This is a genomic window from Nostoc sp. CCY 9925, assembly GCF_963920935.1.
GTDB lineage: Bacteria > Cyanobacteriota > Cyanobacteriia > Cyanobacteriales > Nostocaceae > Nostoc.
This window is the reverse complement of sequence record NZ_CAWUDO010000078.1, coordinates 1-40,422: the sequence shown is the minus strand read 5'-3', so window position 1 is coordinate 40,422 and position 40,422 is coordinate 1. Positions and strand designations below refer to the sequence as shown.

Here is a 40,422-nt window from a genome sequence, read left to right as displayed (position 1 = left end):
CAACTCCACCGAAGGGAACTACACCAACTCCTAGCCCACAAACTTCACCAACTCCTAGCCCACAAACTTCACCAACTCCACCGAAGGGAACTACACCAACTCCTAGCCCACAAACTTCCCCAACTTCGACTCAAGGAGCATCGGTAGCGATAGTAGCTCCTTTACTTAGAGATGAAGTGAGTAACTTGATAAAATCAGGAAAATTTATACAGGATGCTTTGCCAGATGCGATCGCTGTATATCAAGGTAGCAACACAAAACAATTTGACTCCAGTTTTCTCCCCCAAAATTTTGAGCTTAAGCCAGCACAACTCCTGGCTAGTTTAGTAATCGATCGCAATGGTAACTTTCAACAAGCCGTAGTTTTAGAAATAGAACCAGCAACACTAGAAAACGAAAAAAGTACATATCAGCAAGTCCTTAACCAAATTTTCAAAACAGAAAACTTTCTTCCTGCCCAAAATAACGATGGTACAAAACCAGATTTGAGCAATCTGTATGTCCGGATCAAAATTCAGTCTGCCAATTCCAACTAAATATTTGAAATTTCTTAAGAACTGTGTTATAATTAAAAAGTTGGACATTCGCGGGCGTAGTTTAGTGGTAAAACTATAGCCTTCCAAGCTATTAATGCGGGTTCGATTCCCGCCGCCCGCTTAGAAGATACATAAAAGCTTTTGCGCTAATACGATTCGCTGCTATATAGATGTTGTTTTGACTGGGCACAAAGCATAGATAATTCACCACCGAGGAAGCTCACATTAGTTTAGGACAGTGTTAATTCCTCAGAGGAATCAAATAACTGGGTTTATACTCAGCACAGGGCGCTTGGCAATACATCTTTTTTAACAATCTGGAAATCCAGTTTTATAATCATCTTGATGTTGATGACTGAAGTTTTAGGCATACTTCAGAAATAGGCACTTAATCTTCTCGCTAAAACTTCGTTTTTATTGAACTATTTCCCCCAGCAGCCGCAGGAGATAGAAGTCAAAAGTTAAAAAACAAATTTGCCATTATCTGACAAATTAAGAGTCTCATTAATATTAACTCAGCGCACAAGATGACTGAAGCAACTGCATCTCGCCCCAATACTCACGTCCAGGAAACTGCACCAACTATTCATTACTTGGTGGCAATGTCACAACCAGAAACCCATCTGTTTGAAGTGACATTACAGCTTGTAGATTACCCCTGGCCGATTCTTGATTTAAAACTGCCAGTATGGACGCCAGGTTCCTACTTAGTTCGAGAATATGCCAAGAACTTACAGGATTTTGTGGCTTTTGCAAAGGATAAGCCTTTGCCTTGGCGGAAAATCAGTAAAAACCACTGGCAGATAGATAAAGCAGGTGTTTCTGAATTAACTATACGTTACCGCATTTTTGCCAATGAGCTATCGGTACGGACGAATCACTTGGATGCTACCCACGGTTATTTCAACGGTGCAGCAATATTTTTTAGAATATCTGGCTGGGAAAAACAACCGATTCGCGTCACCATCATACCACCACGCCCGGAATGGCAGGTAACTACTGCTTTATCTCCCGTTGCTGAGGAAACGAATACTTTCTTGGCTAGCGATTTTGATACTCTTGTTGATAGTCCATTTGAGATTGGCAGCCACCAATTGTATCAATTTGAGGTTTTAGGAAAACCCCATGAATTGGCAATTTGGGGACAAGGTAATTATCAAGTCCAGCAGATGATTACCGATATCCAAAAAATTATTAGGGTAGAAGCGCAGATGTTCGGCGGTTTGCCGTATGAACGATATGTGTTTTTGTTACATTTATTTAGCCAAGCTTTTGGCGGTTTAGAGCATAAAAACTCTTGCTCCTTAATTTACCAGCGTTTTGGGTTTCGCCTTCCAGAAAAATACGATCGCTTTCTGCAATTAGTAGCACACGAGTTCTTTCACTTGTGGAATGTCAAGCGAATTCGCCCAAAAGCATTAGAGGTTTTTGACTATGACCAGGAAAATTACACGCCATGCTTGTGGTTTTGTGAAGGGACTACTAGTTACTACGATTTGTTAATTCCTTTGCGGGCAGGAATTTATGATGCTAAGTCCTATCTGAATCATTTAAGTAAGGAAATTACCAGATATGAAACTACACCAGGGCGGAAAGTACAGCCTGTTTCTGAGTCGAGTTTTGATGCTTGGATTAAACTCTATCGTCCAGATGCCAATAGCGGTAATTCCCAAATTTCCTATTATTTAAAAGGAGAAATGATATCGTTATTGCTCGATTTACTGATTCGCTCTACTCACGACAATCAGCGTTCCCTCGATGACGTAATGCTCAAAATGTGGCAGCAATTTGGGGAAGTTGAAATTGGCTATACTTCAGAGCAGTTGCAAGAAGTTATAGAATCTGTAGCAGGAATTGATTTAACTGATTTCTTTGAGCGCTACATTCATACCACTGAAGATTTGCCATTTAATCAGTATTTAGAACCTTTTGGCTTAGAGTTAGTAGCAGATCAGCAGGAAGAACCTTACTTGGGTGTAAGAATAAATACTGAGAATGGGCGGGAGATCATTAAGTTTGTTGAAGCCGGCTCACCTGCACAAGCAGGGGGAATTGATACAGGTGACGAGTTACTGGCAATTGATGGAATTAAGTTAACAGCGAACAGTTTAAGCGATCGCCTCAAAGATTACCAACCAAACGATAAAATCGAGGTCGCACTTTTCCACCAAGACGAACTGCGTACTTATTCTATTACCCTAGCATCACCAAATCCCACCCGGTATCAAGTAAAACCTATTGATTCTCCTGACTCTACACAGCAGCAAAACTTTGCCGCATGGCTTGGGGTAGCGATCGCAAGTGTTAGCTAAAAGGACTGGGGATCGGGAGTGCTGTTAGCGGAAGCGGGGCGTTTAGCCTGTGAGGAGTTAGGAGTTATTATTATCCCGTCTGCCCCTCTGCTCCCTACACTCCCTCATCCCCCAGTCTTCAATACTAAGACGTTTTCACCGCCCCAGAGTAGATCAAACCCCGTTGTAAATCCAGCGTTATAATCGCCCCATCCCGAATTACTTGTGTAACCTGCTTCACGCCGACAATCACTGGCACACCGAGACGTAAGCCGATTACTGCTGCATGACTTGTAAGACTTTCGTCCTCCGTAATAATTCCGGCAGCTTTGCGAATTGCCTCGACAAAATCAGCATTAGTCCGGGAAGCTACCAAAATATCTCCGGGATTAAAGTTACTAACATCCATGCCAGTATTCGCCACCCGTGCGCGACCACTCACTGAACCTTGTCCCAGTCCAATTCCATGACCTAATATTGCCGTCACCACCTCAACTTTAATCAAATCTGTGGAACCAGAAACTCCCTGGAGTGTCCCAGCAGTCATCACTACTAAATCTCCCTCAGACAGTAACTTCAGTTCCTGAGCGACGTTAATTGCAGCTTGAAATGTTTGGCCTGTGGAAGGCAATCCCAATACTAGCAACGGTTTTACTCCCCATACCATCTGTAATTGTCGCGCTACGTTCACATGGGGCGTCACTGCTAAAATTGGTGTATGAGGACGAAATTTCGAGACATTGCGAGCTGTTGCCCCCGTTTGCGTTAGAGTCATAATTGCTGCTGCTCCCAGTTGCTCTGCAATTTGACTCACAGCTTGACTAATAGCATTGGGAATCGAACGTCTGGTATCTCTGAGCTGACGTACTACTGAGTGCGCCTCCTCCTGCTCGATGCGCTCGGCGATGCGTGCCATTGTCGCTACTGCTTCTACTGGGTAATTACCTACAGCAGTTTCATTGGAAAGCATTACGGCGTCTGTGCCGTCTAAAATCGCATTTGCTACATCTGACACTTCCGCACGAGTTGGACGGGGATTGCTCACCATACTGTCTAACATCTGAGTGGCAGTGATGATGGGAATGCCTAAGCGATTTGCTGTCGCAATCAGCCGCTTTTGCAGCACGGGGACATCTTCTGCTGGCAGTTCCACACCCAAATCGCCTCTGGCGACCATCACGCCATCACACAAAGCCAAAACCGCTTCCATTTGTTCAATGGCCTCGTGCTTTTCAATTTTGGCAATCACTGGCACTTGCTTACCTGTACTGGAAATTAGTTCTTTAATTTCCATCAAATCCTGAGGATTGCGGACAAAGGAAAGTGCTACCCAATCTACGCCTTGATCTAGACCAAACATGAGATCCTCTCGGTCTTTGTCGGTCATTGCCTTAATTGACAAGTAAACTCCCGGAAAGTTTACGCCTTTGTTGTTAGAAAGTTTACCAGCCACGGTAATGCGACAATGCAAATCACCTTTGTCACGGTTTATTTCCTCCACAAGCATTTCCACTCGTCCATCATCGAGGAGGATTTTTGCACCAACCGGGACTTCTTGGGCTAAATAATCATAGGTGACGCAGCTAATTTCCTGCGTGCCTATAACCGGACGATTTGTCAAGGTGAAGCGATCGCCTTTTGCTACAACTATAGCTCCATTGTCAAACTTCCCCAAGCGAATTTTTGGGCCCTGCAAGTCTTGGAGAATAGCCACTGGTTGATTTAGTTCAAAAGCGGTTTGTCTAATTAAGCGAATATTACGCTGATGATCTGCATGAGTACCGTGGGAGAAGTTTAGCCGCAGTGTCGTTGCTCCCGCTTCAATAATCGCCTTGAGCATTTCAGGACTGCTTGTGGCGGGACCAATAGTAGCGACAATTTTTGTCCGGCGTAGAGAATCTCTTAATTGCATAGGGGCTGAATTTAGGGAGCTATCTGGGAAGTCATCGTAACTTTAAATGGCATCTCCTTTTTGGTCACTGCTATCAGATTTAAGCAGTTAGAGTAGGATCGTAGGAGAAAGACGCATTGGGCATTAGGAGTGCTGACTGTTGAGTGTTAAGAGCCAGTTGCTACCCTGCAGGAACGCTAAGAGCGAACAACGGGGGAAACTCGCAACGCACTGGCTCCTGTTGAGCAAAGCCGGAGATTCCGAAGCTCACATGATAAGTCATCATGATTCCGTCCTCAGTTCTTGTGCCCCTCTGCCCCTCATCTCCCTCATCCCCCTCATCAATAAAGACTAAGCCTCGTCTGGAATCATAGCGTTATTCATCTGCTGATAGGCTAAGCTGTGGATAAATCTTGCCATACAAAAGTTTATAAAACTTTACTATTCCCTAATCTTTATCGTATATTCGTAATGTTTGATAAAAAAGCAAGAAGTCAATGTCAATAATGCTCGCGTCGGAGGCACAAAAACCATTAACAATCCCACCCAAGGAATTTTTAGCGCCTCCTGGTGATTTCAATCCAACACAACTGCTGTTTTCTGCTGCTGTGGGAATGTTGGTTTTATCTAACTTTGGTTACTGGCTGTGGGAATGGCCAGACTGGCTGTGTTTTGGTATTAACACTATTGCCTTGCATTGTGCCGGGACAGTAATTCACGATGCGTGTCATCAATCTGCCCATCGCAATCGACTAATTAATGCAATGTTAGGACATGGCAGTGCCTTGATGCTGGCTTTTGCTTTTCCAGTGTTTACGAGGGTACATTTGCAACATCATGCCCATGTCAACCATCCCAAAGACGACCCAGATCATTATGTCTCTACAGGTGGGCCTTTGTGGTTAATAGCATTTCGGTTTTTGTCTCATGAAGTATTTTTCTTTCAACGCCGGCTGTGGCGTAAATATGAGCTATTAGAATGGTTCATTAGCCGTTTGATTATCGCTTCAATTATATATATTTCAGTTCAATACCATTTTTTAGGTTACATTCTGAATTTTTGGTTCGTCCCTGCTTTTGTAGTGGGGATAACACTGGGATTATTTTTTGACTATTTACCCCATCGTCCTTTTGTAGAGCGCGATCGCTGGAAAAATGCCCGCGTCTATCCCAACTCAATTCTCAATATCCTGATATTAGGACAAAACTACCACTTAATTCACCATTTGTGGCCTTCTATTCCTTGGTATAATTACCAGCCTACTTATTACTTGATGAAGCCTCTTTTAGATGAAAAAGGTTGTTATCAAACTTCTGGTTTATTACAAAAAAAAGACTTTTTTGAATTTGTTTATGACATTTTTTTGGGAATTAGATTTCATCATCATAAAGAATAGGTTTGTCGGATAACGCGATGCCTACGGCGGCTGCGCCAACGCCTCAAAAATTACCGATTTCAACAACTGCACTAGGGGTGATTGTAGCTAAGAGACTACGAACACTTGGTATCAATGTAAGTAAATCAGGCATACGATTACTAGACGCTTCTAAAGACGATAAACAGATTAGGACGTAAAAAAGGTAATAAAGATTCTATTGAATGAAATATTTTGTTTAACATGGCTGTTTCTTCTTCATAAAAGAATGGAAGATATCGTATTTTTTGTACAGAAAAGTTAAAATTTTTAAAATAATCTTTGATTTCAGGAATTGAATATTCTCGAATATTTTAAAAAACCTTGTGAATTTAAATAAGCTGGTATAAACCAGGGAAAACTTCCAATATCAACAATACAATCAGTTTTTTTACAGTTATCCAATACCCACTGAGCGCTATCTTTTAGACGTGGAAAATGTCCCTTCAAATAATGAAATGATATGAATATGGAGCGACAGATTTAACATAATCAAAAATATTTTTTGTTTGTATGTCTGATTCATTATAAAAATCGTCGTCCAGTTTATTAATTTTCATAACACACTCTCTAAATATTGATAACGATGTAAGAAGAATTAAAAAACTTAATCACTTATTCCCAACCGTTTTTTTAGTTCGGATTTTACTTGTTCGCTCGTGCTTACTACCACACCTGGTTTTTTTCTCATTTCATTTAAAAAATATTGAAAGGCTTCTTCATCCTGGGGATGAGTTTTGATGTATTCTTTCAATTCTTGATAGGAAAGACTCAAATAATCGCTCATCTAATTAATACCTCGCCACTACTAAGAATTTCTACTTCGATTGTTTGACCTACTAATATAGCTATTCGATTGTTTCTCTTATCGTATCTGGTTAGTTCAATTGTCTGTAGCAATTCGCTTGCCCTGACACAGAAATCAAAGAATGCTTTAAGTTGTTCCGTTGTTGGTTCCATCTTAAATTTTTATTACATAGTCATTTTACTTTTATTTGTTTTAAAGAGATGTCGTCTTTCTCCAATTTGCCAAAATCCCAAGCCCATATTTCGGCAATTGTCCGACCTTCTGAGTCTGGTCGTTCCCCTAAATAGAATGGGACAATCATTACCAATTACCTGAATAAATCAATATTAAATTTGGAGCGCGATTGCCTGACCGAGCATTTTAGATTGCTAGGATAAGCTAAATAATATTCAGCCACCGATGGGAAGTACTTTCAGCAGCCCCATTACCAGCATAATTTTTCTCGATAACTTACACTTTTGACTTAACAGCTGGCTGTGATGTTTGTAAAGACTGGGGCAAACTCCAGTCGGGACGCAAGCTGGCGGCGTTGCGTAAATAAATATGATGAATTGAAGCGGAAGCTGGCAGGTAGGCATGGATTAAGAAGCGGATACAGCGCTGTAAACTGCCTTCAACATGCATTTGTTGGACATCTAACATTGCTACATTATCCCAGCCAGGACGCGATCTGGCGATCGCAGCCGGAAAAATAGCATCTAAATCTCGTGTCACTGAAAAAGTGACACTAATAATGTCACTTGGCTGGAATTGATTCCGGTTTTCTAGTTCATCCAGTAATTCTGTAACCACTTCTCGCATTGCTTCAACGGTATTTTCGGCAACTGTTGTTGCCCCGCGAATAGCCCGCATTTGCCACTCCACGCCAAAATCCTCCTTAAAACATAAAAGTTAGGAGTTAGGAGTTAGGAGTTAGGAGTTAGGAGTTAGAACTCTCAACTTCTTTCTCTTAACTTCCAACTCACGTTAGGGTCGATACAACCACAAGGGTAAACCACTAGTAGACATTTCAAATTCGAGCCAATCAATTCCAGATCGAATTCCAGATGAAACCTGGCGACTCCCTGGTAGAACCCGACTCAATAAAGGTTTACGTTCTTCTAGGGTATAGCAGAGAGTTTTTTCTGGATCAAGACCAACTAGTTCTGCTGTCCAACGACGGGCATCTTCTTCTGTACCCAAGCGGTCTACAATACCTAATTCTAGGGCTTGCTGTCCGGTAAAAATCCGTCCATCGGCGAAACTTCTGACGGTTTCTACAGCCAAAGAACGCCCATCAGCCACCGTTTGGACAAATTGCTGATAACTTGTGTCAATCAATTCTTGGAGAATATTTGCTTCTGGTTGAGTTAGTTCTCGGTCAAAAGCCAAAATATCTTTGTAAGGGCCGGACTTAATAACCTTGAAAGAAACACCAATTTTTTCTAATAAGCGTTCCAAGTTATTCCCACGCAGAATCACACCAATACTACCTGTAATCGTACCGGGATTAGCCATGATGTGTTCGGCTCCCATGCCGATGTACACACCTCCAGAAGCCGAAATATTGCCAAAGCTGGCAACGATTTTAATTTTTTCGCGCAAACGCTTGAGGGCACTGTAGATTTCTTGGGAATCTCCGACTGTACCGCCAGGGCTATCGATACGCAGTAATAAAGCCGGAAACTTTTTTTCTTCTACAGTTTTCAGGGCTTCTAAGACGCGTTTGCGAGTAGCACCAGCGATCGCACCAGTAATTTCAATCCGCGCAATTTGTTTTTTAAACTTGGGCTTAAACGGCCAAACCATGAGTTGTCAACATACCTCGTAATAAACTTAATATAAGATGCCCAGCGGCTAAACGACCTCTTTTGTTCTGTTAAGAAACATAAGCAGGCATTGTTTTAGTCAGAATTTTAAGAAATTTTTTATATTTTGCAGAGAGTTTTTTGTGACATTTTCGGTGGATGCTAATCAAGCTATTGCAGATTGTGGCTAATATAAAATACCAAACTCTAGTTTAGCGTCCAGCGAATTGATAAAGGCTATGTTACCTATTCTTCGGGATTCAAAATTCCCAAATATTTTGTGTAATATCTTTTTAGCTTCTGAAGAATCCCTTTGTTACCGTCGCAGATATCACTAGTCATTAGTAATGAATAACTAATAACTAATAAGTATTTAATCAATAATTTTGGCAGTAAATTTAACTAATAAAAATCGTTAAGCAAAACTAATCGCTATCGAGGATGCTCTTGTAGGACTTTTACTTTGGGAAACATGACTTTTTTGTTTTGTACAGCCCATGAGTATCTGACCAAAGCTATTTTCACTATATTAAGAATCGATTCGTAAAATTTGACACCGATAACAAACGTAAATATCAAACAGTGTCCCAACAAAACTACAGGTCAAACTGATTACAAATAATCCCCGTAGAGGAGTACCACTGCCAAAAGTGGCGAGAAAGTGGACAATCCCAGTAGCGATCGCTTCTGTTAACTCTTGTAAACCAGGGAAGTGACCAATCAGGAACAAAAACAGCAATCCTCCGCCAACTAGCAAAATAGGAGCGACAAAACTAAAAATGATCGTGAGTAACAAGGAGCGGAGAAAGTTAGTGAAAATAGTCATTGAAGACAAACTCCGTGAGTGAAGATGACAATAGCTAGATAGCGGTTTGTCATTTTCTACAATACGTGCGATCGCTTGCGAGCAGACAATCTGTCAAAAATCTTAAGTTTTCATTAAAAGAAACCGCTACTAGTTACGCCACATGCTGAGGATGTCAAAAACAACTTTAATCTGTAAAAACCTTGATTGGGCAAGGTTTCAAGCAAAGTTGACATCTATATTATTGCTGAGCAACACGTTTAATACCAGCTTTATTTTCTGAGAACATCTTTAAAGTAAGTTAATGTTCAGCCTTGTTTGGGGAGCAAGAGAGATCGGGAGGTAGGGGAAGCACAAGAGTGTGGGAAGTGTGGGGGGAAAGATTTCTTCCCCATCCTCCCACACCGCCTGCCTCTTTCCATTCCCAATGCCCAATGCCCCATTTCCCATTCCCCATTTCCCATGACTTCCGCTATTCTTAAGGCAGTTACCGAGTTAGCTACAGAACATTGAACCAGACTACATCCAAATCCAGTTTAGAAGAGTGGAGTCAGCGGTTGCTGGCAGCGATTTTTTTGGGTGGGCAAGTGCTAGTTCACCTATTGAGGGGGAAAATCCATCGGCGCAACACCCTAGAGCAAATGGCAGCAGTTGGGCCAGATTCCCTATTTATTGCTTTATTAACGGCTATTTTCGTCGGTGCGGTGTTTACCATTCAAGTGGCACGAGAATTTATCAATTTTGGTGCAGGAAACATTATTGGTGGAGTGCTTTCTTTAGCTTTGACACGAGAACTTACTCCCGTCTTAACAGCAGTGATTTTGGCGGGGCGAGTCGGTTCTGCCTTTGCAGCAGAAATAGGTACCATGCGGGTAACAGAACAAATCGATGCTATGTTGATGCTCAGAACAGATCCAATCGATTATCTAGTTATTCCCCGCGTTCTTGCTTGTTTCCTAATGCTACCAATTTTAACCCTGCTGTCTTTGGTCACAGGGATGTTAGGGGGATTTATAATTGCGACAAATATTTACAACCTATCTGATACAGTCTTTCTAGACTCAGCCCGTGACTTTCTTGGCGTTTGGGATATTTTTAGCGCCATGATTAAAGCGTGTTGCTTTGGCATTCTAATCGCTGTAATTGGTTGCAGTTGGGGCTTAACAACGACAGGAGGGGCAAAAGGTGTAGGACAGTCAACCACAACTGCTGTTGTGACTGCCTTATTGATTATCTTTGTTAGCAACTTCTTTCTTTCTTGGTTAATGTTTCAAGGAACTGGCAGTGCATTCCTGCAAGGACTCTAAGAGTTAGGAGTGAGGAGTTTTAACTCCCAACTTCTAACTTCTAACTGTTGACTCCTCACTTCTAAAATAGGAGAGATATGTACTAACAAAGCAGGATTTAAGACTGTGACCAGTTCATTTGCCCCCAACTCTACTGCAATTGTAGAACTCAAGCCTAGTTACAATATACCTGTGGTGTTGGCGATCGCTGCTATTCCACTAATATTGGTACAAAGGTGGATAGGCTTTACTGTCATGCTGTTTGGCTTATTTTTGATGTTTCAGACTTTAACACTGCGCTTGCAATTTACCGCGACCGACTTAGATCTTTACAGAGGCGAAAAATTGATTCGGCGTTTTCCTTACCAGGAATGGCAAAATTGGCGTATCTTCTGGAATAGAGTCCCCATCTTGTTTTACTTTAAAGAAGTTAAAAGCATTCACTTTTTGCCAATTTTATTTGACCCCAACACCTTGAAAACTTGTTTGGAAGAACGTTGTCCACGTATTTAATGTTAAGTCCTGAGTCACCAAAGATTTGAGCGGTACAAGCCGCCGCTCAAATTTTTCCCTGAATGGCAAAGACTTCTAGCCTATACTCAAAACCCAAAATTGAGTACCTCTCGAAACTTAGGACTTTGAAAGCTTGTTAATTGTAATATTTCTGAAAGCTATTTATTCGCATCATAGGAATTACACTATTGTTTATGAACCCAGAGGCATCTCAAACCCCAGAACCAATTGATGAATGGTTGACAGAAGAACAAGAAATCAATGCAGTTGAAGATCCAACAAACCCATCTCCAACAAACCCATCTGTTGATTCAGCCTTAGAAACAGCAGCCATTAGCTCATCTGAAGACCACACAACTTTTGATTCAACTATCTCCAATACAGCAGAGGCAAATTCTACAGCAGAGCCAACAAAAAATTTCAATGGCGAGTTTGCAGAGCAGTTGGAGCCGGAAGCTGCTCCAGTGGGGTTAGACACATCACAATCAGAAAAAAGTTTACTATACGCTACAACAGAGCAGCGAGTGGCTGAGTTGCAGAGTACCGAAGCGGCTTTGAAAGAAGAAATAGCCAACCTACAAGCTTCCTACAAAATTATTCAAACACAATTGAGTGAAACTCAAACTTCTCTCGGACGACTTGTACAAGAGTCGCTAGTGCAGTTAGAACAACGCAAACAAGCCCTGCAAATTTCTATAGAACAGCTAGAACGCCGTCAAGAACGTATCCGCAACGAGATGCGAACCACTTTTGCAGGAGCATCCCAAGACTTGGCAATTCGAGTGCAGGGTTTTAAAGACTATCTCACGGGTAGTTTACAGGATTTGGCTGCTGCTGCTGAGCAACTGCAACTGACGCCAACTGTTGTAGAAAGAGAAAAACCCGATGTCAAAGAGGTTAAACCAGTTGAATCTCAGCCGGGAATACCGCAGTTTGCTCAACAACAGTTTCAAGATACTACAAAGCAAATTCGTCGCTTAATTGACCAATACCGCAATAAGCCAGATTACTATGGTCCCGCTTGGCAATTGCGCCGGACTTTTGAGCCAGTCCACGCGGAACGAGTTTCTAACTGGTTTTTCAGCCAAGGAGGACGGGGTGGTTTGCGAACAATGGGTAGTCGCTTGCAAAATATCTTAATTGCCTCAGCTGCAATTTCGATATTACACAAGTTGTATGGCGATCGCGTCCGTACTTTAGTTTTAGCTAATACACCAGAGCGATTAGGTGAATGGCGTCGTGGCTTGCAAGACTGTCTAGGAATAGGTCGCCCAGATTTTGGCCCAGACCGAGGCGTGGTATTATTTGAAGCACCGGAAGCTGTAGCCCAGAAAGCAGACCGATTGGTAAAAGCTAATCAACTGCCTCTAATTATTATTGATGATTCAGAAGATCAAATCAGTTTGTCCCTACTGCAATTTCCTTTGTGGTTGGCCTTTGCCCCCGACCCCAAAACAGTGAGAAACTATGATGATGACTTTTAACTTAGTCATTAGTCATTAGTCATTGGTCATACCAATTCTATGTGATGCTGTTCTTTATTCAATTAGGGGCAATTGATGAATTGCCTCTCCAGTATGCAGTTTTGTGTAATTTGTATTGAGAGGTTTTCTCTAGAATTTTGAATTTTGAATTTTGAATTTTGAATTTTGAATTTTGAATTGTTATTATGGCTATCTGGTTAACTCTGTGCGGGGTAACTGTACTTGTCGCTTACCTGCTGGGTTCCTTCCCCACTGGGTACATTGCTGTCAAGCAGTTAAAAGGTATTGATATTCGAGAAATTGGTTCGGGTTCCACTGGGGCAACAAATGTGCTAAGAACTTTGGGGAAAGGACCAGGAGCATTCGTTTTAATGCTTGATTCCTTGAAGGGAGTATTAGCGATCGCTCTTGTTTATTTGTTGTTCAATTTTGCCGCTAATCAAAATATTATCCCCCCAACGGTAGATGTAAAGTTATGGCAACCGTGGATATCAACTTTAGTTGGTTTAGCCGCCATCCTTGGACATAGTAAATCAATTTTTTTGGGCTTCACTGGTGGTAAATCCGTTGCTACTAGCTTGGGAATTTTATTGGCAATGAATTGGCAGGTGGGTTTAGCAACAGCAGGTGTATTTGCCGTCGTCGTAGCGATATCGCGGATTGTTTCTTTGAGTTCAATTGCAGGTGCGATCGCTGTTTCTATTTTTATGTTGCTTTTACATCAACCTTTACCATACATTCTATTTGGGATTGCTGGTGGGTTGTATGTGATATTCCGCCATCGCAGTAATATCGAACGACTAATTGCCGGTACTGAGCCAAAAATTGGACAAAATTTAGCGACCGAACCAGAACAAACTGCATAATTAGCCAACTGCTAAGACATATAACAGGCAACAGCCTTAAAATTACCTTGGTGTGAAGATTTTATCCTCAGTTGATGTCTTAATCTACCTGACCGCTACTATATATTTTAATAGTGAACAATCATAACATTTGAAGCATAGTTTAGGACATAAACCGATCGTAAAACCCCGAGACTAATAGATTTTCTTTGCCTGTTGCCTGTTACCTATTGCCTGCTATAACTAAAGAATTTGCAAAACAACTAGTGTCATATCATCGGTATTTTGCTTATCAGCACCAATAAATTTCTGAACTTGGTCAAATAAATAATCGACAATTTCTTGCGGCCCATTGCAGTACTTACAAGCCGTATTGAAATCAGCAATAAAGTTTTCTTCGTCAAAGCGATCGCCACTAGCAGCAGCATCCGTCAGCCCATCTGTATAGTAAATAATTGTATCCCCAGGTTCTAGCTGTGCCTGGGCATCTTCATATTGACTGTTAGCATCCAAACCAATCAGCATTCCTAAAGTATCTAAACGGCTAACAGTTTTTGTAGCCGCGTGCCACCACAAAGGAGGATTGTGTGCAGCATTGCTATAAGACAAAATTCGATTATGGGGATTGTATTCCGAGTAAAAGAGCGTTACAAAACGATGGGAATTTTCCAAATCCGCATACATAACTCGGTTTAAGTTTTGCAGAATTCCGGCCGGAGAATTACCGTGTAATACTTCTCCTCGTAGCATTCCCCGCATCATGGTCATAATCAGCCCAGCAGGAACACCTTTGCCCATAACATCTCCAATCACCAATCCCCAGCGACCACTTCCTACGCTACTTTTAGGGTTTGGCTGAATTTGATTGTTATTGGTGGCAATAAAGTCGTAATAGTCTCCACCCACGCGATTGGCAGGTTTACAGCGCGCCGCCAAGACTGCACCAGGAATTGTGGGACATTGCCGTGGCAGAAGTCGCCGTTGAATTTCTGCGCCAATTTCTAATTCTTGGTCTAAACGTTCTTTTTTTCTCAGTTCTACAGCTAGTTCATCGTTTTCGATCGCTACTGCTGTTTGGTCTGCCACTAACCTAACTAACTTTTGTCTAGTTTCTGTCCAACTATATTCTGGATCGCGGCTCAAAACATACAGCCAACCCCGTTCTGTATGCTTTACCAAAATTGCTGTCCCAAATATTTGCACATCTGGTCCCAAATAGCGATGCATTTGGTCATCCAAAATCCCCGTAGCATTTGCTAAAGGAGCAGTATTGGGCATAAGTGTGATTTGACTACTAGCTATTTCTAGCGCCTTGCGGATATTCTTGCGCTGGTGGCTATCTTGCCAGTGTAATTGCTCTAACCTGACTTGACCATTCGGTTTGTAGAGAAACAAGGCACTGCCATCGGCATCTGTGACTCTTGTTGCCATCAGCGGGATCAGTTCCAAAAACTGATTCAAATTATTGAAGCTTCTAAGTGCAAATCCTAAAGAACTGAGTAAATCTTGAATTTTATTCTGTTCCCGGTGCAACCTTGCCACGAGTTCTTTCAGCGCCACGACTGGTGTAACATCAGTTGTGGTACTACTATTGTTATCAGTGGGTTGAGAGGGCAGTTGAGACACAGGCACAGGTATTATTACACTTTATATTTTGGTAGGTTTGAGATTACTTATAAATTTTGTGGCTTTGCCATTGCTAAACCATATTTAGACAAGACTTGTCATTTTAGCAAGAGTATAAAGACGTAACAGGTAACTTTTATGAGTATTTTATTTGCTTATGACATTCCCGATTGAATATTACTCAGTTCAAATTCTGTATTTTAAATCAAAATCTAACCCTTTCTAATCACTAGTTTTGGATGACAGTTGACGAAGTTTTTCATTTTTTCATAACTTAATTGTCAAAGCATATCTCTAAAGTCAGAAAAATACTTTAATAAAAGAATAGTTCCTAAGGTTTTTGGATAAAGTGTTTGTTTTTGTCCTTTATCATTTCTTTAAAGTAATGACCAATGACTAATGACCAAACACTTTAAACCTTCAGATTGAGTTCAGAAAATATTCGTGGATACTTTCGGAAGTATTAGCTCTCAAGAGGCTTGAGAGTCTTGAGGTATTTGACTCACACCAGTTAATGATTTTAGGACTTAAGCTATTTCCAGTATTTTGTTTGTGGTTAGTTCAAGCGATGATACCAGATTCAGTGACACCTAAATGTATAAATTTGTCAACCAAAATTTTTAACCTCAACTATTTCGACTAGTTGTCTGTCAAGCCAACTTCGCAGAATTTAAAACTCTCCGGGTTTCGTGTTCCCCTCAAGTTGTCCATTTTTCCTTGATGAATTACTAGCCGCTCAACAAGGCTTCAACAAACTCATAGCTAGAAAAGGGGCGGAGGTCTTCGATTCCTTCGCCAGCACCAATAAAGCGAATAGGTAAACCTAGTTGTTGCACAACGGCAAGGGCAACACCACCTTTGGCAGTGCCATCAAGCTTGGTTAACACAACACCACTAAGTTGCGCAGCTTGAGAAAAAACTTCGGCTTGCCGCAGTCCATTTTGACCTAAAGTGGCATCTAGAACCAACAGTGATTCTACTTTTGCGTTTGGGGCTTTTTTGTCGATAATCCGCCGAATTTTACTGAGTTCGTCCATTAAATTTTTCTTGTTTTGCAGTCGGCCAGCAGTATCTACCAGAAGTAATTCTGTTTGACGCGATTGGGCGGCAGCGATCGCATCAAATACAACTGCTGCTGGATCTGTATTTTTTCCTGGATTAGCAATGACTTCAACACCACTTCTACTACCCCAAACCTTCACTTGTTCTACAGCGGCTGCGCGGAAAGTATCTGCTGCCCCAATCAAGCATTTATAACCAGATTTTTGCCCCAAGTGGGCAATTTTGCCAATGGTGGTAGTTTTCCCAGCGCCATTTACCCCAGTGATTAACCAAATGTTTAAAGTTTCTTTTTCTGGGGTAAAGCTAGATTTTTGGGATGTTTTATTTGGTGCATCTAGCATATCCCTGAGGATTTTTTTCAAATAGGCGATCGCTTCTTCTGGTGGGGTGACTTCTTGGAGCAATTTTTTCTGTAGGGCATCGATAATCAAGTTTGTAGCCTCTACGCCGACATCAGCTTGCAGCAGCAATGCCTCAATTTCCGATACAGCAGCTTGGTTAAGTGGCCCTTGACCAACAATCGCTTTCAGTTGGTTGAGAATGCTACGGCGAGTTTTGTCCAAACCTTGCCGCAGCTTTTTCAACCAGGTAATTTCTTCAATAGAAACGTCTTGGGCGCGTCTACCTTGGGCTGCTAAGACCTCCGCTGACCAGACAAATCCATCATCAAATACCAGTTCAGGGATTTCCTCTTCTGTCTTTGATACTGGCTGTACTACCTCTGGTTCTGGGACTTCAATAGCACTGGCTATGAGTTGTTCCAGCTTTGCTTGCCGTTCCGCCGCGGCACGTTCTAAGAAGGATGGTACTGTTGGCTGTGTTGTCTGTGGCGTAGTTAGCGGTTCGACGGATGTTGTCTCAGCTTCAGTTGTGGTTAATTCTGAGCTTTGGACATCTGGCTCATCAGCAATTGCAGCCACTAAAGAATCTTCTGTACTTTCTTCACGTGTAGTAGATTCTTCTGTGGTTGTTTGGATATTTTCTGCTTGGGTTGTTTCTGGGATTGTGACAGCAGGTTCCTCAGTTAGCTGAGTTTCTACAGTTTCTACCTGAGAAGTTGTCGTTTCAGTAGTTTCAGCTAGTTCTGATGGCCCTGGGGCATCTGCTGAATCAGGTGGGGTTTCTACTGCCTGAGATTGCTGTTTTTGTTGGATATTTTTGTAAGCAGCTTTAGCAAACGCTAACAAGTCTGCTGTTGTATCTGACGAAGTTTCGGCTGTCTCTGGTTGGGGTTCTTGTACAGGAGGAGTTTCCTCCTGCTTCTGGTCAGAGGAGGTGTCAGAGGAATCATTATATTGACGACGGAACCAATTAAAAACCATTGCAGCAGTATTAGTTGTTGTTATAACTTACGAATTATGAGTTTAATTTAACTTGGGGCATGGGGCACTTGTACTGACCGGCTTGCGTTGAGCGAACGCGAGTGCGTATCGTAGAGAAGTCGAAACGAGCCGAGGTATGGGGCATTGGGCATTGGATACTGTAAAAGTATTCCTAAATATTTATTTTCTAATTCCTACTCCCTACTCCCTCATCCCCTCACTTGGGAAACTAAGTATAAAACACTATGCACTTTTCTTCTGCTCGCTAACTCGGCGTAAAACACCGTTAATAAACCGATGACCTTCGTCTCCACTGTACCGTTTAGCTAGCTCCACCGCTTCGTTAATGGCGATGCTGTCTGGAACTCCTAATAATTTCATTTCTGCTACAGCGATTTGCAAGATATCCCGATCAATTTGGGCGAGGCGAGTTACTTGCCAATCAACCAGGGCATTGGATATGAGTTCATCTATAATTTGTCGATTTTCGTTGACTGTAATTACAAGCTCTTTAGCGTAATTGCGAACTCCTTTGTCCTGATTAGCTAGCTGAATTAATTCTGGAAAATCAACAGCAGTACCCAACTGATTAATTGCTGTCTGCGTAGATGCGATCGCCTCTTGGAGCATTGTTCTGGCAGTATTCAGGTCGGAGGCGCGAGTTTGGCTACTTAAAAGGCGATCGTTACTCCGTTGCAGTTCACCTGCGGCGTTATTTAGGGTATCTTGTACTTCTGAAGTCAAGGTGCGTACTGCTCCTAGCACCAATTTTGATACTAGTTGCTCGTCTTCCAATTTATCTAATTTTTTTGGGCTGACTGGCAGTTGGCTAAGGCTTAAAAGTGCCAATTCACGAGCAATTTGCTGGGGTTTACGAGGTTGCATAAAAGTAAGGGTGATTGTGCGAGAATTGATTAACCAGGCGTGACAAGCTTATAAGTCTATCAATTTTGGCACAGTCAAACAACAAAATTACGCATTTGCTTGTGACTTTGCCAGATAGAGTTTAAGTTTCTTCTACGTGAATAACTTGCTGTGTGATTTGGTCGTGTTTCATTTCCAGCGTGGACTCTTTGGATAAAGTCAACGGCGTATTGGGGGCGACAATTCCACCTGAGACAACTATTTTAAAAGCGTCTTCAATTGACATAGAGAGGTTCACCACCTCATCCTCAGGAACTGCTGCATACCATCCAGTAGTCGGATTTGGGGTGGTGGGAATAAAAACACTCAGCATCGGACGAGACATTTGAGCTTGGATATCACCGCTGATTGCACCAGTTACAAAGGCGATCGCCCAAATTCCTCGGCGGGGATACTCTACTAAAACTACACGCCGAAACTTGCCATTGGAATCTTTTAGTATTGTTTCTAAAAGTTGCTTGAGTGTTTTGTATACCTGTCCAGCTAGAGGAATTGCCTGTAATAAACGCTCGCCAAAATCTAACAACCAACGCCCAGCAATATTCCTAGCCATCAATCCAATCACGAGAATACTCAGCAATGGTACGGCTAGTCCAACTACTAAATTAAGTATATTTACTAGTATTGGGTGTAACCCGTCAAACGGATTCAGTTGTTTGGGAATTTGCGTGAGAAAGTTGATTACCCAAGTAGCAATGGTAATTGTTAGCCAGATGGTAGTTGCTAGGGGAATTACTACCAACAAACCAGCAATCAGGTCATTTTTTAAATCCTGCTTTAGGCGATCGATTACCAAGCGCCGATTCTCCTGTTTTAAGCTATTTTCCTACAAGCATACACACAGACATCAACTAACCGAATAACGACTGGCTATTCTGAGAAGATGTTACTTTTCTTTGTAAAACTTGTAAATGATTGTTACAAGTCTCTCAAGTTATTACTAATTTACCGCGTTGAATGAAAAGTTGCTCATGATTGTGAAAGCACGAGGAGGTAAGCTGAAGAATTATTTTGCCTGGTGAATCGCTGACACATTCACGAGAGCGGCTTTTCTGAAAAAGCTCCGTTAAAAATATTAACTTATTATAAATAAAGCAGGCGTAGGGGCGCACAACTGTGCGCCCCTACAAATGGATATTCGCTTGTGAACTCTAATAAATGCGATGCCTACGGCAAGGGCTTTGCCCAACGCAGCAGCTTCAGGCTTTACACTGCATCAGCGCGTGTGGTTTCTGAAGTCGCGCACTGCACCTGTTGTGTACTTTCCTGAACCAGAGTTGCTGTTGCATTTAAGTCAGGTTTTGGTAAATACTTCATTTCCCAAACTTTGAGCAAAATCAAGTATTCATAAAATGCTTGCAATGTACACCAAGCAAGACCGGCGCTTCCGTCTAAGCAACCGCCCAAGAGAAAATACATATACATAAAGCGTAACAAAGGCCTAGCAGGTAGACGCAAAGACAAATCTTTCAGCGCACGGCGTCTTTCGACTTCTGACTTGCCAAAAAATAAATCTCGCCAGTTTACCTTTCCTTGTTCTAATTGATATAGAGTTTCTTGAGCTTCATCAGTAGAATAACGGTTATGTTTTTCAATCCAGCGACTTAAGCCTTTGCTACAAGTGTAGTGGGGGTATGTTTCTTTTAAAAAGCTAGTTGCACCGTCACAAACTTCTCGTTCAGTGTGGCCGTAGTCAGTAAACCAAACTTTCCCATGACGAAACAGGCGCATTTGGTAACGGGGATACTGTGTGCTGTAGCGAATCCAGTGATTCATAAACATGACGCGTTCAGCGACATAGTAACCGATGTAGTCTGGACTCTGACTTACCTTTTCACATTCAGCAAACAGTTCCGGTGTCATCCGTTCATCAGCTTCCAGAATGTAAACCCATTCATGCTTTGGGGGAATAGACTCTAACATCCAAGTGCGTTGGTGTCCATGGCTTTCAAAGGCGTGTTGAACAACGCGGATGGGATAGCGATTAGCGATTTCTACAGTGCGATCGCTACTGCATGAGTCTACAACAATAATGTCATCAGATAGTATTGCCGATTCAATACAAGCAGCAATATCTAGTTCTTCGTTATATGTCAGTATGTAAATTGAGAACATTCCCCAGGTTTTATAATTAAAAGTTAAAAGTTAAAAGTCATTGGGTATGGGGCATTGGAGATGGGAAGTGCTGAGTAAAGAGTGAGGAGTTAAGAGTTAGGAGTATTATTCTTCCTCTCCTCCTGTGCCACCTGCTTCCTCATCCCCCTCATCTGGCCTCATTCGCTACTCCCTACTCCCCATTCCCTACCCGCAAAAAAATTAGCGTGCGGTAGCTTTGGGTTTACCACCTTGTAAAGCACCCCTGCTTCTTAAGCCTGTCCAGCCGATGATAATGTAACCAATAGACAACAGCAAACTGCTAATACCAATCCGCAATCCAGACTTCCATGCAGTATCTTTAGCTTGTTTCTCAGTTTCATCCCTACGTTGGCGAATTTGACTCAATTGTTGAGTTCTCAGCGTTTGAATATCTGTTTGTTGTTCGATCGCTTTGTCAAGTGCTTGGGGATCTGCTTTAGCCTTTTTTAGTAAATCCTTAATGGCTGGAGGAACTTGGGAGCTTTCAAGCGCTTGCTTGTATCTTTGCTCATCGCTGAGTAGTTCTGTAAACTGAGCTTTGGTTTGACTCCGCAGCTGTTCTAGCTGAGCTTTTCCTTGTTCAGTATTTAGTTGTGCTTGCAATTGCGATAACCGATTGTTAAGTTGATTTTCTGCCTGATCTGCTTCTAGGATGATTCGGTTAACTGTTTGAGTTTTGGCTTGATTCACATTATTGAGATGCAAAGGAAAAATCAGCAAGAACATCAAGCCTAAAATACTTGAGAGAATCAGAGCCGGAAATCTTAAATCAACACCTTGGGAGCGATCGCTTGCTGAATCAGCACTACCAATCCAATACCCAGCAAACAAAAGCCCCAAGCCTACCAAAGGAACAATTCCCCGATCAACTAGCGCTGTTGCCAAATTTATTTGCCATCCGCGATCGGTTGGTTGAAATGGTAACAACAGAATCAAAAAGTCAACAAAAAACGACAAAATGCAGATTATACCAACTACCTTAACAGTGAGGGCAGTACTCACGGAAGTAAAACGGTTAACCATAGTTTTTCAAACTTGCAGTGAATACGAATGATTTTCATATTTCAAGTTACTTGAATATTGTGCCCATGACCGTAACTGTTCTATAGAAACACAAACCAGATTCAATAATTGTCAACCTTCTGTGCCTCTTGGTTTTCAACTAGGCCACAGTAACATTTGTTATGCCCCGTGTCTTCAGGAAATTCCTAGTATTTGAAGATACGAAGCTAATGCGGGGCTGTAAATTCAGATTCCCGACTTCTATAAGAAGTCAGGAATTTGCACACTCGACGGAAACACTACCTACAAATTTAGGCAGTTCTGGTGACATGAAGAAAGTAATGCCCAAAACTTTAACTTCTTCACTGCGTCTTTGTGTCTTTTTGCTTCCTCATCCTTCCCCCACAAACGCTTGTTCCCAAATTGACAGATCCTCTGGTCGGTCAACGTCAGCTAAAGACACCAAATTCACATGTGATAAATTAAGTTTCTGAGCAATCTCCACAGTTCTCTGGAATACTTGAGCAGTTCCCCACTCGATGTTAGCGAATAACTCTGGAATGGGTTGCCGCAGACCAATTAAGTAATATCCACCGTCTATCGCTGGTCCAAGTACGAGGTCAAAGGTGCGTAACTTATCAAAGGCTGTCGCTAGAATTTGGGCATTTAGCCCAGGACAATCTGTACCGATGATAATTGCTTTTTGTGCACCAGATTGAAAAGCCTCAAAAAGCGATCGCGCCATCCGCGAACCTAGATCCCCTTCGCCTTGAGGCTGGTAAACTAAGTCCAACCCCAACCATTTTTGCATAAGTCGCAAATCACCACCTGAAAACCACACTGCTACAGATATGTCAATTACTTTTTGCAATTGTTTAACCTGCAATATTGTATGTTCAGTCATTTTGCGTTGAAAATTAGCAGCACCAACAGATCCTAAAACAGGTATCAGTCGGGTTTTCGTCTTCCCTGGTTCAGGGTAACGAGTAAAAATAATCAAGCGTTGTTTTGGGCTTGCTGGAAGGTTCAGCACGCAATACCTTATTTGAATAAACTAAGAATATCTTAATAGCAATACTTATCGTTATCGTTGGCTCTCAGATTCTCTTTTCCAGTTTTTATTGCCCCTAAAATCGTAGAGACATACACACAACGCCTAGCTTTTCCGGCATTTTGGCTATATAGGGTTATCTGTCCAAGTGTTCGTAGTGATGTGTTAATACACTCATCTCCAACCTCATAGATAGGACAACCTTGGTAATTAAATACAACTCGCCACATTTGCTGTGAAGTCTGTTTCCGTAAAGTTGTCTCTTTTTTTCCTTTATTATTTTCTTCTTCATCAATACGAACGTTTGATTCAAGATTGTGCCAGAGATTGCTATTGTTTTTAACGGCATCAGAAATGAACTGGCCTGTTTGTGCTTGATGAACTGTCCATTGCACAACACCATCTTGTATGCGAAAACTAGCTTGCCAAGCCAATTTTTGCTTAATGGCTTCCCTTTGACCTTGGCGCATCGCATAGTAAACTTCGTTTTGAGCAGTGTTAAGCTGGCGAGTAGCCACAAAAGTCATCCAGTTTGGTATTCCCAGTGCGGCTAATATACCAATTAATACAATAATTACTAGAGTTTCAAGTATCGTAAAACCACTACTAGAGCGATTATTTAAAATTTTGTTTGCATTAACTAGAGATCGTAAATGCGCCTGGGTATTCATTTTTAGTTTCTGGTTTTTTTTCAGCCACCCAGTTGTTTAACAATATTTCAGTTTCTTGGCTTTTTAGTTCACGCTGGTTAGTAATACTCTGAAGTAAGGTAGGCAATATCAGAATTATGGCAATTTTCAATAATAGTTTCGAGCTAAAATTTATATTCTGAAATCTTAAAGAATCATTAATAAAATACCTCCATAAAAATTTAGCCGCAGTTAAACCTTTTTTCCGATTTAAGGGTTTTTGTAAAGCTTTACAGGTAAGGTATTTATATAAATTTGCAATGCTTGTATTCCAAGTTTGGTTAAGTGCTGATGGTCTTTCTTGATATGCTCTCTCAAGTAGCTGTAAGCAAGCTTTTTCTTGTCTAACAAGATTGGAAGAAACTGAATTAGCACTAATTCGGTATAAGATTTGCACAGATGGTACACATACAAAATCAAATTTAGATGCTAATCGCAGCCACATATCCCAATCTTGAGCCGCAGCTAGAGATTCATCAAAGCCACCTAATGTAATTAAAGCTGTTCTATAAATTAAGGGATTAGAGCCATTTTCTAGAAAGTTACTTACCAATAAACTTTCATAAACATCTCCATTCACATTAGTACGTTTACCTGAAAGGACAAATTCACCATTTGTATCAATATAGTCAGTCCAACTGTAAGCAACTTTAGCAGTCAAATTTTCTTGCAGAGCCTTTAATTGAGATTCAAGTTTATCAGGTGTCCAAAGATCGTCTGCATCTAGAAAACTAACAAATTCCCCAACTGCAAGGTTTAATCCTCTATTACGACTGACGTTTCCACCAGCATTGGAATAAGAAAATACTTTTATTCGTGGGTCTTGAATTTGTTTAACAATATCTAAAGTAGAGTCTTGCGAACCATCATTAATTACAATTAATTCTAGATCCATAAAAGTTTGGCTTAAAACAGAATTAATTGTATTAATAATAGTATTTTCGCTATTGTAAGCAGGTATAATTACAGATATTTTTGGTAAGTTTTGATTAGAGTTAATCATTTTATGTGGCTGCTTTTTTTTTGAATAGGTTCCCTAAATTACATTTAAAGTAATAAAAAGGACTCATCATACTAGCCAAGTAAAATTCCATCTCAAAAAGTGCAATTAGATTATTTTTGAATTGTCCTTTATATAGAATGATGTACTGTAATACTCGGCGTAAATTTCCTAAAACAGTTTTCACAAATACTATTGGCTTTTGCCAAGTTTTAGCATTTATCAACCTGAGTTGGAAAATACACAAGCCACAGCCGCGTGCCAGATTTAGTAGATAATCTTTTTCAAATCGCCAGCGTGGTATTTGGTGGTAAGTATGCATGGTAGGATTATACCAAATTTCCCAGCCTCCATTGTGTATATAAAGCAATGGTTCATAGTCTTCACCTTGCACCAAAATACCGGGTAACTTTCCGCTTAAGATAGGCCGTTCTGGTACATTTTCACACCACGCTTGTTTACGGACGATAAGTGCTGCACCAGGAGGAAGCCTTAAATTATCTGCATCAAATAAATATGGGTTTGAGCCATGTTCTCTAATAGCGAGAAAAGCTTGAATTTTTTCAAAATTTTCTGGCGGTTTTACTTCAAAATCACCATGAATTTGTCCACTCCAAACACCTGCTTGAGGATATTCCAACCCAAAGGCATATCCTTCTGCTAACCAATCAGGTGCAGGTAAGTTATCATCATCTAAAAATGCAATTAGCTCGCCTCTAGCTTCGCGTACTGCCCGCAATCGTGCAAAAGCGGCTCCCTGTTCTTTTTCAAAAGAATATCTTAAATCACAGTTTCCATTATATAGTTTTTGGTAATTCTGAATTACCTCAGATGTATTATCAGAACTATTATTATCAACAATAAGAATCTCCCATTTCAGGTTTTGTACTCCTGTCTGAGTTAACAGCTTATCCAAAATCTTAGGTAAACGGGTTGCTCCGTTATATGTAGGAATAGCTACAGTAATATCTAATTTTTCAACTACTAATTCATTCATAATACTTAATGTTCTGATAATTTATTTTTCAAATAACCATTTCTCCAAAGATAAAACGGACTCATTAAACTACTTAAAAAAAGTTGCATTTCGCAAGCAGCCACCAAATCCTGTTTTAACTTAGTTCGATATTTAAGTAAATGGAAAGTGATTTTACGCAGGTCATTTATCATGTACGCTAAAAAAGCGATCGGTCTATACCAAGGTTGTATATTTACCATTCTAGTTACATAACGGCTCAGTCCAATACCTCGGAAAAATGGAATTAAATAGTCTTTTTGTAATCGAGAACTTGGTATTTTGTGAGAAATTTGCATTTCTGGGTTATACCAAATCTCCCATCCTGACTTTTGAATGTAAGACAACATTTCTAAATCTTCACTGGTAAGCATATTACCTTTAACTCTGCCAGTTAAAATGCACTTATCTGGTACACTTTCTAACCAGGCTTGTTTACGGATAACCAGCCCAGCAGAAGGAGGTAGTAATCTAATTTTAGGTTCATATAATAAGGGTAAATTGCCTCGTTCTGTAATTGCTATAAATGGGGCAATTCGCTGAAAATTTTCTGGTGGTTCTACTTCCCAATCAGCATGAATTTGGCTACCATAAGCTCCTGCCTTTGGATATTTTTCAGCAAAACTAAAAGCTGCGGCTACCCAGTTTGATATTGGGTAATTATCATCATCTAGAAAACCTATCAATTTACCTTTAGCTTCTGCCACAGCTTTTTTTCGGGCATAAGCCGCACCTTGCTTTGCTTCAAAGCAATACTTCAAAGGGTAAGGACATTGCCAATTTTTTTGATAGGCTTGAACAATTTTAGCCGTGTTATCAGTGCTGTTATTATCTACAACTATGATTTCCCAAGATAAATTTTCTGTGTGAAGTTGGTTTTTTAGCCGTTCTAGTAGTTCAGGCAAACGACTTTCACCGTTGTAAGTTGGGATAGCTACAGTAAAATCTAAACAATCAGTCATTTTGTGAAAGCTCTATTTTGATATTTTGATACGTGGGTAGGCATGATTAAATATTAAATAAAATCTTAGTTTGTAGTAAGCGATTCATTTTTGTTCAGGATTATCATGACTAAAGTCCTGACTACAAACTTGATTTTTTTATCTCTAGCTAATTACTTGCTCAGCCACTTCCTAATTTGTGACCCAGTAATCAAGAAATCTATCAAATAAAAAAACTACACCTGATGCTTCAATTTTGCTATCAATGTGCAGTTTTATGTTCAGTATTATTTCGTATTTTTATAAATTTACGCTATGAAAATTACTTAATTACAGTCAGAGTCTTTTTTTGTGACTGTTGAGCCTAAGAGAGTTTTCACAATGATGCATCGCTTTACACTACCAGCTGATGAAGGATTTTGAGGGCTTGGGATTGCTACTACTATTTTTATCCCAGATGGCTCTGTTGCAGGGGGTGTAACTGTTCCAAAGTTTGCATTTGTTAGAGTTCCCATGTAATCGAAGGTCATTTTTGCTGATGTACTTAAAGTGTAAGATACAGATGAACCAGCACTGTTTTCACTACTAAGATTTGTACCGAGTATAAATTTATCAGAACTAACTCCAACATCTACTCCTAAAGGTTTCCATGTGCTGATGTCAGCAAAAGCCAAGTTGCTACCATCACTCTTTTTTGTAGGATAAATAGCAACCTCTACATTTTGGGTTGTACTATTTTTCTGAAAGCTTACACTATAGCTAAGTTTTTTCTTTTGGGCTTCTCGTTGTGCATCTTGTAGTACAGCTAAAAGAGCGTCATTAGCTTTATTGAGCTGCTGTCGGTTGACAAAGGCAACCCAACCAGGAGCTGCGATCGCTGCTAAAATTCCTGCTAACAGCACTACTACTATTAATTCTATCAGGGTAAATCCCGCATCTTGTTGATTGTAGTCATCAATATTTCTATTAACTAAATCTTGCTGGTTTAGTTTTATTTTCTGCCTGTGTAACTGGAAATAATTTGATAATTTAAAACTCACAATATTTTGCATACTATCCTGCTTTTATTAAACTTTTTCAAAGATAGAAGCTATTTGGTAAATATCAAACTGCGTCCTTGCACCTTAATATTTGCACTCGGAAAATAACTAGATTTGTTTTGAGCATAACGGGCTTTAGTTTCATCATTTATCAGGCGAATTTGTGCGTTACCTCTGATAAAAACTTCAGCAGTACTTCTATTATCTGCACTCACTGAATCTACACAAGCATAGAACCCTGTTGGAATAGTAGTTACTGTTGATGCTGGAATTCGTTGGAAGTCACTACTAGAGCATGTTCCTGATGGTGCTTGTTGTGCTATTGTTGTTTGATCTATAAAATCAACCAGAACGAGGGGCTGTTGCACATAAGTACCTGTACCCTTTGTCCACTGATTCATTTTTTGTTGTAATGTTTTCCCTTTTTCTGACAAATTAAAAGCCTTAAAACCGGCATCTGGACATTGGCTGTATGTTTCAGTAAAGCCGGTACAAGTGCTACTACCTTCAACACCATCTTTAATTTGCCATCTAGCGATGCGGGCAGTATTAGACCAAGTAGTGCTAGTACTAGTGTCTTTAACTAAATAGTAGGCAACTAATGAGTAAACAAAAGCATCATCTTTTTGACTGCCTGTAATTGTAATTGCTTGACTCACTAATTCTCGTTTCCAAAAAACAAGCACAGGAATCCTATTTGTTCCAGTTATGCTAGTAGGTAGTTGATTCCCAGTTGTACTTGCATTTGGGCAAGTAGTAGTATCAACAGTACCGCTTAGACAAGCAATTCCAGTAGCGTCATACATATATATTGCTTGTTGCAGATCGCGGTTGATATAGTCAAGCGCTGCTTTTATTTCTTGCTCAGAGTTAGCTTTAGCTTGTTCCTGACGATCGGTGTTTAAAACCCCGATCATAAAACCTAGTAACGGCGTAATTACTAGGAATGCAATGAGCATAGCTACCAGTAATTCAATGAGGGTGAAGCCAGTATTTTTGTTCTGCTTCTGAGAGAGTTTTAGCTGAGTATTTAACAGCCACCTCAGTATATTCATCTTGCTACAGTTTCTCCTTAGTGAGTGATACTGAGTCATGAAATCATTTCTTTTGCTGGCTTATTGACAACCACCAAGACGATCGCATAAAGCGTTATAGGAGGGTTGACCTCTGACAATTTCAGTTGTAATTTCTACTAGTGGTGCTTTGCGATCGCCTAGTCCCCCACTGAATGTTGCTGCTTTTTTTCCACCGCTATCACTACTTTTTTTCAAGCTACCAGAATCGACGAAGGCATCTGAACGATATACCCGAACTCCCAAACGATAGCTTTGACCGTTATCAATTTGAGCAGTAGTTGTACTGATAGTTCCAACTGCTTTACCAAAAGCCTGAATATAAAACTGAGCTGGGCTGGTTGTTTTGTAGGTTGTACAGTCAGTTGGGAGAGTGATTTTGCCATCCTTGTGAAAGCAATACAAACTAGTTATGGCTGTGGGAACAGCAGCACTACTGAGTAAATAGTCGCCACTGGTACTTGCGTCTGATACTGTTCGAGGTGCATCTGCGGTTGCGGCAGCAAGTGAAGTAGTAGTTGATACTTGGGCTTCTGAAATTGTTTTAGATTTGATAGCATCAATAAACGCTTGAGCCGCTTCTGTCCCCAATTCCACCCGTCTAGCTTGGACGCGAGTTGCGGTTGAAATGACTAGGACAGGTGCGATCGCTACCAGCAAAATGCTAACCACCAGGATCGCCACCAGTGACTCAATGATTGTAAAACCAGACTGGCTAGATGATTCTTGTAGTTGGTGTGGGTTCATAGTCAGTTCCTCAATTGGGCTATGTCTTAGAGCAATTGGCGATGTGTAGTGCACTCCTCACTCCTCCCCTTTTACGCGGTAGGGAAAGGTAGGGGAGGGGGTGGAAGCTAAGGGCTTTTAATGCGATCTATTCAGCTGAGAAGTGCTGCAAAAAGAGTCATTCAGACACTTCAGGATGCTTAGAGCTTACAGTCAGCCGGACGTTCACTTGCAGGTAGCGCAAATTTTAAACCACTGCCAAAGTAGGTAGTGTCTGGAGTCTCAAAACCATCTGCTGTTTGAGTTTGGACGGCACACAACAAAGTTTGCACCCAAAGGTCATCTCGACCTACTTCTCTGTAGTATTCATTTGGAGGATCTGCCGCTGGAACTACGAAGCGCTGGGCAAACAAGTCTGGATTTTGCGCTAGTAAGGCTACATCAAAACCCCAGTTACGGTTAGGAGCCATATAATAAGGCGCTTCCCCAGCCGGAGCAGTACCTACATAAGTAACATCTGATGTGTAACCTGGTCTATCAACATTCAGAGCTCTCATAAAGATACTGTTAATATTGGCAGCATTGACAGAAGTTGAATCAGAAATGTCAGAAGCGGTTGCAGCGACAGTTGCCGATCCTGGTCTGACAAGAACTTGGAATGGTGCGGTGGCATAGATACTGCGTTTAAATTGAATGAACGAACCGCTAATATTGGCATTAACCCCATTCCAGTTTTCTAAGAAGCGCACAAAGTTATGCAAACCTCCATTAATTTCGTAAGCACTTGGGCCCACACGAACAGGAGTATCACCAGCGGCAATCGCTAGATTAAAAGTTGTTTCACTTGCCTTAGGCAACCATCTGGTATTTTTAACTACACTAGATGAACTGGCTAAACCCGCATAGGTTTCATTGTGTTTAGGTACTTCGGTTGTTACCTGTAATTGCAACACAGGTTCTAATAGTGGCTGCAAATACTCATTTCTTGTGAATGATGTCATGTCCCCAGGAAAATCTTTCGCAGAATAGGCGTTAACTGGTGTTGGTGTTCGGGGATACCTGAAGAATAGACGATAAGTCTCACTACCACCATTAGTGTAGTTGTATTGCATATTGTTGAGTCCGAACCCTGGCGGTGCGCCATAGTTATTATCTTTTGTGGTTGTAAACCATAGGGCATTATTGGCTACTTCTGGTATATCACCGTTACGAAAATGGCCTACTACCTTCACCGAAGTTCCTGATGATGTATCTGTTCTTATACCAAGTACGATGGGAGTAGCAGAGCCAAAGTTTATGGGAGCATTAGAGGTATCAACCAGCTGCCCAAGATTATTTCGTTTGTAGGCAACTCGACGGGGAAATCTTTCAAAACCAGCTCTTGCCGATTGAGCAGTAGTACCAGCTAATAGTCTGCTTCTTGGAGCATTTAATACGTCAGTGTCACTAGATTTTTTTTGGATATTTGCTAACGTCAAACCATTGGTTGCATCTGTATCATTGGTTTGATCGTCATCATTATCCAAACCAATATACCAATCAGTTTCTCCACATTCAGAAACTGGTATTTTAAAGCACATCTCCATTACATACTCTGGCAAAGTACCTCGGCGCTGAATGGGTGTGACGAAGTTATTAAAGTAAGAACTGTTATTGTTTATTGAGTCAGTACCAGTGGGGGTACCCTTGTAGTAAGCATCCCCACCAGAGTTAGTAAAGAATCTAGATGAAGTGACGAAGTTGTTATTCCAGAAACCTGCTTTCAATCGCTTGAGTACAACGTTGGGGTCACTTCCTTGATTATTTCGCAAGTCGTAATCACCCTCATTGCGGAAGCCTTCGCGGAAGTTACCAGATAACAAGGTGACAGCATCGGCAATCACTGATGCTGGTCGCCAAGTTTCGCCTGTTCCACAATTAGGTAGTCTAGGGTCACTTGGCCGACAAGCAAAGTCAGGATCGCGATTTGCCTCAGCGCGGGTGTAAAATTTACTATCGTAGGCTGCATTACTCGCGTCATCGGTGGGTGTAACTAAAAGATCGGGAGTTTTGAATTCTTGTTTACTGTGCAGATTAAAATTGCCCTTAACATAGACTGGTAACTCAGTTGCTAAAATTAAGCCTTTTTCCTCTGCTCTGTAATTATTCATGCGACTCAAGTTACTGCCATTAATCAACATAATGGCGTTGGGTCGCCGTTCTGGATCTAGCTTGTAGTCACTAGCACTGACGCTTTCACTACTTGTGTCACTGCGGTCTTTTTGAGCATCATCACGAGAGGCATAGATAATACCGCTATTGGGGAATAGATATTCGTTAGCCCAATTTTTACTAGCGTCTGGATTGGTGTTGGTTTTTGCACGAAGCAGATCTAAATCTATGACAGTGGCACGAATTTCTAAAGGCTGACGCTGTTCGACTTCCAGATTGTATTTTCCAGTTAATGTACCACCTTTATCTATAGCCTTAATTTGTCGGGCATCAAGAAATGCAGTTTCTTTGATTGCGCCATTGGGGATATAGGTAGTACTCGGAGTCAGAGAGCCATCAGCAATCTTGATTGCACAGATGGTAGAGTCAATTGCTGATTGCTCAGAGAGAGTAAGTTTGCTGGTTGTTGCTTTGGCCAGTGCTTGCCGCAGTAGAGGATTAACAAGGCGACCATTAGGAAATACCAAGTTGGCTTGATGTTTCAAGCGGTCTAGCAAAGCTACGCTAGTGTTAGTAACATTATCATCGTTAGTTGCAGCTGCAAAAAAACCGTTGCTATCTACTGTCTGTCCTCTAGTTATAGTCGCGGCCGTACTATCGGCAGGGGGAGCAGGGTAAACAATCCCATTGTTAGATGCTGCTACTGTTGTCAAATCACGTGGGTCGTAGGTGTTTGTAGTTGCTGTTGTCTGATTTGTAGGATTGTAGTAGCTACTTACACACGCCATAGGTGTTTGATAATCGTCTGCTGTGCTGGCCGTAGGAGCATAGGAATCAAAATTGTAGTGATACACTGCCGTAGCACGCATTACCAAATCACCACGTTTTTGTTTACTTGCGTTCAGAGGATCAGTGGGATCGGGTACAAGCATAGGCATAGTATCAGGCCAGACTACTGTGCCAGCACTTTCGTTGACTACTGACGTGCTTGGGTCGTCAGGCACTGTTGTTGGACGAGTAGGTAGTCCAGAATCTGTAGTTCTATATATTCCCGCACCCGTAATTACCCTTAGTCCACCGACTACATCAAGGATATTAGCTCTGGGTGAAGCGGCTGAAATCTCCCAAAAACCATCACGCCCAGTTACTCCCAAATCTGATAATTGTCTGACGCGAGTGGTACGAGTACGATCTTTTGTAGTGCTACCTGTCCACTTCACACCAGTGATGGTTTGGGGATCATTCTCTCCTACAAACTCTCCTTTTGTGTCGTCCCATATTAGTTCAGGCAGGTTGTTACCTACTACAATGCGATCGCCTAACTCTGTTTCTGTTACCGGAGTGTTGTCTACAATCTCTGGATCTCTTGTAGGTAGTTGGGCTGTATTTAGTGTGAGTTTTGTGTTAGCGTCTGTTGGATAAATCCAGGCATCCATTGGACGTAGCGTATTACCAGAAGAACTGTTCAATAAAGTTGTTGCATCTGCTATGGTGTAATTCACACCAGCAGATTTTTCAATACCAGAAGTACCATAAGGAACTTCTTTAAATGGTACACGCCGAGTACGTTTACGGAACCAAGTTTCCAATTCTTCTTTACGTACTTTATATGCGTCTAAGCTTGGATCGTTTGTAATGCGTTTGCTTGTATTAGTTTGGACTTCTGTAGGATCGGCACTAGTCGCTTTAGCTAATTGTACATTGACTAATAAGTCTATGCGTTGAGCATAAGCTTGAGTGTTATAGGCAACCTCATTCGAGCCATTTGAGGTAGTTTTATTATCAGAAGCTAAAGTTTTATTTGTATCAGGTGTATTGTTTTCTTTAAATAAATCTACACGCGTTCCACCTGGATTACTTGTACTAGCACTAATAGGGCCACTAACTCCAATATTACCACCAACAACTATCTTGCCATTTTCTCGTTCGTAATAACAAGAATACCTACTACTGACTTGAAATAGGGTTATATCTCTATCACTTTTAGCAGTAAATAAGTTACTGTTGGTAAAAATACGTCCATTAAGACGGAATCTAGGGCCAGGTGTAATATCTAAGTCATCTTCATATACAACAGCATTATTAGTAATAGAAATTTGGCTGCGATCTTGCTGCATTTCTAAAGCCGAGAAGCCTTTATTACCTCGATATGTTTCATATTTGGTTGTATCGAGGCTAGCTTGACTAGTAATGGGAACCGTAGCTGTATATACGAAAAAGCTTTTTTTCAATTCGCCACTGGGAAGCTTATACCAACCTGAATTACCCACTAAGCTGGCACTCGTCTCACCAGCTACATCACAAGCTCCACCTGCCTTAGCAGGTAGCATGGGAGGGGTTCTAGCATCTAGTGGGCTTCTCTTCCTGGTTTGGCTTGTACCACTTTGGGGAGGAGTACGGAAGTAGATACCGTAGAGAATAAAGCTATCAAATTTTCCGTTATTATCTGTATCGGCAGGAAATTTCCAGGCTGTTTGTATGTTTTCTTTATCCTCTAAAATCATAGTACTGCTTGCTTCGATGGTGTCGTCCCCATCAATGTCATAAGGCACAGTAATGGGAGTTTCATCACCAAATGTATAGGCAGGAAGTTTATTGGTTAAGGTATTGTATAGTGTGACGTTTGATGGGACAGAACGTGGCAAAGTTGGGTCTGTAAACAAGGCAGTTATTTTTGCTTTAGCCCTCTCTAAAGCAGGAGTAGCAGCTTGCATTGTAGCCTCATTCACTCGGACATTACTAGCATTTTTGGCTCGTTCAAATGAGCGAAACAAAATTGCAGTTGTTAACAATACGACTACTAAAGTTACCATTGCCACTGTTGGTAACACAAAGCCAGCATTGGCTGAGGTGCGTCTTCTTCTCGTGAGAAAGATAGCGCGTAATAGCCAAATAATTCGCTTGTTAATTGCAGATAAAAAATTCTTGCCAATTAGTTTGAAGGTTTTTTGAATTGCCTTGACTAGCTTATTTTTTCCAGACATAGCTGCTTTCCTGTCAAGTGGTTTATACCAGATTTTTGATTGTTACCAATTTTTTAATTAGTCCTGAAAAATTATTTTTCAGGTAAATGATGAAACTGTATTTATGTCACTACTGCATCTTGTTTTACAAAGTTCAAAATCAAGGGCTACACAAAAAAGACAATTTATTAAAGTTATATCATTCATGAATTGTTCGTTTGATCCGGTAAATACTGATTTTTTCAGATTTATTTCAATTGATTCTAAGGAAGAAGAAGAGCAGAATTTGACGGTAAATTTGCGGAAATCTATTTTATTGGCAGGACAATTTATAAAGATGATGTTAGGAAAACAAGCTTATAGTACCCACTTATAAAGGAAAGATATCAGTTCCATATAAAATAATCAGATGTTCACCCAGATTTCTGGCTTCCTAGAGAAGTCGTGAATCTTGTGATTTATTACTAATTCCCAATAGCCAGTAGGGGCGCACAGCTAGCTGTGCGCCCCTACGAAAGACTTATACGTGCAATTGAGAACCGCTATAGGGTATGGGATTCTACGCGCTAAAGTATTTCGCTATTGGGTGGTAGGTAATAATCGCTGTTGTAGACTGTTCTGGATAAAGCTGTTCGCTTTCATCCATATATAAGTTAATTCTGTCAGTCTGCAATAACTCCAGTTGCTTGTATTGATCTTGAATATTCGGGCAAGCGGGGTAGCCAAAACTATACCGCGAACCACGATAGCGTTGTGCCAACATATCCCGAATATTATCTGGTTCCTCAGCAGCAAAGCCTAACTCTCGGCGAATTCTGGCGTGTGTCCACTCTGCCAATGCCTCCGCCATCTGCACTGCCATACCGTGGAAATACAGGTAATCTGTGTATTGATTATCTGCAAACAGTTTTTGGGCAAATTCTGTGGCAATATCTCCCACAGTTACCGCCTGCATGGGGAAGACATCAATGATTCCTGATTCTTTGGGTGCAAAGAAATCTGCTATGCACAGCCGCCTTAATGATTTTTGTCTGGGAAACTCGAAAGTTATAACCTGCTGTGATTGGTTCTCTGGGTTATATATATGTAGAGAATTTCCCTCGGCTTGGCAAGGAAAATAACCATAAATCACTTGCGGATGTAGGAGATTTTCCTCAATAATTCGCTGTTTCCAAGTTTCTAAAACTGGGTGAACTTTTTCAGCTAAGAAAGCTTGATATTCTTCCTTAGATTGGTCTTTTGGTTTGCGAAATTGCCATTGTCCAGCTATCAATGCTTGTAAATCTAAGTGCCAGAATATTTCTTCAATGGGAATATCACTAGGCTGCAATAATTGTGTTCCCCAGAAAGGTGGGGTGGGACGTTCAATATCTATGGCTACTGCCTCAGAACGCCGATTATCTATCTCTTTTGGTTCTGTAGATGTTGTTTCCTGAGTAGCTGTAGCTGTTGATTTTTTGTGACCATTGGTCGAAACTTCAGCAGTTTCAATTTCGTTCAAAAATCCCTGGAAATCATCCCAGTTACCAGTGGTCTTCGCTGGCATTAATTTATCCATAAAGTGCAAGTCAGAAAAGGCATCTTTGCCATAAACTACTTTACCTTTGTAGGTGTTTTGGCAATCTTCATGCACAAATTTGGGAGTCAAGGCCGCACCGCCTAAAATTACGGGTACGGTAATTCCCTTTTCGTTAAATACCTCCAAGTTCTCTTTCATGAAGGCGGTGGATTTCACCAGCAAACCACTCATGGCTATACAATCAGCTTTGTGCTGTTCGTAAGCGTTGATGATGTTTTCTACTGGTTGTTTAATTCCCAGGTTAATTACCTTGTAGCCGTTGTTGGACAAGATGATATCCACCAAGTTTTTACCAATGTCGTGGACATCGCCTTTAACTGTGGCAATGATAAAGGTTCCTTTGGCGTTGTTGCCTGATTCTGATTTTTCCATGAAGGGTTCTAGAAACGCTACCGCTGCTTTCATGGTTTCGGCAGACTGTAACACGAAGGGTAGTTGCATTTGTCCAGAACCGAATAATTCCCCGACAACTTTCATGCCATCCAGCAGGAAGGTGTTGATAATTTCTAGGGGAGGATATTCTTCTAAGGCTTTTTTGAGGTGTTCTTCTAAGCCAATGCGTTCGCCGTCGATGATGTGGCGTTTGAGGCGTTCTGGGATGGGGAGACTTTCATCTAAGGAGCGATCGCGCTTAGTTGTCACCCCAGCAAACGCTGTGGTAAGCTCTCCCAAGGGATCGTAAACACAAACATTACCTTCAAATTTCCGCTGGTCATAAATCAACTGGCGACAGATTTCTTGATGGCGTTCGTCAATCTTCGAGAGCGGTAAAATTTTGTTAGCGCTGACAATGGCTGCATCCATTCCCGCCGTTGTCGCTTCGTGCAAAAATACTGAGTTCAGCACCATCCGCGAGGCTGGATTTAAACCAAAGGATATATTAGAGACACCCAAAACTACATGACATCCAGGCAATTCTTGGCGAATGCGGCGAATGGCTTCAATTGTGGCTTTACCGTTTTCTCTGTCCTCTTCAATCCCAGTGGAAATTGGTAGAGCTAGGGTATCAAAGAATATTTCTGTGGCAGGTATGCCGTACTCTACAGCTTGGCGGTATGCGCGTTGGGCAATTTGAAACTTTTTCTCGGCTGTCCGCGCCATGCCTTCTTCGTCGATGGTACCAATGACGACGCCAGCACCGTACTTTTTCGCTAATTCCAACACTTTTAAAAAGCGCGGTTCGCCGTCTTCGTAGTTGGTGGAGTTGAGCAAACATTTACCGCCGGCTATCTTTAAACCCGCCTCCATTTTTTCCCATTCGGTGGAGTCAAGCATCAAAGGCAATGTCACATTATTGACAATGCGCGAAACGAGTTCGTGCATATCCCGCACACCATCACGTCCCACGTAATCGACGTTGACATCAAGGATGTGTGCGCCTTCTTTGACTTGCGCCCTCGCCATTGAAACGAGTCCATCCCAATCTTCAGAATTTAGCAAATCGCGGCACTTTTTGGAACCACTGGCGTTGAGACGTTCGCCGATAATCAAGAAGGAATTATCTTGGTCGTAGGGCTGAGTGGTGTAAATTGATGCTGCTGCTGGTTCTAAACTTGGTTGTCTAACTTTTGGCTTCAAGTCTTTGGCCATTTCTGCCAATTGTTGAATGTGTTCTGGACGCGTCCCACAGCAACCCCCGATCACTTGGACACCCAAATCTTCAACAAAATGCATCAGCGACATCCGTAATTCCAACGCTGTCAGGCGGTAGTGTGCTTGACCACCGACGTTCTCAGGTAAACCCGCGTTGGGAATACAGGAGACGATGAAAGGTGAATGTTCTGCCAGATACTTGATATGTGGTTTCATCAAGTCTGGGCCTGTGGCGCAGTTTAGACCGAGAATGTCAATTGGGTAAGGTGCCAAAATTGTCAGCACAGCACTGATTTCTGAACCCACCAACATTGTGCCCATGCTTTCCATTGTCACAGACACCATCAACGGACGGCGATCGCCCTTTTTGGCAAACACTTCTTCAATACCATTCAGCGCCGCTTTGATTTGCAGCACATCTTGGCAAGTTTCCACCAGGAATAAATCCACGCCACCATCCCACAGCGCTTCTGCTTGTTCTGCAAAAGTAGCTTTCATGGTGTCAAAGTCAATGTGTCCCAAGGTTGGGAGTTTGGTTGTGGGGCCGATGGAACCAGCCACAAACCGGGGTTTTTCGGGTGTGGAAAATTCCGCAGCCACACGCTTGGCTAGTTCTGCGGCTGTTTTGCTGAGGTAGTAGGCTTGGTCTGCTAGGTCATATTCTGCCAGCACAATGGACGTACTGCCAAAGGTATCGGTTTCAATGACATCAGCACCAGCGGCGAGAAAGTCACGGTGAACTTTAGCGACGGCTTCGGGTTTGGTGTGGACTAAGTATTCGTTACAACCTTCATATTGGGCGCCGCCAAAGTCTTCTGCTGTCAGGTTTTGGGTTTGCAGGTTGGTTCCCATCGCCCCGTCAAAAACGAGGACTGGGCTATCTGAACTACGCAGGCGTTCAAGGAAAGGATGAGTCATATTTTCCGAGAATAATTTGGGTCAGTCGTATAATATTCGACTTACTTTATTATTTTCCCAAATTTTGAGAGTTTCGGCAGTATATAATGGAAAGTTTTGATACCATACTGAAAGTAATAATGTGTCTATAATATCACTTAGTTAGCTAGTTCATCTAGAGGTTGTTGTATGGAAAGAAGGAAAATTTTAATTGCAACTAAAACATACCCTTCAATTAGCACCAAATATCAAGAAACAGTCTGTACAGCAGGAGTTCTGTTAGATGAAGACGATCAACCAGTTCAATGGATTCGCATTTATCCCATTCGGTTTCGTCAATTAGATTTTGATAAGCGTTATCCAAGATGGTCAATTATAAGTGCTAAAATAGAAAGAAATGACAAAGATTATAGAGAAGAAAGTTTTCGTATAGATGATTCTTCGATAGAAGTAATACGAAAAATTGATACTAGCAAAAACTGGGAAGAGCGAAAAGCCTTGGTTTTGCCACTAGAATTCAAATCTATTCTGGACATTAAAGAGCAAGGTAAATCTCTCGGTATTATTAAACCACAAACTATAAAAAAATACTTTTGCAAGAAGGAAATAGAACGGGAGTGGAAACCAAAACAGCAAGCAATATTAGCTCAGATGGACTTGTTTGAGCCTTCAGTACAGTTAGATAAAATTCCTTACAAGTTTGGTTACGAATTTTTTTCTAAAGATGGAAAGAAGCATCGATGTACAATAAATGATTGGGAAATTCAACAACTTTATAGAGGCTGTAGAGATAGATCAAAGGAAACAAGTATGGAGAATAAAGAAAAGGAGGCTTTAGAAAAAGTACGCCAAAAATTAGAAGACGAGTTTTTAAGCAAAAAAGATTTATACTTTATCATGGGAAACCTAAAAAATCACAAAAATAGCTTTATGATTATTGGGATATTTTACCCACCATTAATAAAAATGTAATATTAAAAGTTGATTATTCCAGGAATTGAAAATGAAGATTAAAGATATTGCTAAAACAAGATGTATACTTACTTTTGGATATGGCAATCGCAAAGACTACGATGCCTTCTTGGAATACCTACAAAAGTTTGATGTTGAATGTGTTGTTGATGTCAGAATGGTTCCTCGTGCTTGGAGTCGTAAATGGTACGGCGACAAAATTAAACTATTCTGTGAATTAAATAATATTGAGTATATTTCTAAAACCGCTTTAGGTAACACATCTGGTAAAGAAAATTGGATTCCAGTAAATCAAGAAGAAGCAGATACAGCTCTACATGAAATTGCACAAATTGCTCAAACGGGTAATGTTTTACTATTGTGTGCTGAAATGAACCCGAATCGCTGTCATCGGAAAGAAGTTGCTCATTGCTTAGGAAAACTGGTATCAATGCCTGTTAAGCATTTAGAGTAGTAAACTACAATTTCTTTAATACTTGCAGGGCGAACTTTAAACTGTGCCAATCCGTTTGAAGGCATGGGGACTCAGCACAACACAACATCACCGCGCTGTAAATTCATCAGCAAATACTTCGTCGTAAATGTCATTTTCAGGACTTACCCAATCCCGATAAGCCTGAGATTCAACAGTAGAATGAACAGATTTTTTTCCACTTTTGAGCGAAAGAGCTAAATCCAACAGTGTTGATAACTGGTCATCGTTTAGTTGCTCGATCGCATTTAGAAGTTCTTGACGAATACTCATGGAATGACTAACTGCTAACTATCTCTATGGTATGCCATGAGGCGATCGCCTTTAATTTTGTGTGGTGCAGCAGCTACGCCCGTCGTAGACATCCCTATTATCAGGTGGGCAGTATGTATCAAAAGATTATAAGTCTTAGCGCAACAGTCTAACGCACCCTTTGATATTCGTGAATGAGTCTTTGATATTCGCGGACGAGTCTTTGATATTCGCGGACGAGTCTTTGATATTCGCGGACGAGTCTTTGATATTCG

Annotated in this window: 33 protein-coding genes, 1 tRNA gene and 1 pseudogene; 11 read left to right on the top strand and 24 right to left on the bottom strand. The window is 41.2% G+C overall.

Annotated elements, in window-relative coordinates; translation table 11 throughout:
* The 3 genes and pseudogenes from ACM0OY_RS29330 to ACM0OY_RS29320 all read left to right on the top strand — a co-directional run.
* Window positions 1–536, top strand: a pseudogene (locus ACM0OY_RS29330) (hypothetical protein); the annotation flags it as partial.
* Between the two features lie 50 nt (window positions 537–586).
* Window positions 587–657, top strand: a tRNA-Gly gene (locus ACM0OY_RS29325).
* Between the two features lie 406 nt (window positions 658–1,063).
* Window positions 1,064–2,848, top strand: coding sequence for a M61 family metallopeptidase (locus tag ACM0OY_RS29320; protein ID WP_414572298.1), 1,785 nt, complete (start codon window positions 1,064–1,066; stop codon window positions 2,846–2,848).
* 124 nt (window positions 2,849–2,972) lie between these two features.
* On the opposite strand, the gene pyk is transcribed toward ACM0OY_RS29320, so the two are convergent.
* Window positions 2,973–4,739: a pyruvate kinase gene (gene pyk, locus ACM0OY_RS29315; protein ID WP_414572297.1), complete on the bottom strand. Its 1,767-nt coding sequence runs from the start codon at window positions 4,737–4,739 to the stop codon at window positions 2,973–2,975.
* A 485-nt stretch (window positions 4,740–5,224) separates the two neighbouring features.
* Between pyk and crtR the strand changes: the two genes are divergently transcribed.
* Complete coding sequence (gene crtR, locus ACM0OY_RS29310; RefSeq protein WP_414572301.1) at window positions 5,225–6,115, top strand: beta-carotene hydroxylase; 891 nt, start codon at window positions 5,225–5,227, stop codon at window positions 6,113–6,115.
* 625 nt (window positions 6,116–6,740) lie between these two features.
* On the opposite strand, the gene ACM0OY_RS29305 is transcribed toward crtR, so the two are convergent.
* The 6 genes from ACM0OY_RS29305 to ACM0OY_RS29280 all read right to left on the bottom strand — a co-directional run bounded on the left by ACM0OY_RS29305 (window position 6,741) and on the right by ACM0OY_RS29280 (window position 9,554).
* Window positions 6,741–6,920 (bottom strand): DUF6887 family protein, encoded by a 180-nt coding sequence (locus ACM0OY_RS29305; RefSeq protein WP_414572296.1) that lies wholly within the window; start codon window positions 6,918–6,920, stop codon window positions 6,741–6,743.
* The gene (locus tag ACM0OY_RS29300) at window positions 6,917–7,093 is read right to left on the bottom strand and encodes a DUF6888 family protein (RefSeq protein WP_414572295.1); all 177 of its coding nucleotides are present in this window, start codon (window positions 7,091–7,093) and stop codon (window positions 6,917–6,919) included. The genes ACM0OY_RS29305 and ACM0OY_RS29300 overlap by 4 nt, the downstream gene beginning before the upstream one ends.
* Window positions 7,094–7,113: 20 nt before the next feature.
* Complete coding sequence (locus tag ACM0OY_RS29295) at window positions 7,114–7,242, bottom strand: hypothetical protein (RefSeq protein ID WP_414572294.1); 129 nt, start codon at window positions 7,240–7,242, stop codon at window positions 7,114–7,116.
* A gap of 149 nt (window positions 7,243–7,391) precedes the next feature.
* Window positions 7,392–7,805 (bottom strand): chorismate mutase, encoded by a 414-nt coding sequence (aroH, locus tag ACM0OY_RS29290; RefSeq protein ID WP_414572293.1) that lies wholly within the window; start codon window positions 7,803–7,805, stop codon window positions 7,392–7,394.
* Between the two features lie 102 nt (window positions 7,806–7,907).
* Complete coding sequence (sppA, locus tag ACM0OY_RS29285; protein WP_190950675.1) at window positions 7,908–8,729, bottom strand: signal peptide peptidase SppA; 822 nt, start codon at window positions 8,727–8,729, stop codon at window positions 7,908–7,910.
* A 528-nt stretch (window positions 8,730–9,257) separates the two neighbouring features.
* Window positions 9,258–9,554 carry a hypothetical protein gene (locus tag ACM0OY_RS29280; protein WP_414572292.1) on the bottom strand — a complete coding sequence of 99 codons (297 nt, stop codon included), beginning with the start codon at window positions 9,552–9,554 and terminating at the stop codon, window positions 9,258–9,260.
* Window positions 9,555–10,042: 488 nt separating this feature from the next.
* Between ACM0OY_RS29280 and ACM0OY_RS29275 the strand changes: the two genes are divergently transcribed.
* The 4 genes from ACM0OY_RS29275 to plsY all read left to right on the top strand — a co-directional run bounded on the left by ACM0OY_RS29275 (window position 10,043) and on the right by plsY (window position 13,682).
* Window positions 10,043–10,840 carry an MlaE family lipid ABC transporter permease subunit gene (locus tag ACM0OY_RS29275; RefSeq protein ID WP_414572291.1) on the top strand — a complete coding sequence of 266 codons (798 nt, stop codon included), beginning with the start codon at window positions 10,043–10,045 and terminating at the stop codon, window positions 10,838–10,840.
* A gap of 75 nt (window positions 10,841–10,915) precedes the next feature.
* On the top strand, window positions 10,916–11,332 hold the full coding sequence (locus ACM0OY_RS29270) for a DUF3119 family protein (protein ID WP_414572300.1): 417 nt from the start codon (window positions 10,916–10,918) through the stop codon (window positions 11,330–11,332).
* Between the two features lie 194 nt (window positions 11,333–11,526).
* Window positions 11,527–12,816 (top strand): DUF3086 domain-containing protein, encoded by a 1,290-nt coding sequence (locus tag ACM0OY_RS29265; protein ID WP_414572299.1) that lies wholly within the window; start codon window positions 11,527–11,529, stop codon window positions 12,814–12,816.
* A gap of 185 nt (window positions 12,817–13,001) precedes the next feature.
* Window positions 13,002–13,682, top strand: coding sequence for a glycerol-3-phosphate 1-O-acyltransferase PlsY (plsY, locus tag ACM0OY_RS29260; protein ID WP_414572290.1), 681 nt, complete (start codon window positions 13,002–13,004; stop codon window positions 13,680–13,682).
* A 222-nt stretch (window positions 13,683–13,904) separates the two neighbouring features.
* Here the strand turns inward: plsY and ACM0OY_RS29255 are convergent, their stop codons facing one another.
* From ACM0OY_RS29255 to hpsA, 15 genes are all read right to left on the bottom strand, one after another.
* Window positions 13,905–15,293, bottom strand: a complete 1,389-nt coding sequence (locus ACM0OY_RS29255; protein ID WP_414572289.1) for a PP2C family protein-serine/threonine phosphatase — start codon at window positions 15,291–15,293, stop codon at window positions 13,905–13,907.
* Window positions 15,294–16,015: 722 nt separating this feature from the next.
* Window positions 16,016–17,671, bottom strand: coding sequence for a signal recognition particle-docking protein FtsY (ftsY, locus tag ACM0OY_RS29250; protein WP_414572288.1), 1,656 nt, complete (start codon window positions 17,669–17,671; stop codon window positions 16,016–16,018).
* A gap of 243 nt (window positions 17,672–17,914) precedes the next feature.
* Window positions 17,915–18,556, bottom strand: coding sequence for a transcription antitermination factor NusB (gene nusB / locus ACM0OY_RS29245; protein ID WP_414572287.1), 642 nt, complete (start codon window positions 18,554–18,556; stop codon window positions 17,915–17,917).
* Between the two features lie 121 nt (window positions 18,557–18,677).
* Window positions 18,678–19,391 carry a DUF502 domain-containing protein gene (locus ACM0OY_RS29240; RefSeq protein WP_414572286.1) on the bottom strand — a complete coding sequence of 238 codons (714 nt, stop codon included), beginning with the start codon at window positions 19,389–19,391 and terminating at the stop codon, window positions 18,678–18,680.
* 410 nt (window positions 19,392–19,801) lie between these two features.
* Window positions 19,802–20,710, bottom strand: coding sequence for a glycosyltransferase family 2 protein (locus ACM0OY_RS29235; protein WP_414572285.1), 909 nt, complete (start codon window positions 20,708–20,710; stop codon window positions 19,802–19,804).
* 201 nt (window positions 20,711–20,911) lie between these two features.
* A complete protein-coding gene (locus tag ACM0OY_RS29230; protein ID WP_414572284.1) occupies window positions 20,912–21,754 on the bottom strand; it encodes an HpsJ family protein in 843 nt (280 codons plus the stop codon).
* 370 nt (window positions 21,755–22,124) lie between these two features.
* A complete protein-coding gene (locus tag ACM0OY_RS29225) occupies window positions 22,125–22,766 on the bottom strand; it encodes a TIGR04282 family arsenosugar biosynthesis glycosyltransferase (protein WP_414572283.1) in 642 nt (213 codons plus the stop codon).
* Window positions 22,767–22,798: 32 nt separating this feature from the next.
* Complete coding sequence (locus ACM0OY_RS29220; RefSeq protein ID WP_414572282.1) at window positions 22,799–23,455, bottom strand: Tfp pilus assembly protein FimT/FimU; 657 nt, start codon at window positions 23,453–23,455, stop codon at window positions 22,799–22,801.
* Entirely contained in the window at window positions 23,421–24,476 is a 1,056-nt protein-coding gene (locus ACM0OY_RS29215; RefSeq protein ID WP_414572281.1) for a glycosyltransferase, read from the bottom strand. The genes ACM0OY_RS29220 and ACM0OY_RS29215 overlap by 35 nt, the downstream gene beginning before the upstream one ends.
* A gap of 1 nt (window position 24,477) precedes the next feature.
* Window positions 24,478–25,470, bottom strand: a complete 993-nt coding sequence (hpsE, locus tag ACM0OY_RS29210; RefSeq protein WP_414572280.1) for a hormogonium polysaccharide biosynthesis glycosyltransferase HpsE — start codon at window positions 25,468–25,470, stop codon at window positions 24,478–24,480.
* 5 nt (window positions 25,471–25,475) lie between these two features.
* The gene (hpsE, locus tag ACM0OY_RS29205) at window positions 25,476–26,450 is read right to left on the bottom strand and encodes a hormogonium polysaccharide biosynthesis glycosyltransferase HpsE (protein ID WP_414572279.1); all 975 of its coding nucleotides are present in this window, start codon (window positions 26,448–26,450) and stop codon (window positions 25,476–25,478) included.
* A 305-nt stretch (window positions 26,451–26,755) separates the two neighbouring features.
* On the bottom strand, window positions 26,756–27,481 hold the full coding sequence (locus ACM0OY_RS29200; RefSeq protein WP_414572278.1) for a Tfp pilus assembly protein FimT/FimU: 726 nt from the start codon (window positions 27,479–27,481) through the stop codon (window positions 26,756–26,758).
* 38 nt (window positions 27,482–27,519) lie between these two features.
* Window positions 27,520–28,524 (bottom strand): hormogonium polysaccharide secretion pseudopilin HpsC, encoded by a 1,005-nt coding sequence (gene hpsC, locus ACM0OY_RS29195; RefSeq protein WP_414572277.1) that lies wholly within the window; start codon window positions 28,522–28,524, stop codon window positions 27,520–27,522.
* A gap of 60 nt (window positions 28,525–28,584) precedes the next feature.
* A complete protein-coding gene (gene hpsB / locus ACM0OY_RS29190; protein ID WP_414572276.1) occupies window positions 28,585–29,289 on the bottom strand; it encodes a hormogonium polysaccharide secretion pseudopilin HpsB in 705 nt (234 codons plus the stop codon).
* A 179-nt stretch (window positions 29,290–29,468) separates the two neighbouring features.
* Window positions 29,469–34,403, bottom strand: coding sequence for a hormogonium polysaccharide biosynthesis protein HpsA (hpsA, locus tag ACM0OY_RS29185; RefSeq protein WP_414572275.1), 4,935 nt, complete (start codon window positions 34,401–34,403; stop codon window positions 29,469–29,471).
* 103 nt (window positions 34,404–34,506) lie between these two features.
* Between hpsA and ACM0OY_RS29180 the strand changes: the two genes are divergently transcribed.
* Window positions 34,507–34,758, top strand: coding sequence for a hypothetical protein (locus tag ACM0OY_RS29180; protein ID WP_414572274.1), 252 nt, complete (start codon window positions 34,507–34,509; stop codon window positions 34,756–34,758).
* Between the two features lie 183 nt (window positions 34,759–34,941).
* On the opposite strand, the gene metH is transcribed toward ACM0OY_RS29180, so the two are convergent.
* Window positions 34,942–38,472: a methionine synthase gene (metH, locus tag ACM0OY_RS29175; protein WP_414572273.1), complete on the bottom strand. Its 3,531-nt coding sequence runs from the start codon at window positions 38,470–38,472 to the stop codon at window positions 34,942–34,944.
* Between the two features lie 168 nt (window positions 38,473–38,640).
* Between metH and ACM0OY_RS29170 the strand changes: the two genes are divergently transcribed.
* Together ACM0OY_RS29170 and ACM0OY_RS29165 are read left to right on the top strand one after the other, a co-directional pair.
* Entirely contained in the window at window positions 38,641–39,423 is a 783-nt protein-coding gene (locus ACM0OY_RS29170; RefSeq protein ID WP_414572272.1) for a hypothetical protein, read from the top strand.
* Between the two features lie 31 nt (window positions 39,424–39,454).
* Window positions 39,455–39,877: a DUF488 family protein gene (locus tag ACM0OY_RS29165; RefSeq protein WP_414572271.1), complete on the top strand. Its 423-nt coding sequence runs from the start codon at window positions 39,455–39,457 to the stop codon at window positions 39,875–39,877.
* Window positions 39,878–39,964: 87 nt separating this feature from the next.
* On the opposite strand, the gene ACM0OY_RS29160 is transcribed toward ACM0OY_RS29165, so the two are convergent.
* Window positions 39,965–40,168, bottom strand: a complete 204-nt coding sequence (locus ACM0OY_RS29160; RefSeq protein ID WP_414572270.1) for a hypothetical protein — start codon at window positions 40,166–40,168, stop codon at window positions 39,965–39,967.
* Between the last annotated feature and the right edge of the window lie 254 nt (window positions 40,169–40,422).

Coding starts and splice junctions, on each gene's coding strand:
- ACM0OY_RS29320 (WP_414572298.1), top strand. CDS start 1,064: ATGACTGAAGCAACTGCATCTCGCCCCAATACTCACGTCCAGGAAACT.
- pyk (WP_414572297.1), bottom strand. CDS start 4,739: ATGCAATTAAGAGATTCTCTACGCCGGACAAAAATTGTCGCTACTATT.
- crtR (WP_414572301.1), top strand. CDS start 5,225: ATGCTCGCGTCGGAGGCACAAAAACCATTAACAATCCCACCCAAGGAA.
- ACM0OY_RS29305 (WP_414572296.1), bottom strand. CDS start 6,920: ATGAGCGATTATTTGAGTCTTTCCTATCAAGAATTGAAAGAATACATC.
- ACM0OY_RS29300 (WP_414572295.1), bottom strand. CDS start 7,093: ATGGAACCAACAACGGAACAACTTAAAGCATTCTTTGATTTCTGTGTC.
- ACM0OY_RS29295 (WP_414572294.1), bottom strand. CDS start 7,242: ATGATTGTCCCATTCTATTTAGGGGAACGACCAGACTCAGAAGGTCGG.
- sppA (WP_190950675.1), bottom strand. CDS start 8,729: ATGGTTTGGCCGTTTAAGCCCAAGTTTAAAAAACAAATTGCGCGGATT.
- ACM0OY_RS29280 (WP_414572292.1), bottom strand. CDS start 9,554: ATGACTATTTTCACTAACTTTCTCCGCTCCTTGTTACTCACGATCATT.
- ACM0OY_RS29265 (WP_414572299.1), top strand. CDS start 11,527: ATGAACCCAGAGGCATCTCAAACCCCAGAACCAATTGATGAATGGTTG.
- plsY (WP_414572290.1), top strand. CDS start 13,002: ATGGCTATCTGGTTAACTCTGTGCGGGGTAACTGTACTTGTCGCTTAC.
- ftsY (WP_414572288.1), bottom strand. CDS start 17,671: ATGGTTTTTAATTGGTTCCGTCGTCAATATAATGATTCCTCTGACACC.
- nusB (WP_414572287.1), bottom strand. CDS start 18,556: ATGCAACCTCGTAAACCCCAGCAAATTGCTCGTGAATTGGCACTTTTA.
- ACM0OY_RS29235 (WP_414572285.1), bottom strand. CDS start 20,710: ATGTTCTCAATTTACATACTGACATATAACGAAGAACTAGATATTGCT.
- ACM0OY_RS29230 (WP_414572284.1), bottom strand. CDS start 21,754: ATGGTTAACCGTTTTACTTCCGTGAGTACTGCCCTCACTGTTAAGGTA.
- ACM0OY_RS29220 (WP_414572282.1), bottom strand. CDS start 23,455: ATGAATACCCAGGCGCATTTACGATCTCTAGTTAATGCAAACAAAATT.
- ACM0OY_RS29215 (WP_414572281.1), bottom strand. CDS start 24,476: ATGATTAACTCTAATCAAAACTTACCAAAAATATCTGTAATTATACCT.
- hpsE (WP_414572280.1), bottom strand. CDS start 25,470: ATGAATGAATTAGTAGTTGAAAAATTAGATATTACTGTAGCTATTCCT.
- hpsE (WP_414572279.1), bottom strand. CDS start 26,450: ATGACTGATTGTTTAGATTTTACTGTAGCTATCCCAACTTACAACGGT.
- ACM0OY_RS29200 (WP_414572278.1), bottom strand. CDS start 27,481: ATGCAAAATATTGTGAGTTTTAAATTATCAAATTATTTCCAGTTACAC.
- hpsC (WP_414572277.1), bottom strand. CDS start 28,524: ATGAATATACTGAGGTGGCTGTTAAATACTCAGCTAAAACTCTCTCAG.
- hpsB (WP_414572276.1), bottom strand. CDS start 29,289: ATGAACCCACACCAACTACAAGAATCATCTAGCCAGTCTGGTTTTACA.
- hpsA (WP_414572275.1), bottom strand. CDS start 34,403: ATGTCTGGAAAAAATAAGCTAGTCAAGGCAATTCAAAAAACCTTCAAA.
- ACM0OY_RS29180 (WP_414572274.1), top strand. CDS start 34,507: ATGTCACTACTGCATCTTGTTTTACAAAGTTCAAAATCAAGGGCTACA.
- metH (WP_414572273.1), bottom strand. CDS start 38,472: ATGACTCATCCTTTCCTTGAACGCCTGCGTAGTTCAGATAGCCCAGTC.
- ACM0OY_RS29170 (WP_414572272.1), top strand. CDS start 38,641: ATGGAAAGAAGGAAAATTTTAATTGCAACTAAAACATACCCTTCAATT.
- ACM0OY_RS29165 (WP_414572271.1), top strand. CDS start 39,455: ATGAAGATTAAAGATATTGCTAAAACAAGATGTATACTTACTTTTGGA.
- ACM0OY_RS29160 (WP_414572270.1), bottom strand. CDS start 40,168: ATGAGTATTCGTCAAGAACTTCTAAATGCGATCGAGCAACTAAACGAT.